Annotated in this window: 51 protein-coding genes and 2 tRNA genes; 19 read left to right on the forward strand and 34 right to left on the reverse strand. The window is 62.3% G+C overall.

Annotated features, from left to right (window positions below; genetic code table 11):
- The coding region (locus TR61_RS11600) for an SIMPL domain-containing protein (protein WP_050930189.1) at window positions 1-573 on the reverse strand (573 nt) is incomplete at its 3' end.
- A 155-nt stretch (window positions 574-728) separates the two neighbouring features.
- Between TR61_RS11600 and TR61_RS11605 the strand changes: the two genes are divergently transcribed.
- Complete coding sequence (locus TR61_RS11605; protein WP_050930191.1) at window positions 729-3,200, forward strand: hypothetical protein; 2,472 nt, start codon at window positions 729-731, stop codon at window positions 3,198-3,200.
- 121 nt (window positions 3,201-3,321) lie between these two features.
- On the opposite strand, the gene hppD is transcribed toward TR61_RS11605, so the two are convergent.
- Window positions 3,322-4,416, reverse strand: coding sequence for a 4-hydroxyphenylpyruvate dioxygenase (gene hppD, locus TR61_RS11610; RefSeq protein ID WP_050930193.1), 1,095 nt, complete (start codon window positions 4,414-4,416; stop codon window positions 3,322-3,324).
- Between the two features lie 143 nt (window positions 4,417-4,559).
- Between hppD and TR61_RS11615 the strand changes: the two genes are divergently transcribed.
- Both TR61_RS11615 and TR61_RS11620 read left to right on the forward strand, forming a co-directional pair.
- Window positions 4,560-5,015, forward strand: a complete 456-nt coding sequence (locus TR61_RS11615; RefSeq protein WP_050930195.1) for an Lrp/AsnC family transcriptional regulator — start codon at window positions 4,560-4,562, stop codon at window positions 5,013-5,015.
- A 19-nt stretch (window positions 5,016-5,034) separates the two neighbouring features.
- Window positions 5,035-6,918: a monovalent cation:proton antiporter-2 (CPA2) family protein gene (locus tag TR61_RS11620; RefSeq protein ID WP_050930197.1), complete on the forward strand. Its 1,884-nt coding sequence runs from the start codon at window positions 5,035-5,037 to the stop codon at window positions 6,916-6,918.
- 160 nt (window positions 6,919-7,078) lie between these two features.
- Here the strand turns inward: TR61_RS11620 and cobT are convergent, their stop codons facing one another.
- Window positions 7,079-8,086: a nicotinate-nucleotide--dimethylbenzimidazole phosphoribosyltransferase gene (gene cobT / locus TR61_RS11625; RefSeq protein WP_050930199.1), complete on the reverse strand. Its 1,008-nt coding sequence runs from the start codon at window positions 8,084-8,086 to the stop codon at window positions 7,079-7,081.
- An 81-nt stretch (window positions 8,087-8,167) separates the two neighbouring features.
- Here cobT and cobS point away from each other — a divergent pair, with 81 nt between their 5' ends.
- Complete coding sequence (gene cobS, locus TR61_RS11630) at window positions 8,168-8,932, forward strand: adenosylcobinamide-GDP ribazoletransferase (RefSeq protein WP_050930201.1); 765 nt, start codon at window positions 8,168-8,170, stop codon at window positions 8,930-8,932.
- Between the two features lie 63 nt (window positions 8,933-8,995).
- Here the strand turns inward: cobS and TR61_RS11635 are convergent, their stop codons facing one another.
- The 5 genes from TR61_RS11635 to TR61_RS11655 all read right to left on the reverse strand — a co-directional run bounded on the left by TR61_RS11635 (window position 8,996) and on the right by TR61_RS11655 (window position 14,017).
- On the reverse strand, window positions 8,996-9,505 hold the full coding sequence (locus TR61_RS11635) for a CarD family transcriptional regulator (RefSeq protein WP_050930203.1): 510 nt from the start codon (window positions 9,503-9,505) through the stop codon (window positions 8,996-8,998).
- 293 nt (window positions 9,506-9,798) lie between these two features.
- On the reverse strand, window positions 9,799-10,137 hold the full coding sequence (gene fdxA / locus TR61_RS11640) for a ferredoxin FdxA (RefSeq protein WP_050930205.1): 339 nt from the start codon (window positions 10,135-10,137) through the stop codon (window positions 9,799-9,801).
- 55 nt (window positions 10,138-10,192) lie between these two features.
- Window positions 10,193-10,567 (reverse strand): RNA-binding S4 domain-containing protein, encoded by a 375-nt coding sequence (locus tag TR61_RS11645; protein ID WP_050930207.1) that lies wholly within the window; start codon window positions 10,565-10,567, stop codon window positions 10,193-10,195.
- Window positions 10,568-10,570: 3 nt separating this feature from the next.
- Window positions 10,571-13,432: a helicase-related protein gene (locus TR61_RS11650; protein ID WP_050930210.1), complete on the reverse strand. Its 2,862-nt coding sequence runs from the start codon at window positions 13,430-13,432 to the stop codon at window positions 10,571-10,573.
- Between the two features lie 24 nt (window positions 13,433-13,456).
- On the reverse strand, window positions 13,457-14,017 hold the full coding sequence (locus TR61_RS11655; RefSeq protein WP_050930211.1) for a tetratricopeptide repeat protein: 561 nt from the start codon (window positions 14,015-14,017) through the stop codon (window positions 13,457-13,459).
- Between the two features lie 70 nt (window positions 14,018-14,087).
- On the opposite strand from TR61_RS11655, the gene TR61_RS11660 reads away from it, so the two are divergent.
- From TR61_RS11660 to TR61_RS11685, 6 genes are all read left to right on the forward strand, one after another.
- On the forward strand, window positions 14,088-14,378 hold the full coding sequence (locus TR61_RS11660) for an SCP2 sterol-binding domain-containing protein (RefSeq protein WP_050930213.1): 291 nt from the start codon (window positions 14,088-14,090) through the stop codon (window positions 14,376-14,378).
- 2 nt (window positions 14,379-14,380) lie between these two features.
- Window positions 14,381-15,346, forward strand: a complete 966-nt coding sequence (locus TR61_RS11665) for an alpha/beta fold hydrolase (protein WP_050930215.1) — start codon at window positions 14,381-14,383, stop codon at window positions 15,344-15,346.
- Window positions 15,347-15,373: 27 nt separating this feature from the next.
- Complete coding sequence (locus TR61_RS11670; protein WP_050930218.1) at window positions 15,374-16,384, forward strand: ligase-associated DNA damage response exonuclease; 1,011 nt, start codon at window positions 15,374-15,376, stop codon at window positions 16,382-16,384.
- Between the two features lie 100 nt (window positions 16,385-16,484).
- Entirely contained in the window at window positions 16,485-18,074 is a 1,590-nt protein-coding gene (locus TR61_RS11675; protein ID WP_050930221.1) for an ATP-dependent DNA ligase, read from the forward strand.
- Window positions 18,075-18,197: 123 nt separating this feature from the next.
- A complete protein-coding gene (locus tag TR61_RS11680) occupies window positions 18,198-20,015 on the forward strand; it encodes a M3 family oligoendopeptidase (protein ID WP_050930222.1) in 1,818 nt (605 codons plus the stop codon).
- A 14-nt stretch (window positions 20,016-20,029) separates the two neighbouring features.
- Entirely contained in the window at window positions 20,030-20,386 is a 357-nt protein-coding gene (locus TR61_RS11685; RefSeq protein WP_050930223.1) for a YigZ family protein, read from the forward strand.
- Between the two features lie 169 nt (window positions 20,387-20,555).
- Here TR61_RS11685 and TR61_RS11690 read toward each other — a convergent pair whose 3' ends face one another.
- Window positions 20,556-20,858, reverse strand: a complete 303-nt coding sequence (locus TR61_RS11690; RefSeq protein WP_050930224.1) for a DUF4389 domain-containing protein — start codon at window positions 20,856-20,858, stop codon at window positions 20,556-20,558.
- 70 nt (window positions 20,859-20,928) lie between these two features.
- Window positions 20,929-21,198, reverse strand: coding sequence for a DksA/TraR family C4-type zinc finger protein (locus TR61_RS11695; protein ID WP_050930225.1), 270 nt, complete (start codon window positions 21,196-21,198; stop codon window positions 20,929-20,931).
- A 124-nt stretch (window positions 21,199-21,322) separates the two neighbouring features.
- Between TR61_RS11695 and TR61_RS11700 the strand changes: the two genes are divergently transcribed.
- The gene (locus TR61_RS11700; RefSeq protein ID WP_050930226.1) at window positions 21,323-22,498 is read left to right on the forward strand and encodes a dipeptidase; all 1,176 of its coding nucleotides are present in this window, start codon (window positions 21,323-21,325) and stop codon (window positions 22,496-22,498) included.
- Window positions 22,499-22,592: 94 nt separating this feature from the next.
- Here TR61_RS11700 and rpoH read toward each other — a convergent pair whose 3' ends face one another.
- Together rpoH and TR61_RS11710 are read right to left on the reverse strand one after the other, a co-directional pair.
- Complete coding sequence (gene rpoH / locus TR61_RS11705) at window positions 22,593-23,489, reverse strand: RNA polymerase sigma factor RpoH (RefSeq protein ID WP_050930228.1); 897 nt, start codon at window positions 23,487-23,489, stop codon at window positions 22,593-22,595.
- Between the two features lie 152 nt (window positions 23,490-23,641).
- A complete protein-coding gene (locus TR61_RS11710) occupies window positions 23,642-24,676 on the reverse strand; it encodes an RluA family pseudouridine synthase (protein WP_050930229.1) in 1,035 nt (344 codons plus the stop codon).
- Here TR61_RS11710 and TR61_RS11715 point away from each other — a divergent pair.
- Window positions 24,675-24,971 (forward strand): DUF6476 family protein, encoded by a 297-nt coding sequence (locus TR61_RS11715; protein ID WP_050930231.1) that lies wholly within the window; start codon window positions 24,675-24,677, stop codon window positions 24,969-24,971. The two genes, TR61_RS11710 and TR61_RS11715, sit on opposite strands and share 2 nt — an antisense overlap.
- Window positions 24,972-24,973: 2 nt before the next feature.
- Here the strand turns inward: TR61_RS11715 and TR61_RS11720 are convergent.
- Window positions 24,974-25,050 (reverse strand) — tRNA-His (locus tag TR61_RS11720).
- Window positions 25,051-25,094: 44 nt separating this feature from the next.
- Window positions 25,095-25,577 carry a GNAT family N-acetyltransferase gene (locus TR61_RS11725; protein ID WP_050930233.1) on the reverse strand — a complete coding sequence of 161 codons (483 nt, stop codon included), beginning with the start codon at window positions 25,575-25,577 and terminating at the stop codon, window positions 25,095-25,097.
- Window positions 25,578-25,658: 81 nt separating this feature from the next.
- Here TR61_RS11725 and TR61_RS11730 point away from each other — a divergent pair, with 81 nt between their 5' ends.
- Window positions 25,659-25,847: a DUF6324 family protein gene (locus TR61_RS11730; protein WP_050930274.1), complete on the forward strand. Its 189-nt coding sequence runs from the start codon at window positions 25,659-25,661 to the stop codon at window positions 25,845-25,847.
- A gap of 142 nt (window positions 25,848-25,989) precedes the next feature.
- On the opposite strand, the gene TR61_RS11735 is transcribed toward TR61_RS11730, so the two are convergent.
- From TR61_RS11735 to TR61_RS11760, 6 genes are all read right to left on the reverse strand, one after another.
- Window positions 25,990-26,424: an MmcB family DNA repair protein gene (locus TR61_RS11735; RefSeq protein ID WP_050930235.1), complete on the reverse strand. Its 435-nt coding sequence runs from the start codon at window positions 26,422-26,424 to the stop codon at window positions 25,990-25,992.
- 425 nt (window positions 26,425-26,849) lie between these two features.
- Entirely contained in the window at window positions 26,850-27,149 is a 300-nt protein-coding gene (locus TR61_RS11740) for a hypothetical protein (protein WP_050930237.1), read from the reverse strand.
- A gap of 90 nt (window positions 27,150-27,239) precedes the next feature.
- Complete coding sequence (gene nusB, locus TR61_RS11745) at window positions 27,240-27,722, reverse strand: transcription antitermination factor NusB (protein WP_050930239.1); 483 nt, start codon at window positions 27,720-27,722, stop codon at window positions 27,240-27,242.
- Window positions 27,719-28,267: a 6,7-dimethyl-8-ribityllumazine synthase gene (locus tag TR61_RS11750; protein ID WP_050930241.1), complete on the reverse strand. Its 549-nt coding sequence runs from the start codon at window positions 28,265-28,267 to the stop codon at window positions 27,719-27,721. The genes nusB and TR61_RS11750 overlap by 4 nt, the downstream gene beginning before the upstream one ends.
- Before the next feature lie 3 nt (window positions 28,268-28,270).
- Complete coding sequence (gene ribB / locus TR61_RS11755) at window positions 28,271-29,392, reverse strand: 3,4-dihydroxy-2-butanone-4-phosphate synthase (protein ID WP_050930244.1); 1,122 nt, start codon at window positions 29,390-29,392, stop codon at window positions 28,271-28,273.
- A 151-nt stretch (window positions 29,393-29,543) separates the two neighbouring features.
- Window positions 29,544-30,137: a riboflavin synthase gene (locus TR61_RS11760; RefSeq protein WP_050930246.1), complete on the reverse strand. Its 594-nt coding sequence runs from the start codon at window positions 30,135-30,137 to the stop codon at window positions 29,544-29,546.
- Window positions 30,138-30,294: 157 nt separating this feature from the next.
- On the opposite strand from TR61_RS11760, the gene TR61_RS11765 reads away from it, so the two are divergent.
- The 3 genes from TR61_RS11765 (at window position 30,295) to TR61_RS11775 (ending at window position 34,897) form a co-directional block, all read left to right on the forward strand.
- Window positions 30,295-31,587, forward strand: a complete 1,293-nt coding sequence (locus TR61_RS11765; protein WP_050930276.1) for a capsule biosynthesis protein — start codon at window positions 30,295-30,297, stop codon at window positions 31,585-31,587.
- Window positions 31,588-31,800: 213 nt separating this feature from the next.
- A complete protein-coding gene (locus tag TR61_RS11770; protein WP_050930278.1) occupies window positions 31,801-32,880 on the forward strand; it encodes a polysaccharide biosynthesis/export family protein in 1,080 nt (359 codons plus the stop codon).
- A 1-nt stretch (window position 32,881) separates the two neighbouring features.
- Window positions 32,882-34,897: a capsular polysaccharide biosynthesis protein gene (locus tag TR61_RS11775; protein ID WP_050930247.1), complete on the forward strand. Its 2,016-nt coding sequence runs from the start codon at window positions 32,882-32,884 to the stop codon at window positions 34,895-34,897.
- Here the strand turns inward: TR61_RS11775 and ribD are convergent.
- The gene (ribD, locus tag TR61_RS11780; protein ID WP_050930280.1) at window positions 34,894-35,970 is read right to left on the reverse strand and encodes a bifunctional diaminohydroxyphosphoribosylaminopyrimidine deaminase/5-amino-6-(5-phosphoribosylamino)uracil reductase RibD; all 1,077 of its coding nucleotides are present in this window, start codon (window positions 35,968-35,970) and stop codon (window positions 34,894-34,896) included. The two genes, TR61_RS11775 and ribD, sit on opposite strands and share 4 nt — an antisense overlap.
- A gap of 33 nt (window positions 35,971-36,003) precedes the next feature.
- Window positions 36,004-36,471: a transcriptional regulator NrdR gene (gene nrdR, locus TR61_RS11785; RefSeq protein WP_050930249.1), complete on the reverse strand. Its 468-nt coding sequence runs from the start codon at window positions 36,469-36,471 to the stop codon at window positions 36,004-36,006.
- 222 nt (window positions 36,472-36,693) lie between these two features.
- Between nrdR and TR61_RS11790 the strand changes: the two genes are divergently transcribed.
- Window positions 36,694-36,897 (forward strand): dodecin family protein, encoded by a 204-nt coding sequence (locus TR61_RS11790; protein WP_050930251.1) that lies wholly within the window; start codon window positions 36,694-36,696, stop codon window positions 36,895-36,897.
- Here TR61_RS11790 and TR61_RS11795 read toward each other — a convergent pair.
- From TR61_RS11795 to TR61_RS11840, 10 genes are all read right to left on the reverse strand, one after another.
- The gene (locus TR61_RS11795; protein WP_245626881.1) at window positions 36,894-37,319 is read right to left on the reverse strand and encodes a secondary thiamine-phosphate synthase enzyme YjbQ; all 426 of its coding nucleotides are present in this window, start codon (window positions 37,317-37,319) and stop codon (window positions 36,894-36,896) included. The genes TR61_RS11790 and TR61_RS11795 overlap by 4 nt on opposite strands.
- Window positions 37,320-37,326: 7 nt before the next feature.
- Window positions 37,327-37,761: a hypothetical protein gene (locus TR61_RS11800; RefSeq protein ID WP_050930254.1), complete on the reverse strand. Its 435-nt coding sequence runs from the start codon at window positions 37,759-37,761 to the stop codon at window positions 37,327-37,329.
- Window positions 37,762-37,775: 14 nt separating this feature from the next.
- Entirely contained in the window at window positions 37,776-38,174 is a 399-nt protein-coding gene (locus TR61_RS11805; RefSeq protein ID WP_050930256.1) for a hypothetical protein, read from the reverse strand.
- Between the two features lie 142 nt (window positions 38,175-38,316).
- Window positions 38,317-40,305, reverse strand: a complete 1,989-nt coding sequence (gene rpoD / locus TR61_RS11810) for an RNA polymerase sigma factor RpoD (RefSeq protein ID WP_050930258.1) — start codon at window positions 40,303-40,305, stop codon at window positions 38,317-38,319.
- Between the two features lie 111 nt (window positions 40,306-40,416).
- Complete coding sequence (gene dnaG, locus TR61_RS11815) at window positions 40,417-42,363, reverse strand: DNA primase (RefSeq protein ID WP_050930260.1); 1,947 nt, start codon at window positions 42,361-42,363, stop codon at window positions 40,417-40,419.
- Window positions 42,364-42,382: 19 nt separating this feature from the next.
- Window positions 42,383-42,715, reverse strand: coding sequence for a hypothetical protein (locus TR61_RS11820; protein WP_050930261.1), 333 nt, complete (start codon window positions 42,713-42,715; stop codon window positions 42,383-42,385).
- Between the two features lie 36 nt (window positions 42,716-42,751).
- On the reverse strand, window positions 42,752-43,291 hold the full coding sequence (locus TR61_RS11825; protein WP_050930263.1) for a sarcosine oxidase subunit gamma: 540 nt from the start codon (window positions 43,289-43,291) through the stop codon (window positions 42,752-42,754).
- Window positions 43,284-46,214 carry a sarcosine oxidase subunit alpha family protein gene (locus TR61_RS11830; RefSeq protein WP_050930265.1) on the reverse strand — a complete coding sequence of 977 codons (2,931 nt, stop codon included), beginning with the start codon at window positions 46,212-46,214 and terminating at the stop codon, window positions 43,284-43,286. Before TR61_RS11830 ends, TR61_RS11825 begins: the two co-directional genes overlap by 8 nt.
- The gene (locus tag TR61_RS11835; RefSeq protein WP_050930267.1) at window positions 46,211-46,474 is read right to left on the reverse strand and encodes a sarcosine oxidase subunit delta; all 264 of its coding nucleotides are present in this window, start codon (window positions 46,472-46,474) and stop codon (window positions 46,211-46,213) included. Before TR61_RS11835 ends, TR61_RS11830 begins: the two co-directional genes overlap by 4 nt.
- A gap of 53 nt (window positions 46,475-46,527) precedes the next feature.
- Window positions 46,528-47,781 (reverse strand): sarcosine oxidase subunit beta family protein, encoded by a 1,254-nt coding sequence (locus TR61_RS11840; RefSeq protein WP_050930282.1) that lies wholly within the window; start codon window positions 47,779-47,781, stop codon window positions 46,528-46,530.
- A 303-nt stretch (window positions 47,782-48,084) separates the two neighbouring features.
- Between TR61_RS11840 and TR61_RS11845 the strand changes: the two genes are divergently transcribed.
- Window positions 48,085-51,537: a pyruvate carboxylase gene (locus tag TR61_RS11845; RefSeq protein WP_050930269.1), complete on the forward strand. Its 3,453-nt coding sequence runs from the start codon at window positions 48,085-48,087 to the stop codon at window positions 51,535-51,537.
- Window positions 51,538-51,727: 190 nt separating this feature from the next.
- A tRNA-Gly gene (locus TR61_RS11850) sits at window positions 51,728-51,802 on the forward strand.
- 38 nt (window positions 51,803-51,840) lie between these two features.
- On the opposite strand, the gene TR61_RS11855 is transcribed toward TR61_RS11850, so the two are convergent.
- Window positions 51,841-52,752, reverse strand: coding sequence for an isopenicillin N synthase family dioxygenase (locus TR61_RS11855; protein ID WP_050930270.1), 912 nt, complete (start codon window positions 52,750-52,752; stop codon window positions 51,841-51,843).
- A complete protein-coding gene (locus TR61_RS11860) occupies window positions 52,749-53,375 on the reverse strand; it encodes an NAD(P)H-dependent oxidoreductase (protein ID WP_050930272.1) in 627 nt (208 codons plus the stop codon). Before TR61_RS11860 ends, TR61_RS11855 begins: the two co-directional genes overlap by 4 nt.
- Window positions 53,376-53,547: the final 172 nt, after the last annotated feature.

The raw sequence follows: 53,547 nt of genomic DNA on the forward strand, positions 1-53,547 counted from the left end.
CTGTTCGTTCAGCGATTGCAGCGCGCCCAGCGTGACGCCAGCGGCCTCGGCCAGAACTTCGGCCTTGGCGCGCCCATCGGCCACCGCCTGCCGCCGCGCCTCTTCCATCAAGGGTTTGGGGTCCTGCATGCCAAAGGAAATGCCGCCCAGTTGGTTGGCCCCGTCGGTCACAACCGCATCCAGCACGCCGCCCAGTTTGGGCAGATCGCGCACCCGGATCGTGACCGAGATACTGGCGACAAACCCCGTGATCCGCGGCACCTCGGACGAGGCGCTGCGATTGTTCCACACCGGGTTCAGCGTGATCGACCCGGTCTGCACGTCGCGCGGCGCGATCCCGGCTTCTTCCACCCGTGCCAGGATCTTCGCCGCCCCATCGGCCGCTTTCGCCATCGCTGCGCTGGCCTCTTTATCCTCGTGGGTAACGCCCACGCTGACGGTCGCCATGTCCGGCTCGGCAAAGACTTGCCCCTGCCCGGTGACCGTAATGACCCGCATCGCCTCCTCGGCCCAGGCCACGGGATGAGAGAGGATAACCAGTGCTGCAGACAGCATAATCGCGGGAAAACGCATTGTTGAAACTCCTTTGTCAGAGCCCCAGCATGCCCTGCCCGGCCCAGCCCGCGCAATGCCATACACGGTCTTTTGCTTTTCCTTAGCAATGTCATGTTTTAAACTGTGCAAAAGGTCAGAAGACCCCGCCGCCGCCTTTGAGGTGTATTAACCGGATGAAACCCGATTTCGCGCTGTCACTCTCGTTCGAGGGGATTGAACTGCTGGTGCGTGCCGCCGGCGGATGGCGGATGGCGGGCCGTGTGGATCTGAAGGCGGCTGATCTGAAGGCCGATCTGGCGGCACTTCGACAGAAAGCGGTCGATCTGGGCGGGGCTGCGTTTCGCACAAAGCTGATCATTCCGCGCGATCAGATCCGTTATCTCAGCGTGGATACCGGCCATGTCTCCACCGCCGACCGGATCGCGCAGGTGCGCGCCGCGCTGGATGGCGCCACACCCTATGCGGTGGAAGAGCTGGTCTATGACATCTGCGTCGATGGCCCGATGACCCATGTGGCCGCCGTCGCCCGCGACACGCTGGAAGAGGCGGAAAGCTTCGCGATCGAACACCGCTTCCAGCCGGTCAGCTTCGTGGCCATCCCCGGAGACGAGGCCTTCCTGGGCGAGCCGTTCTTCGGCCCGACCGGATACGCGAATACCGCGCTTGCGTCGGGCGAACGGGTGGAGCCGGACGGCATCGCCGTCGTGGTCGTGGGCCCGGTCGAGGAAAGCGAAAAGACGGACGCCACAGAAGAGGACGCGGCCGCTCTAATCGCGGATACGGCCAGTGTGACAGCCCAAGACGCACCACCGGCAGAGCCGCCCGTCGCGGACACCCTGGCAGAGGCCAAGGACAGCGCCGCCCCGGCAGAACCCCCATCGCCCGCGGTAAAGACCGACGTCGCGCCAGACCCGCCCATGTCGGAGGAGTCCGTGGCGGAGGATCCCGTTCCCGGTTTTGCCAGCCGCCGCGCCAGCGGTGCACCGGCCTTGGGCGGTGCCACGAAATCCACCATCGCGCCCCATATCGAAGCCGACGACCTGGAAGAAGTGGCGCCGCCACCCAAACAGCTTTTCGCATCCCTCCGCGCCAAGGAACCGCCGTCTGACGACAGCGCGGACGAACCCAAAACCACCTGGGCGGCCCGGTTCCTGAGCCGCCGTGCCGCCGAACCCGATGCGCCGTCTGCACCGGCCCCGCGCCCGGCCCCCGCCGCGCCTGCGCCGCGCGCCGAACCGCCGCGCGTGCCACCCGCGCCCAAACCCGAACCCATCGCCGCCTTCGCCGCCGCGCAACCGGCCAGCGCGGGCCCCGGAACCGCGCCGCTGGACCTGCCGGACGAGCGGGAGCGGATGACGATTTTCGGCATGCGAGACAAAGGCGAGGTTGGCGGCGCGCCGAAACATCTGGGACTGATCCTGACGGCGGTCCTGCTGATCTTTCTTCTGGGTGTGGCGGCCTGGGCCTCGGTCTTTCTGGATGAGGAACTGTCATCGTGGTTCGACCGGAAGGAACCAGTGGTTGCGGCCCAGGTGCCTGCCCTGCCCCAGCCCGACACCGACACCGACACCGAAGCCGAGGCCGACACCGCCGATCGCGTGGCCGCTCTGGACCCGGCACAGCCCGCGCTGTCGGACACGGATGCAGCCGTGCTGGATGCGCTGCGCGCCGAACCAGAGCCCGCCCCCGATACGCTTCCCCCCGATCAGGACACGGCCGAGGCGCGTTATGCCGTCACCGGCATCTGGCAGAAAGCGCCCGAACCGCCGGAAGAACCGGGTCTGGTCACGCTGGAAGACCTGTATCTGACGTCAATCGACGGGGCCGTGGATGCGCGGGACGCTGTCGCCCTGCCGCCCGCGGACCGGTTCGAGACAGACACGGCGCTTGGCCAGGTCATCTCGCCCGCAGCGCCCGGATCGCGCTTTGCCTTTGACGACGATGGCCGTGTCATCCCCACGCCTGACGGCGCGCTCAGCCCCGATGGCTTCACCGTCTTTCTTGGACGCCCGCCCGTTGTTCCGCCCCGCACCCCGGACCGCGTGGAAGAAGACGCCGTCGCCGATACGCCCGGCAGCATTGCCCTGGCCGCGCTGCGCCCGCGCGTGCGACCCGGCGATCTGCTGGAACAGGCCGAACGCTCGCAGCTGGGCGGCCTGACCCTGAGCGAGCTGTCTGGCGTGCGCCCCAAAATACGCCCCAGCGTCGAAAAACAGGTGGAAGAAGAAGATGAGACCCCGACCGCCCAGGCGGTTCTGGCCTCTATCACGCCTGCGAAACGCCCCGCCAATATCGCCCAGCTGGTCGAGCAGGCTGCGCGCAGCGCGCCTGAACCCACACAGGTGGCCGCCGCAGCCCCCGCAACCGCGGCACCCGCGGTGGCCGGGCCGCGCATCCCCTCTTCGGCTTCGGTCGCGCGGGCGGCGACGGTGAACAATGCCATCAACCTGCGCCGGGTGAACCTGATCGGGGTCTATGGCACCCCGTCGAACCGCCGAGCCTTGGTGCGCCTGCCCAACGGGCGTTACAAGAAGGTGCAGGTGGGCGACCGGCTGGATGGCGGTCGGATTTCAGCCATCGGCGAAAGCGAGCTGCGCTATCAGAAAAACGGCCGCAACCTGACCCTCAGCATCCCATCGGGCTGACCGGTCGGGGCCAGGTGCGGAATTTTCGAAAATTCCGCTTCTCTGCCAATCCGCCCCGTACAACATAAAAGGCGCGCCGGTTACCCGACGCGCCCCGGAATTTTCGAAAATTCCGGCCCCCTTATTCGGCCGCGATCTCTCCATTAGCGATCTGTTCGGCCTCAATGCTTTCGAACAGCGCCTTGAAGTTGCCTTCGCCGAACCCGTCATCGCCCTTGCGCTGGATGAATTCAAAGAAGATCGGCCCGATCACAGTTTTCGAGAAGATCTGCAAAAGGATCTTCGTCTCACCACCGTCAACGACGCCTTCGCCGTCAATCAGGATGCCATGTTTCTGCATCCGGTCCAGCGGCTCCTCGTGGCCCACGACCCGCTCTTTCGAGAGCGTGTAATAGGTCTCCGGCGGGCCCGGCATGAACTTGATCCCGTTTTCCGAAATCGCATCCACGCTGTCATAAATATCTTCGGTCCCCACGGCGATATGCTGGATACCTTCGCCGTTGTATTTCTTCAAATAGGACACGATCTGCCCGGTCTCCCCCCGATCCTCGTTGATCGGAATCCGGATCCGCCCGCAAGGCGAGGTCAGAGCGCGCGAATACAGCCCCGTGAACTTGCCTTCGATATCAAAGAACCGGATTTCGCGGAAATTGAACAGATCGCCATAAAACCGGAACCACACATCCATGTTGCCCTTGAACACATTGTGGGTCAGGTGATCGAGGTAATAGAAACCCTCGCCCCTGGGTTTCGATTGCGCGATCCAGTCAAATTCCTCGTTATAGGGCGAGGTATCCCAATACTGATCGGTGAAATAAATCAGGCTGCCGCCGATCCCCTTGATCGCGGGCCAGTCCACAGTCTTGTCGTCGCCGGTATAGGGCTCGGCCCCTTTGGCGACCGCGTGATCGAAGGCGTGTTGCGCGTCGCGTACCCGCCAGGCCATCGAAGGCGCGCAGGGCCCATGCTCTTCGACAAAGCGATTGCCAAAGCTGCCCGGCTCGGCATTAATCACATAGGTGATATCGCCCTGCTGCCACAGCTCGATCTTCTTGGTCTTGTGGTTGGCCACATGGACATAGCCCATCTTGCCAAACAGCGTGCGCAGCTCATCGGGATCGGGATGCGCAAATTCGACGAATTCGAATCCGTCGGTGCCTGCGGGGTTCTCGGCGGTGATCTCGGACCGCGGGGCGTGATGCGGGAAAGGTCCCATCGGCGCGTCTCCTCTCATATTATGTTCGCTTGATGCGAAAATACGCGGATTCCCGCGCGCGTTCTGCGCATTCTTCGATCCCGCTTGACCTTTTTGCGCGCAAATCCAGCATGACCGGAGTGCTTTGTACGGAGTTCCCGCGCATGCTTGATGAGATGGACACGAAACTGCTGGCCGCGTTGCAGGAAGACGCACATCTGACCGCCCAGCAACTGGGCGATCTGCTGAACCTGTCGCCCAGCCAGGCCGGCCGCCGCCGTCAGCGGCTTGAGGCGGAAGGATATATCCAACGCTATTCCGCCCAGCTGGATCCGGCGCGGATCGGGCTGACCGTACAGGGCTTTATTCAAGTGCAACTGGCCACCCACGGCCCGGATCAATCCGCCGGTTTCGCCCGCCTGGTCGAACTGCGCCCCGAGATCACCAGCGCCTGGACGCTGACCGGCGAGGCAGATTACCTGCTGCGCGTCTATTGCAGCGATTTACCTGCCCTGAACACCTTGATTCACGAGGTGCTTTTGCCCCACCCTGCAGTGGCACGGGTGCAAAGCCAGATCGTAATGGATCAGCTCAAACGCGACGCCCCTCTGCCAACCTGAACACCCGCGCGGGAGCGTTATGGAAACCTTTCTTTTTCAGGCCTCGATCTATCTGGCCGCGGCCGTGATCGCCGTGCCCATTGCCGCGCGACTGGGCCTTGGCTCGGTGCTGGGCTATCTGGCGGCGGGCATCATCATTGGCCCGGTACTGGGGCTTGTCGGGTCCGAGACCAAGGACCTGCAGCATGTGGCCGAATTCGGCGTGGTCATGATGCTGTTCCTGATCGGACTGGAACTGGACCCCCGCGCGCTTTGGGCGATGCGCCACAAGCTGGTGGGGCTGGGCGGTGCGCAGATCCTGTTCACGACACTGGTTCTGATGGTCGCCGCCCTGGCGCTGGATCGCAGCTGGAATGAAGCGATCGCCATCGGGCTGGCGCTGTCGTTGTCGTCAACCGCGATCGTGCTGCAGACTCTGTCGGAAAAGGGGCTGATGCAAACCGGCGGAGGGCGGTCGGCCTTTTCGGTGCTGCTGACCCAGGATATCGCCGTGATCCCGATTCTGGCGGTGCTGCCACTGCTGGCGGTGGGCATTCCGATCCAAATCAGCGCCAACGGCGCGCTGGTGCGCGAGGGCGAGGCGCATGGCGATGACCACCACGGCATGACCCTGTCGCTGGTCGATGGCCTGCCGGGCTGGGGTGTCACGCTGGTGACCATCGGCGCCATCGCCTTCGTCATCCTGGCAGGTGTCTATCTGACGCGGCCCGTGTTCCGATACATCCACGCCGCCCGCCTGCGTGAGATGTATACCGCGCTGGCGCTGATGATCGTCGTGGGTATCTCCTTTCTGATGATGCTGGTGGGCCTGTCGCCCGCCCTTGGTGCTTTCCTCGCCGGCGTGGTTCTGGCCAACAGCGAATTCCGCCACGAATTGGAAAGCGACCTTGAGCCCTTCAAGGGCCTCTTTCTGGGGCTGTTCTTTATCACGGTGGGCGCAGGCATCGATTACCGCGCCTTCCTGCGCGATCCGCTGGATCTGATCGGACTCGCGGTACTGGTGATGCTGGCCAAGGGACTGGTTCTCTATTGCCTGGGCAAGATCTTCAAGCTGAAGGGCCGCGATCAGTGGCTGTTCACGCTGGGTCTGGCACAGGCGGGGGAATTCGGCTTTGTGCTGATCTCCTTCTCGCTGTCGCAGAACGTGATCCCGGCCGATCTGGCGCAGAAGATGCTGCTGGTCATTGCCCTGTCGATGCTGATCACGCCGCTTCTGTTCATCGCCTACGAGATGCTCTCGCGCCGCATGGCCGATCACGGGCCGCAGCACGAACCCGACGAAATCGACGAGGAAGGCCCCGTCATCATCGCAGGTATCGGGCGTTTCGGACAGATCGTGAACCGGCTGGTGCAGGCCAGCGGGTTCAACACCGTGGTGCTGGACCACGATATGGAGACGATCCAGCTGATGCGCCGCTTTGGCTTCAAGGGATTTCTGGGCGATCCGACCCGGCCCGAACTGCTGAAAGCCGCGGGGCTTGGCACGGCGCGGGTGCTGGTGGTGGCGCTGGACGACCCCGACGCGGCGATCCGGCTGGTGGCCTATGCGCGCCGCGAAAGATCTGATCTGCATATCATCGCACGGGCACGCGACCGCAACCATGTCTACCGCCTCTACCGGGCCGGGGCCGATGACATCGTGCGCGAAATGTTCGACGGCTCCTTGCGCGCAGGGCGCTATGTGTTGGAAAACATGGGGCTTTCCGAATACGAGGCGGCCGAGGCCGAACGCACCTTCTATGCCCATGATCGCTATGCGGTGCGCGAGCTGGCCGAGCTGTGGGAGCCCGATATCCCGGCCAGCGAAAACGCGGCCTACATCGCGCGGTCGCAGGAGTTGGAGAAAGAGCTGGAACTGGCGCTTTTGAACCGCGAAACGGAAACCGACAAGAAATCGGCCTGACGCGGTAGGGGGCGCTGCCCCCGGCCTTCGGCCTCCCCCGGGGTGTTTATCGCCAGAAAGAAGCAGACACATAACCCTGCTTCTTTCTGGCCGCAAATACCCCGGAGCGCGAGGCGGAGCCTCGCATCAGTCAGGAAAACTTGCGGCGCAGCCGCTCCGCTTAGCTGTCCGAGACGCCGGCTTCGGCGAAGGTGGCCATGCCCGAATGGCAGGCAACTGCGCCTTTCAGAACCTGAATGGCCAGCGCCGCCCCCGACCCTTCGCCCAGCCGCATGCCCAATGACAAAAGCGGCGCTTTGCCTAGCGCATCCAGCAGGCGGCCATGGGCGCCTTCGGCACTCAGATGGCCGGCGACGACGTGATCCAGGGCCGAGGCCTCGGTTTTCATCAGGCAGGCTGCGGCGGCCGAGCAGATGAACCCGTCCAGAATGACGGGAATGCGTTCGACACGTGCGCGCGCGATAGCGCCCGCCATGCCCGCCAATTCGCGCCCGCCCAGACGCGCCAGCGTCTCAAGCCCGTCGCCGCCCCCGTGGCGCGCGACACCTTCGGCCACCACGCGGGTCTTGTTCGCAAGCCCCGCATCATCCACACCGGTGCCGCGACCGGTCCAGTCGCCCGCCTCGCCGCCGAAAAGCGCACAGGCAATGGCGGCGGCAGATGTCGTGTTGCCGATGCCCATTTCGCCCACAACCAGAAGGTCGCTTGAGGGGTCGACAGCATTCCACCCTCTGCACAAAGCTGCCACGCAGTCGGCCTCGCTCATCGCGGGGCCTTGGGTGAAATCCCCCGTGGGGCGGTCCAGATCCAGCGCGTGCACATCCAGCCGCGCGCCTGCAGCCTTCGCCAGCTGGTTGATCGCCGCCCCGCCGGCTTCGAAATTCAGCACCATCTGCGCGGTCACCTCAGCCGGGAAGGCTGACACCCCCTGCGCTGTCACACCATGATTTCCCGCAAAGACAATGACTTGCGGCGCAGTGATCTGCGGCCGGTCGGTGCCGCGCCAGCTGGCATACCAGATCGCCAGATCCTCAAGCCGGCCCAGGGCCGCGGGAGGTTTGGTCAGCTGGGCATTCCGCGCCTCTGCCCCGGCACGGGCATCCGCATGCGGACCGGGGGCCGAGGCCAGACGGGATCGCAGGGCGGCAAAATCGGAAAACGCGGACATGTAACGGGCCTCATTGCATAATTGGTCGGGCTTCTGTTTAACCGAAGGCCTTGGCGTCACAACCCCGGATCATCCCCTTCGATGCGTGAAAACGACACTGCCCCATTCCGGCCCCTCGATCTGGGGGTGGCACTGGCGCTGCTGACCCGCCTGCCCCTGCCCGCCTTGCCCAAGGGCGCTTTTGACCGACAGGCGCAGGCCAGTTGGGCTTTTCCGCTGGTGGGCGCGCTTCTGGGGCTTCTGGCCGCACTCGTCGCCTTTGCCGCGATGGACCTGGGCCTGCCGGTATGGATCGCCGCCGGGTTGGTGCTGGCGGTGCAGATCATCCTGACAGGGGCCCTCCATGAGGACGGGCTGGCCGATTGCGCCGATGGGTTCTGGGGCGGGTTCGCGCCCGAGCGGCGGCTTGAGATCATGAAGGACAGCCATATCGGCACCTATGGGGTGCTGGCGCTGGTGCTGTCGGTGGGCCTGCGCTGGTCGGCGTTAAGCGTGGTGATCGCCCAGGCGCCGCTGGCGCTGGTTGCGGTGGCCGTGGCCTCGCGCATGGGGCTGCCTGCGATGATGTCGGCGCTGCCACGTGCGCGGCCCGGAGGTCTGTCGGATCGGGTGGGTGAGCCACCCTTGCCGTCGGTGGCCGCGTCGGTGCTGATTGGGCTGGTTATGATTGGCCTTGCAACAGGTATGACCATGGCCCCGATCGTGCTGGCTGCTTTGCTTGCGATTGCGCTTTGTGGCGCGGTGGCGCAGGCCAAGATCGGCGGGCAGACGGGCGATGTTCTGGGGGCCACGCAGCAGGTCACCGAAATCGCCTGCCTTCTGGCGCTGGCGGCGCTTTGGGCTTGATCACCCGCGCATGAAAAAAGCCGCCCCGACAGGGACGGCTTTTCACATCTGTTCAGCGCTGGTTTACGCGGCGCGGGAGGTCAGCACTTCGTCCACCTGCTTGGCGGCGGCGACCTCGTCATTGCCGCCCACGGCGGCGACTTCGCGGGTCAGACGCTCAAGCGCAGCTTCATAAAGCTGCCGTTCGGAATAGCTTTGCTCGCGCTGGTCGTCGGTGCGGTGCAGGTCGCGCACCACTTCGGCAATCGCGATCAGGTCGCCGGAATTGATCTTCTGTTCATATTCCTGCGCCCGGCGCGACCACATCGCGCGTTTCACCTTGGCCTTGCCCTTCAGCGTGGTCATCGCCTTGGTGATCACGTCAGGCGAGCTGAGCGAGCGCATCCCCACCGACGTTGCCTTGTCGGTCGGCACGCGCAACGTCATCTTGTCTTTTTCAAACGAGATCACGAACAGCTCCAGCTTGATGCCGGCCACTTCCTGTTCCTCGATGGATACGATCTGGCCCACGCCATGGGCGGGGTAGACAACATATTCATTCGGGCGGAAGTCGAGTTTCTTGGTCTTGCTCATGCGCTTTTTCCCATCTTGGTAACGCGTCAGGCGACAAAAAACTTACTGCGGGACAAGCCATCACCCCGTTCAGCAAGTTTCAACTGTCGCTTTTTACGTGTCCCGTCGCTGCATCGCGTCCGGGAGGTATCCGTTCATCAGGTCCATCGCGTTGTTATATAGCACAAAAATGCAGCTTTCGGAAGACGACGCAGCGGAAGCAGTGAGAACCCCTTTAAATATTAGGGATTATTAGGTCTTTTTTCTGTCCAATCGGCCGAAATAGCGGATTGTTGCCATGCTAAGCGAATCGCTCAGCCGCCCTCGCCCGGCGCTTCGGAGAAGTATTTCTCGAGCTTGCCTTCTTCGCCATCACGCTCTTCCGCCTCGGGCAGCGGGTCTTTCTTGGTGATGATGACCGGCCAAAGCTCGGCGTATTTGCGGTTGAACTCCACCCATTTCTCCATGTCCGGTTCGGTATCGGGGCGGATCGCGTCGGCGGGGCACTCGGGCTCGCAGACGCCGCAATCGATGCATTCATCGGGATGGATGACCAGCATGTTCTCGCCTTCATAGAAACAATCCACCGGGCATACCTCGACGCAGTCGGTGTATTTGCAGGCGATGCAGCTGTCATTGACGATATATGTCATGGGTCTGGTCTATCCGGCTTGAACTCGTGACGATCACCTAAATCAGGGCGCGCGGTCATTCAAGCGTCTGACGGCGAGAAAGATCAAGAGACCTTCTGTCGCGTTTGGTGGGACGGCCTTTTCCCTCGAAACCGGGATTTTCGGGGCTGTTGTCCTGCAGGGGGCTCAGATCGGTGTAAAGCGTCTGCGCCTCGGGCGCGGGGCCGCGCCGGTCGCCCAGCGCTTCGATGCGCACCACGCGCACCCGGCGGGCCTGTGCGAAGGTCAGCACATCGCCGGGGCTGACCGCGCGGGCGGGCTTGTCGGTTTTGTCGCCATTGACGCGCACATGGCCCGCGCTGACCTCGCGCGCGGCGATGGAGCGCGTCTTGAAAAACCGCGCCTGCCACAGCCATTTATCCAGGCGCAGTTTGGGCGGGGCCTGATCCAAGGCTTACTTCTGATCCTTCAATCCCATCAGCGCGGCGGCGAAGGGATTGTCCGGGTCGATCTGCTTTTCCTTTTTGGGCGGGCGCGCCTGATAGGATTTCGCCCCCTGCGGCTCGCGCTTGGGCTTGCCCTTGCCGGGTTTGCCCTTGGGCTTGCCGCGCGGTTTGCCGCCTTGCGGGCGGGCATCCTTGCGCGGGCCGCGATTGCCGGCCCAGGTGAAGGTATAGAAGACTTCCATCTCGGGTTCGGCGGCATCGGGCGTGGTGCCGGGCGCGATCTCGGTCTCTGAGGTCTCGGCGATGGCAGGTTCAACCGCTTCGTCCTCATCGGCGGGGGTCATGGGGGTTTCGCCCTCATCCGCTGCGCCGGTTTCGGGCAGATCGGCGGGCGTGGGCACGTCACCGCCCGGTTCGGCCGGCGCGGTTTCAGCGGTTTGCGCCGCATCCATCACCGGCGCGTCCTCTGTCACGGGGGCCTCGGCCACCTGTTTGACCTTGACGCGTTCACCCTTCTCGGCCCGGTAGCCCAGTCCGCCCATCAGGTCGGCAAATTGTTCCAGCGTCATGCCGGTGATCGAGAGCATGTCGGCCTTAGCTTCGAACCCGCCGCGGCTGTCTTCGGACCGCAGCATATCGGCCAGCCGTTCCAGCATGTCGATGCGGATCGCCCGTTCGCCCGCCGCGCGATAGCCCGCCATCGAGAAATACCCGGCAGGCGCATCGCTGGTGCCGGGAATGGTGACCAGACCGGGTGGCGGCGCTTCGGGGAATTCGGCCAACCCCTTGGAGAGAGACCACAGCACCAGGCGCAACCGCGTGGGCGCGGGTTTCAGCAGAAGCGGCATGAAGACCGTGAATTGGCCAAACCGCACGCCATGTTTGCGCAGCAGGCCACGGGCGTCCTGATCCAGCTCTTTCACCTCGTTGGCGACCGATTGACGTTCGATCACGCCCAGATGTTCGACCATGCGGAAGGCGAACCCACGGGCCAGCCCCGTCAGGGTTTCGTCATTCTTCATCGCCAGAAGCGGTTCGAACAGCGACGCGATCTTGCGGTCCACGAAATGCTGCAGGCGGCGCTGAACCTTCTGCTGCACATCCGCGCCGGCCACGTCATCGACAAAGACCTCGATCTGCGGGCGCAGCGCTTCGGGCCCTGCCACCAGCTTGCCCACGGCCTGATCGCCCCACATGAGGCCACCTTGTTCGGTAAAGTCGATCTCGGTATCGGGCGCGTTATAGAACCGGTCGGCGCGCAGATGGAAATGCGGCGCCAATGCCTGAAGCGAGGCCGTTTTGATCGCCTTCGCCTCGGCCCCGGAGGACCCTTTGTCCTGAATAAAGCGGAACCCTTCCAAACGACCGACGAATTCGCCTTCGACGGTCACATCACCGTTTTCGTTTACTTCGGCCAAAAGGGCCTCCTTCTGCTTGAGCCGGCGCAACAGAACGGATGTGCGCCGGTCCACAAATCTTTGTGTCAGCCTCTCGTGGAGGGCATCTGACACCCTGTCTTCTACCGCGCGTGTTTCCCCGCGCCAATGGGTTTCATCGGGAACCCAGCCGTTTCGCTGCGCGACATAGGTCCATGTGCGGATATACGCCAATCGTTTGGATAACGCATCAATATCGCCATCGGTTCGGTCGATCCGCTTGATTTGTCGCGCGAACCAGTCTTCGGGCACATGGCCGCGTTCATGCAGGTGGCCAAAGATCACCTGCAGAAGGCTTGCGTGTTCGGCGTGGCTGATGCCCCGGAAATCGGGGATGCGGCAGACATCCCAAAGGAGTTTGACCGACGCTCCGTCCGAGGCGCGGGCCATCACCTCGGTATCCTGCGCCAGCGATTTCAGCGCCATCAGGTCATCGGCCTCGCGCGCCTTGACCAGCGTTTCGTCGCCCGGGCTGATTTCCAGCGAATGGATCAGCGCATCGACCGTGCCGAATTGCAGATCCGCATTGCGCCAGTTCAGTTTCTTCAGCGGTGTAAAGCGGTGATCCATGATCGCCTGCGCCACCCCGTCATCCAGCGGGCGCGCTTCGCCCGTGACGCCGAACGTGCCGTCTGACATGCCGCGCCCGGCCCGGCCCGCGATCTGCGCCAGTTCATTGGGCGCCAGCGGCCGCATCCGCCGCCCGTCGAATTTCGTGAGCGCGGAAAAGGCCACATGGTCGATATCCAGGTTCAGCCCCATGCCGATGGCATCGGTGGCCACCAGGTAATCGACCTCCCCGTTCTGATAAAGCTCGACCTGCGCATTGCGCGTGCGCGGGGACAGCGCGCCCATCACCACTGCCGCCCCGCCCTTCTGACGCCGGATCAGTTCGGCGATCGCATAGACGCTGTCGACCGAAAACCCCACGATCGCCGACCGGGCCGGCATGCGGCTGACCTTCTTGGCCCCGGTATAGACCAGCTGGCTCATCCGTTCGCGCGATTGGAACTGTGCATCAGGCACCAGCGCGCGGATCGGGCCGCGCATCGTGTCAGACCCCAGGAAAATCGTCTCCTGCAGCCCGCGTGCGCGCAGAAGCCGGTCGGTAAAGACATGGCCGCGTTCGGGATCGGCGCAGAGCTGGATTTCGTCGACGGCCAGGAAATCGCAGCCCATGCCTTCGGGCATCGCCTCGACCGTGCAGACCCAGTATTGCGTGCGGGGTGGCACGATCCGTTCTTCGCCGGTGACAAGCGCCACCACAGATGGGCCGCGGATCGCGACGATCTTGTCGTAGACCTCGCGTGCCAACAGCCGCAGCGGCAGGCCGATCACGCCGGTGCGGTACCCCAGCATCCTGTCGATGGCATAATGGGTTTTGCCTGTGTTGGTCGGGCCAAGAACGGCCACAACCCGCGATGCGCCTGCCAATACTCTGCTCCCGATTGCGCCTGCTCAGAGCGAGGTGCCGCCCACCCGCGATTCCAGCCGCTCAAGCGCGCTGTCTACTTCCTCGTGATGGGGATGCATAGTCTTGACCCGGGAATAGGCCTCGAAGGCGCGTTTTTCATCGCCGAACTGTTCCAGGATCGCGCCCAGCCCGAAGATCGCGTTGTAATTATACGGGTTCAGCGCAAGCGCGCGTTCCAGATCCGCAACCGCCGGGCCGAACAGGTTTTCAGCATAAAAGGCCTGCGCGCGCAGATGCCAGCCTTCGGCGAAATCGGGCGCGTGGTCGGTCAGCGCGGTCAGATGTTCGATGGCGATGCGCGTCTCCCCTTCCTCCAGCGCCTCCCGGCCCCGGCGCAGCAGCAGATCCATCGAGGAGGACCCCGATTTCGTCCAGATCGCCTGAAGCTCCCTGTCGATGCGAAGGGCGGCGGCGGGTTCGGCCTGGGCCAGGTCGGCCAGAAGCGTGCGCTCCTCCTCCGACTGGGCGGCGGCGGGTAGGGAAAACGTGACTGTCAGCAAAACTGCCGCCACGATACATTTGAGATTGAAAGGCAAACGCGTCATATCGGGATTGAGTTTAACCCGGCGCGTGGCAAAATCCAGACAGAAGCGCCCATAAAACGAGAGTGTGAAGATGAGCGAATTTCTGAACCAGGCCGCAGCCGAACTGAACGAGAAAGTCTCGGCCGCCGGTTTCGACAGCACCGCCAAGTTTGACGTACAGGGCGAAGGCGCAATCATGATGGACAGCAGCGGCGCCCGCGTGGGTGACGAACCCGCCGATGTGACGCTGAGCGCCGATGCCGACACGTTCCGCGCCATTTTCGAAGGCGATCTGAACCCCACCAGCGCTTTCATGACCGGCAAACTGTCGGTGGATGGCGATATGGGCGTCGCGATGAAATTGGCTTCGGTTCTGGCCTGATCATGGCCGATCCCGCCCCGTATTACGCAGATGTGGCCGATGGCCCGGCGGACGGGGCGGCCTTCTGGGCACAGACATCCGATGGCCTGCGCGTGCGCATCGGGGTCTGGCCCAAAGCGGATGCGCGGGGAACGCTGTTGCTGTTTCCCGGCCGGTCCGAATATGTCGAGAAATACGCCCGTTTCGCCAGCGACGTGACGGCGGAAGGCTATGCCATGATGGCAATCGACTGGCGCGGCCAGGGCATTGCCGACCGGCTGCTGCCGGATCGCCGTATTGGCCATGTGGGCCGTTTTCGCGACTTCCAGAAAGATGTCGCCGCGATGGTTGCGCTGGCCCAAGAGCTGGACATGCCCAAGCCCTGGCACATCCTGGGCCACTCCATGGGCGGCGCGATTGCGCTTCGGTCGGTGATGGAAGGGATCGACGTGTTGTCTGCGTCTTTCACCGGGCCGATGTGGGGCATCCTGATGGCGAAGGGCATGCGCCAGATGGCCCTGGCGCTTTATTACGCCAGCAAGTGGACCGGACAGGGCCACCGCCTGGCCCCCACCGCCACGGCCGAGAATTACATCCTCACCTCCCCCTTCGAGGGCAATACCCTGACCAATACGCCCGAGATGTGGGAGTACATGAAGACCCAGGTCACGCGCTATCCCGACATGGCGCTGGGGGGTCCGTCGATCCACTGGCTGGGAGAGGCTTTGCGCGAATGCCGGTACCTGAGGCGCGCGGCCCCGCCGCCGGTGCCCGCGATCTGCTTTGTGGGCGAAGACGAGGCGATCGTCGATCGCGAGGCGATGCGTCTGCGCATGGCGAACTGGACGGGCGGATCCTATCAGGTGGTGAATGACGCCCAGCACGAGATCCTGATGGAAGGACCCGAGACGCGGGCGCTGGTGCTGCGTCAGATGCTGGACCTGTTCGAACGTGGCGAATCCCAGGCCAATCTTCCCCGCTCTGGCTGAGCCGCGCGCGGGCGCTATGATTGGCATATGGCGCGCGATCCGATTCTGACATTCACCGACAAGGGCATCTATTGCCCGGCAGGGGATTTCTTCATCGACCCCTGGCGCCCCGTGGACCGCGCGCTGATCACCCATGGCCATGCCGATCACGCGCGGCCCGGCCACGCCCGGTATCTGGCCACCGATCTCGCCGCGCCGGTCATGCGGCACAGGCTGGGCGATATTTGCCTGGAAACAATTGGTTATGGTGAGAAGCTCAATCTTGGCAGCGCGCTGGTTTCGTTCCATCCGGCAGGCCATGTGCCCGGATCGGCGCAGATCCGTGTTGAGGTCGCGGGAGAGGTCTGGGTCGCCTCGGGCGATTACAAGCTGGAGGATGACGGCCTCTCCACCCCGTTTGAGCCGGTGCGCTGCCACAGTTTCATCACCGAAAGCACCTTTGGCCTGCCCGTCTTTCGCTGGCAGGCGCAGAAAGATGTCCGGGCCCAGATCAACGACTGGTGGCGCGCCTCTATCGCGGATGGGAAAACGCCGCTTCTGGGGGCCTATGCACTGGGAAAGGCGCAGCGGTTGTTGCGACTGCTGGACCCGGAAATCGGGCCGATCCTGACACATGGCGCGGTGGAAAACACCAATGCGGTGCTGCGCACGCAGGGCATCGATCTGCCCGATACGGTGCTTGTGACGGCAGAGACGAAGATCGCCGACCACCCCGGCGCGCTGGTACTGGCCACGCCTTCGGCTTTCGGCACGCCCTGGGCGCGCAAATTCGGAGCGGTCTCGACCGGCTTTGCCAGCGGCTGGATGCAGTTGCGCGGCGTGCGGCGCAGGCGGGCGGCGGATCGGGGCTTTGTCATCTCGGACCATGCGGATTGGGAGGGGCTGAACGCGGCTATTCGCGGAACGAGAGCAGAAAACATATATGTAACGCATGGTTACATGGATATCTTCACGCGCTGGTTGAACAGTCAGGGGCTGAATGCGCAGGTCATACCGACCGAGTTCGAGGGCGAAACGCTGGATGAGGCCGAAGCGTGAAGGAGCCGTTACACCCGTTACGCCCCGGAGTTGATCCGGGGCCTCGTCGAGCCAAGTGGAGGCCTCGGATCAAGCCCGGGGCGCGCAGCGAGGCCGCCCGATGAAAGACTTTGCGCGCCTTTTCACCCGGATTGACCAAAGCACCAAGACCACGGTCAAAGTGGCCGCTCTGGCGGAGTTTTTTGCGACGGCGTCCGAAGAAGACCGGCTGTGGACGATCGCTCTGTTCTCGGGCCGCAGACCCAAACGGGCGGTGACCACCACGCGCCTACGCGAATGGGCGGCGGAACAGGCGGGGTATCCCCTGTGGCTGTTCGAGGAAGCCTATCCCATCGTGGGCGATCTTGCGGAAACCATCGCGCTGTTTCTTCCCTCTGCGACAGAAGAAACTAATCGCGGTTTAACCCATTGGATCAACATGTTACGTGGGCTTTCTCAGGTTGACGAGCCCGCCCGCAAATCCGCCGTTCTGGCCGCCTGGGACGAGCTTGATACCACCCAGCGGTTCCTGTTCAACAAGCTTATCACGGGTGGATTCCGCATCGGAATCAGTCAGAAACTGATGACCCGCGCACTGGCCCAGGCCACCGGCAAGGACGAGGCGGAACTGGCGCATCGGCTGATGGGCAACTGGTCCCCTGATGACACCACCTATCACGCCTTGATCGAGGCAGATGACCCCTCGGCCGACGCTTCACGCCCCTATCCGTTCTATCTGGCCTATGGGCTGGAAGAGGCGCCCGAGACGCTGGGCGCTCCGGACGACTGGCGGGCGGAGTGGAAATGGGACGGCATTCGCGGTCAGCTGATCCTGCGGGGTGGCGCGCATTTCACCTGGTCGCGCGGCGAAGAGCTGATGACAGACCGCTTCCCGGAACTTGCCCGTGCAGTGGATTTCGTGCCCTCCGGCACCGTGCTGGATGGGGAGATTCTGGCATGGGACGGCGCGCCCATGTCCTTCAACGCTTTGCAAAAACGCATTGGCCGAAAGACGGTGCCGAAATCCCTGCTGCGCGACGCGCCGGTTATCCTTTATGCCTATGACCTTTTGGAAGATGCAGGCACTGACATCCGCGCCCTGCCTTTTGCGGAACGCCGCGCGCGGCTGGAAGGACTGTTGCGCAATCTGCCAGACGATGCGCCGCTGCGCCTGTCGCCGCAACTGGACTTCTCCGGCTGGGAGGCTCTGCGCCACCTCCGCGAAAGCGCGCGGGACGCGCAGGCCGAGGGGTTGATGCTGAAACGCGCGGACAGCCCCTATCTGTCGGGGCGTAAGAAGGGCGATTGGTGGAAATGGAAGCTGGATCCGCTAACCATCGATGCGGTAATGATCTATGCCCAGCAGGGGCACGGGCGGCGCGCGAACCTGTTCACCGATTTCACCTTTGCCGTCTGGAAGGGCAATGAGCTGGTGCCTTTCACCAAGGCCTATTCCGGTCTGACCGACGCCGAATTCCGCCAGATCACCGCCTGGGTGCGCAAGAACACCCTGCAGCGCTTTGGCCCGGTGCGGCAGGTCACGCCCGAACATGTGTTCGAGATCGCCTTTGAAGGCATCCATGAAAGCCCCCGCCACAAATCCGGCGTGGCGCTGCGCTTTCCCCGCATGAGCCGCTGGCGCAAGGACAAGCCCGTGCAGGAGGCCAACACGCTGGAGGATCTGAACGAGATGTTGCGCCTTTACGGCTGATGCTGCGGCCCCGTGGCCCGCGTGGTGTGGGGTATTTTTGGCCAGAAAGAAGCAGGGGCGCGGTGCTTGTGCCTGCGGGCGCTGCGTCCTAAGTCAGGGGGAACGCAAATTCGGAGGTTTTTCATGTTTCAGCTGCCCTTTCCCGTCCGTGACGCCAATGCATCTGCCGGGGGCCGCGATCTGGGCGATTTGCCGGAATGGGATTTGAGCGATCTGTATACCGGCGAGGACGCGCCCGAGCTGAAGCGCGATCTGGATTGGCTGGAGGAGGCTTGCGCGTCTTTTGCCTCTGACTACGAGGGCAAGCTGGCCGATCTGGACGCCAAGGGGCTGCTGGATTGCGTGTTGCGCAATGAAAAGATCACTCAGGTGGCGGGGCGCATCATGTCCTTTGCCGGGCTGCGTTATTATCAGCTGACCACCGATGCGGGCCGGGCCAAGTTCATGTCGGATCTGCAGGAGAAGATCACCAATTACACCACGCCGCTTGTGTTCTTCACACTGGAGATCAACCGGATCGAGGATGGCAAGCTGAACGCGCTTTTCGCCGAGAATGCCGATCTTGCGCGCTATAAGCCCGTCTTCGACCGCATTCGCGCCATGAAGCCTTACCAACTGAGCGATGAGCTGGAGAAATTCCTGCATGATCTGGGGGTTGTGGGCGATGCCTGGGAGCGGCTTTTCGATGAGACGATCGCGGGGCTGTCCTTTACCGTGGATGGGGAAGAGCTGAATATCGAAGGCACGCTGAACCTGCTGACCGATCCCGACCGCGCCAAACGCGAAGCCGCGGCGCGTGAATTGGCAGAGGTGTTTTCCAGCAATATCAAGGCCTTTGCGCGCGTTCATAACACGCAATCCAAGGAAAAAGAGATCATCGATCGCTGGCGCGGCATGCCCACCGCGCAAACCGCGCGGCATCTGTCGAACCAGGTAGAGCCGGAAGTGGTCGAGGCGCTGCGCGAAGCGGTCGTGGCCGCCTATCCGAAGCTGAGCCATCGGTATTACGAGCTGAAACGCAAATGGCTGGGGCTGGACAAGATGCAGGTCTGGGACCGCAATGCGCCCCTGCCTCTGGAAGACCCGCGGATCGTGAACTGGGACGAAGCCGAGGCCACGGTGATGGAGGCCTATGCCGCCTTTGATCCGCGCATGGCCGATCTGGCCGAGCCCTTCTTCCGCAAGGGCTGGATCGACGCGGGCGTGAAGCCCGGCAAGGCGCCGGGCGCGTTTGCCCATCCGACGGTGACCAATGTGCACCCTTACGTGATGCTGAACTACCTGGGCAAACCGCGCGATGTGATGACGCTGGCCCATGAGCTGGGCCACGGCGTGCATCAGGTCCTGGCCGCAGGACAGGGGGAGATGCTGTCGTCGACGCCGCTGACACTGGCAGAAACAGCCTCGGTCTTTGGGGAAATGCTGACCTTCCGCAAGATGCTCGACAAGGCCGAGACAGATGCCCAGCGCAAGGTGCTGCTGGCGGGCAAGGTCGAGGATATGATCAACACGGTCGTCCGGCAGATCGCGTTTTATGATTTCGAATGCAAACTGCACGCCGCGCGGCGCGGGGGCGAGCTGACGCCCGATGATATCAACGCCATCTGGATGAGCGTTCAGGGCGAAAGCCTTGGGCCGGCCTTCGAATTCATGGAGGGTTATGAGACCTTCTGGGCCTATATCCCACATTTCGTGCATTCGCCCTTCTATGTCTATGCCTATGCCTTTGGCGACGGGCTCGTGAACGCGCTTTATTCGGTTTACGAACAGGGCGATGCAGGGTTCGAGGAGAAGTATTTCGACATGCTGAAAGCGGGCGGATCGAAGCACCACAAGGAGCTTCTGGCGCCCTTCGGCCTTGATGCCTCGGACCCGGCCTTCTGGGACAAGGGCCTGAGCATGATCGCGGGCTTCATCGACGAGCTGGAAGCGATGGAATAAGCCCCGATCGGCCGATGCTGATCCTGGACAACATCCTGACCGATCGCGGGTCGAAATATGCCGTCTCCGGCGCGCCCTGCGCGTCGGAGGATCAGGCCAAGGCGCTCCTCAAGGATCTGAAACGCAAAAAAAAATTCGCCAAGGCCACGCATAACACATGGGGGCTTTTGACCGCCGATGGCCCGCTGAAATCCGATGATGGCGAGGCGGGCGCGGGCAATGTGATCCTGCGGATGCTGGAGCGGGAGGGGCTGCGCGATCACCTGATTGTTGTCACCCGCTGGTATGGCGGCAAACATCTGGGCGGAGACCGGTTTCGCCATGTGCAGACGGCGGTACGGGCCTATCTGGATGCGCTTTCAGGGGGTTAGAGTGGTTCGAGGTCCGTGAGAGACGCGCATGCCGGAAACGCGGGACAGGAGGCACATTGGCTGGCATCATCGCCAAGGCACGGCGCGCGTCACGCCTACGGCCGATCTGGGCTCAAACCCGCCTTTTGCTGTCACCCCTTTGCGCGAACCTGTCCCGACCAAACGCCGGTCAATCCAGCTCGGTCCAGGGCCAGGGCTTTACTTCACTGGCCGCGGTCTGGAACCGCGCGGCCTTGGCCACCCACACGCCCAGATCGGTGCCAAAGTCGGCAAGCCGTTCGTTGGGTTCGCGATTGTTGACCAGCATGATGACGAACTGAAGCACCGTCGCCACCGTCAGCACCGTTTGTGCGATGGAGATCATCACGGCAATCAGGATCATATAGACCAGCCGCAGCCCCAGATTATCCGGGCTCATTTCGGGTTGTTCGCCGTGGATACGGCCTTGGATTTTCTCATCATCTTGCATCATGCACTCACAACCCGTTTCACCCTGTCGGACCCATCATAGCGCGGCAAATGCCCTTTCGCACGCGCATCGCTTACTTCAACTGGCTATCTTTCGATCCGCGCCGGTTGATGCCTGCGCGCGGTTTGAAACTGCTGTCGCGTTCCTGCTGGCAGTCGATGCACAACTTTACGCCCGGAATGGCCTGACGGCGCGCTTCGGGGATCTCTTCCTCGCAATCGGCGCAATGGGTCAGGCTGTCGCCCACAGGGGCTCTGCGCGCCTTCAGCCGCGCGAGTTCATCATTGATCGACGCTTCGATCTGTTCGCTGACTGCGCCATCCTTGGCCCAACCGCCTGCCATGATACCCTCCGTCTTCCAGGGGCAAGCGTAACGCGGCTGGGCTGGCCTGGCCAAGCCCCCACGTCACCGCTTTCCTGAACCCAAGATGTGGCCTAGCCTTGGAAAAAACCAGAGGGGACAGATCATGCGCGCATTCGGAAAATGGCTGGGGCGGCTTTTGCTGCTGGCTGTGGTGGGCCTGGCGGGGTTCTTCATTTTCGCGCCCGCGATCGTGGAACAAGGCCGCAACGCGGTGCTGGGGCCCGGCCCGCAGGCGGTTCCCGACGCCGCCCAGGCGCTGCATGACAGCCTGATCATCGGCGACTGGCATGCCGACACCACGCTGTGGAATCGTGATCTGACCGAACGCGGATCGCGCGGCCAAGTGGATCTGCCCCGGCTGGTCGAGGGCAATGTGGCGCTTCAGGTCTTCACCTCGGTCACGAAATCGCCCGCGGGGCAGAATTACGAGGAGAACGAGGCCGAGGCCTTTGACAACATTACGCTTCTTGCCTTCGGCCAGCTTTGGCCGCCGCGCACCTGGACCAGCCTTTTGGAACGCGCGATCTATCAGGCTGAACGGTTGCACGCCGCCGAAGCCGCCGCGCCCGAGATGCTGAAGATCATCAAGACCCGCGCTGATCTGGAGGCCGTGCTTGAGGCCCGCGCCAGCGGCAGCCGGGTTGTCGGCGGCATCCTCGGGATCGAAGGGGCCCATCCGCTGGAAGGCAAGCTTGAAAACCTTGATGCGCTGGTCGCAGCGGGCCACAGGCTGATCGCGCTGCAGCATTTTTTCGATAACGAGGTGGGCGGATCGCTGCACGGCCAATCCGGGCAAGGATTGACCGATCTGGGCCGCGCGCTGGTCGAACGGGTCGAGGCCGAAGGGCTGATCCTGGATCTGGCCCATTCCCACCCTCAGGTGGTGCGCGATGTGCTGGCGATGAACCCCGGCCCGCTGGTCGTGTCCCATGGCGGTCTGTCCAGCTTTTGCGAAACGCCCCGCAACTTTTCCGATGATCTGATGCAGGCGATTGCCGCCACTGGCGGTGTGCTGGGCGTGGGCTATTGGGACGAGGTCAATTGCGGCGCGATCACACCGCCTGATATCGCCCGCCATATCGCCATGGCAGTCGAGGTTCTGGGCGAAGACCATGTCTCTCTCGGGTCGGATTTCGACGGCTCCGTGGCCACGTGGTTCGACACATCACAGTTGAATGAACTGACCGCCGCACTGATGGCGCAGGGCCTGAGCGAGGGGCAAATTCGCAAAGTGATGGGCGAAAACATGGTCCGCGTCTTGCGCGAACGCCTGAACTGACCCGGCCCCACCCCGACGCGGTTTCCCAATTAAAAACGGCCCTGTGCAGCGTTGCACAAGGCCGCCTTGCAGCATGTTTCAAGCGTGCGAGGGGTCACGCGGAGGTCAACATGCCCTTCTCTTTCGCCAGGTCGCGCATGCGTTTTTGCAGCTTCTCAAAGGCGCGCACCTCGATCTGGCGGATCCGTTCACGGCTGACGTCATATTGGCCCGACAGCTCTTCCAATGTGACCACCGTATCAGACAAACGGCGCTGGGTCAGGATATCTTTCTCCCGATCGTTCAGAACGTCGAAGGCTTCGGCCAGAAGCTCGCGACGGGCGGTCAGCTCGTCCTTTTCTTCGTAATCGGCGGCCTGGTCGGCATCTTCATCCTCCAGCCAGTCCTGCCATTGCATGGTGCCTTCGCCTTCGGACCCGACCGTGGCGTTCAGCGACGCGTCCCCGCCCGACAAGCGGCGGTTCATCGAGATCACTTCATCCTCGGTCACGCCCAGATCGGTGGCGATCTGTTTGACGTTATCGGGGTGCAGGTCACCTTCTTCCAGCGCACCAATCTTGGCCTTGGCCTTGCGCAGGTTGAAAAACAGTTTCTTTTGCGCCGATGTGGTGCCCAGTTTCACCAGGCTCCATGAGCGGAGGATATACTCCTGGATCGACGCGCGGATCCACCACATGGCATAAGTCGCCAGGCGGAACCCTTTTTCCGGGTCAAAGCGTTTGACGGCCTGCATCAGGCCCACATTCGCCTCTGAAATCACTTCGGCCTGCGGCAGACCATAGCCGCGATAGCCCATGGCGATTTTCGCCGCCAGGCGCAGGTGTGATGTGACCATCTTATGCGCGGCTTCGGTGTCTTCCTGTTCCACCCAGCGTTTGGCCAGCATGTATTCTTCTTCCGGCTCCAGAAGGGGAAACTTCCGGATTTCCTGAAGATACCGGTTCAGGCCGCCTTCCGGCGACGGTGCGGGCAGATTGCCATAATTTGCCATCGAAAGCCCCTCCCAATGTTTAAAGGCTTAACATGCATATGTGGTGTTAGCGCCCCCAGTTCAAGGGATATATGCACACTTCCTTAACGAATATTGAACTGATGAGTTCATTTTACCAGATCTGTGACAGTGCGTTCACGCGCATGTGCTGTTCATTGCACCGGCGCGCGCAGGGCATCCAGCAGATAAACCATGTCCTGTGGCAGGGCGGCTTCGAACCGCATCTCCTTTCCCGTCACCGGATGGATGAACCCCAGAACGGCGGCATGTAGCGCCTGGCGAGGGAAGGTTTGAACCGCCTCCAACGCCTCAGGCGCAAGGGCTTTCACCGCCGGTTTCCGCTTGCCGCCATAGACCGGATCGCCGATCAGGCCATGGCCCGCATGGGCCATATGCACCCGGATCTGATGGGTGCGCCCGGTCTCAAGCCAGCATTCCACAAGGGCGGCGACCGCAGGTGTGCCGAACCGCTCCACCACGCGGGCGCGGGTCACCGCGTGGCGGCCACCGGTAAACAGCACCGCCTGTTTCTGCCGGTCTGTCTTGTGGCGAGCCAGCTGGGTTGTCAGTTTCAGGATATTTCCGGGCTCGAAACTGGCGCCCTTGATGCCGCGCAGGCGCGGGTCATTGGCATCGGGCACGCCATAGACCACGGCGTTGTAATACCGCTCCACTGTGTGCGCCTCGAACTGGGCGGCCAGCCCCTGATGGGCGGCGTCCGTCTTGGCGACAACCAGCAAACCGCTGGTGTCCTTGTCGATCCTGTGCACGATGCCGGGCCGTTTCACACCCCCCACTCCCGACAGGCTGTCGCCGCAATGGGCCAGAAGCGCATTTACCAAGGTGCCCGACGGCGTGCCGGGCGCGGGATGCACCACCATGCCTGCCGGTTTGTTCACCACGATTAGGTCGTCATCCTCGAACACCACCTCCAGCGGGATATCTTCGGCCGCGATGTGGCTGTCGTCGCTTTCCTCCACCGTGATCGCGACCACGTCCCCCTCGCCCACCTTGGCCTTGGGGTTGTCGCAGACCACACCGTTCACCGTCACCGCGCCAGCCTCCAACAGCCGCGCCAACCGCGTGCGGGACAAGGACGCGCTCTCTGGCACATCGCGGGCCAAGGCCTTATCAAGGCGCGGCGGCGGATCGGCCGCGATGGAGAAACGGATCAGGGATATGCCCATGGAAGGCCCCTCGGAAAACCTGCCCGAGCCTGCGAACCTGCGCTTCCTGCGCCGGCTGGTGACCCTGCTGACAGTGGTGATGATTGGGGGGCTTCTAGTCGTCGTCAGCCTGCTTGTCATCCGTTTCTCGCAAACGGGCCCCACCCTGCCCGATCAGATCACCCTGCCCGACGGGGCAACGGCGCAGGCCGTCACCATTGGCGACGGCTGGTACGCGGTGGTGACAACCGACAATCGCATCCTGATCTTCGACCAGTTGACAGGCGCGTTGCGGCAAACGGTTGAGATTGAGTGAGATGGTACCGCCTCCCCGGCTTGAACGGGGGACCTCTGGATCCACAATCCAGCGCTCTAACCAACTGAGCTAAGGCGGCACTGACAGGCGATTTAGCGGGGCGGCCCTGCGATTGCAAGCAGATTACAGCGTGATTTCCCAGCTTTGTTCCACCAGATCCCGCCCAAAGGAATGCACGGGTTTTGATGCCACAAGCTGCCAGCCGAAGGCACTGTAAAGCGCACAGGCCGCTTCGTGGCTTTCATGGGTCCACAACTGCATGTCGCTATATCCCGCATCGCGCGCAAAGCCCGTGCAGGTCTGCAAAAGCCGCTTGCCCAGGCCCAGCCCCCGCGCCTCGGGCACCAGCAGGAACAGGCGCAGCTTGGCTGTTTCATCCGTCAGGCGCACGCAGAAAATACTGCCCAGCGGCACGCCGTCCTTCTCGGCGATCCAGCCACGCTCGCGTGCGGGATCGTGGCTGGCGGCAAAGTCTTCAAGGATCGACCGCACCAGCGGGCCGAACGTGTCGTCAAACCCCTCGTCACGGGCGTAAAGCGTCTGATGACGCTCGACCAGCCAGTCGATATCCGAGGGGTGAAACGGGCGCAGGATGGCATCTGACATGGGCCAAGCAAATCCCAAACCCGCTTGCCAATCAATCCCCGGCGGGCTAGCACGGCGGCCTCACTGATGGATGAGGGCCTCATGGGTATCAACACCGAACGCGACATCGAAGCCAATCTGCAGATCGGCCCGACCGATGCCGGGATGGTCCGGCTGTTCGTGGAAGCGGGCGGAACCGAGATTCCGATGGATTTCGACCCTGACGAGGCCGACGAGATCGCCGAGGAGATCCGCGCCGCCGCGAAAGCCGCCCGCGCGATCAGGGGCTGAGCCTGCTGTCGTCCCGGGCCTGACCCGGGACCTGGGGCCACATCCCGCGACGTTTTGCCAATTCAACGCACCAGGTCGATCCGGGCAGTTCCCCGTTGCCGCCACGAGGCCCCGGATCAGGTCCGGGGCGCACAGGTTTGTGTCAGATCCCAAAGCCCGGATCACGTAACCCGTGCAGCCGCCGCGCCGCATGAGTCGCGAATTTCTGGATCAGCATCTTGCGCCGCGCCGGCGCCACCGGATCGTCCGGGGCCATGCGGATGATCTCTCCGTCATAGGCGTCGGCGATGATCAGGCCAGTGCCTTCCGGTAAAAGATCGACCGGAAATTCGGTATCGACGGCCCAGAAATAGCGATCGCACCACTCCAGATAGCCTTCCCATTTGCCGTCCGCCTGAAAATCCGCCCGACAGGATTTGCATTCGATCACCCAAAGCTCCCCCTTCGGGCCCAACCCCATCACATCCACGCGCAGGCCACGGGCGGGCACGAATTCTTCGACCGACACAAAGCCAAGGCTGGTCAGATGACGCGCGACCCCGCGGGCCAGCTTTTGTCCGGGTTGCAAATCAAGCATGAGAAAAACGTGAACAATCCGTGAACAAAAATCAAGCGGTTTTGCGACGTCGGGTGGTGCCGACCCTCCGTTCACCCCAGGCGTTAACTCTTTGCCAAAGCTCTGCGGTGCACCGCGCCGGTGCACGTCCTGTGCACCGGTTGTGCACAGATGTCATACCCGCATGTTTCCGCTGAAAGACCCGTTAACCATGTCGCGAAGGGCATGCCCCCTTGTCAGCCGCCCTCGCCCAGCCTAGGTAGGCGCGTGGCGGGTTCTGCCCTTCTCGTGCCGGGTTGCATTCCGGTGGCCTTAAACAATTCCGAGGGAGCTGGCTCTGCTCAGATCCTGGTCTGATTACCTGGCGCCCACCTGTACATACAGGTCCTCGGGAATCATAACCTCACGGTTGCCTGGTGGTCCCGCCACACCGCGCTTTCGATGGATTACCGGTTGATCCGCACACCCGATTTCACCGGGGCCAGGATAAAGCTACGCAACCCGCCGCCACCGGACGAAGACGGCTTTTCCGCAAGGCTCATCACCGCATAAGCGAATTGAACGCTTGCAAAAACCGTTCCGTTGAAGAACCACAGGATGAACACGGCCAACAGGGCCGAACTGTCATGCGAAATCACCGTCCACAGGTTCATCACATTGAAATAAAGCAATATTCCCACGAAGATGGCAGAGATGCCAAAACCGATAATCGAATGCCGGATATAGAGTTTGATCAGTTCAGGCATGGTCTTGTCCTCACTCCGGCATCACATAGCGCAGTGCGACATTCTTTCCAGCCTTGCGTAGGTCGATGCCGAAAGCAGCTGGATGTCCGCCTAGAACGCCTCCGGCCGGGCCTCGCGTGCCATATGATCAAGCACCGCATTTACAAATTTAGGTTCTTTGCCCTCAGGAAAAAAGGCCCGCGCGATGTCGACATATTCCGAAATCACCACTTTCGGCGGCGCCTCGCCTTGTGTCAGTTCCGCACCCGCCGCGCGGAACAGGCCGCGCAATGTGGGATCAATCCGCGCGATCGGCCATTTGGCGACCAAAGCGCGGTCGGTCATCTGGTCAATCGGAGCCTGATAGTTCACCGCGTCATCGACAAGTTTCTGGAACAGATTAATATCCCCGTCGACCATCTCATCCCCTTCGTAGACAGCGCCGAAACGGTGGTCCAGAAACTCCCGCACGATCTGGGTAGAGGTCTGGCCCGAACTTTCCATCTGAAACAGCGCCTGAACGGCATAAAGCCTTGCCGCAGAACGCATTTTCCGCTTCTGGTTACCCGATAGCTTGGGGGTCGTTTCGCTCATGCTGTAGAGGATCCGTCTGAACTGTCGGCCACCTGGTAGCTGCCTGCCGGCTTGAACCCGATGCCTTTGGATTGGGCGCCCCACTTACGGCCCAGCGCGATCAGATGCAAGGCGGCTGCCGCAGCCCCGCCGCCCTTGTTCTGCCCTTCGGGGTCGGCCCGCACTTCGGCCTGCGCGCGGTTTTCCACCGTCAGGATGCCATTGCCGATGCACAGCCCCTGCAGGCCCATCAGCTGGATCGCGCGGCTCGAGTCGTTGCAGACCGTGTCGTAATGCGTCGTCTCGCCCCGGATCACGCAGCCCAGCGCAACATATCCGTCGAAATTGCTCCGCCGGTCCGAGATCGCAATGGCGGTGGGCACTTCCAGGGCGCCCGGCACCTCAACCAGCTCCCAGGTGCCGCCCGCAGCCTCTATCTCTGCCTTGGCTCCGGCCACAAGATTGTCGGCGATATCCTTGTAATAGGGCGCAACAACAATCAGCAGCTTCACCGGCTTGTCAAAATCCGGGCGCGGCAGAACATAATGGGTTTCGCTTCCGGCCATGACCTATCCTTCCGAAATTTTCCGCGTGCCCACGATCTCAAGCCCATAGGCTTCAAGACCCACGACATTGGGCTTGGGACTGTCAGTCAACAGCTCAAGCTTCGACAGACCAAGCGAGGACAGGATCTGCGCGCCCAGACCGTATTGGCGCAAGGTCGCAGGGTGGCGTTCTTCATCGGTGGTCAGCGTCATGCGCGTGTCGCGCAGCAGAACGACCACGCCCCGCCCCTCGTCCGACACCTTGCGCATGGCCCGCGCGAATTCCGCGGCGCGTCCCGGTGCACCCAGCCCCACCACATCCAGCATGGGATCCATCGCATGCATGCGCACCAGAACCGGCGCATCGCCCGAAAGATCACCCTTGATCAGCGCGATATGCTCCGATCCCTGCACCTGGTCCGCGTAAATCCGCATCGACCATTCACCGCCGAATTCCGATGTCACCACCTCTTCGCTTTTCAGCGTCACCAGGTTGTCATGCCGCCGGCGATAGGCGATCAGATCGCTGATCGTGCCGATCTTCAGCCCGTGTTTCTGCGCGAAACTCACCAGATCAGGCAGCCGCGCCATGGTGCCGTCTTCATTCATAATCTCGCAGATCACGCCAGACGGGTTCAGCCCGGCCAGACGGCTCAGATCCACAGCGGCCTCCGTATGGCCTGCCCGCACCAGCACACCGCCATTCTTGGCCCGCAAGGGAAACACATGGCCCGGCGTGGCGATATCCGCCGCCCCTTTCGAGGCGTCGATGGCCACCGCCACGGTCCGCGCCCGGTCATGGGCGGAAATGCCGGTCGACACACCCTCACGCGCCTCGATCGAGATGGTGAAGGCGGTCTCATGGCGCGAGGAATTATTGGTCGACATCAACTCCAGCCCCAGCGCGTCAATGCGCTCCCCGGGCAGGCTCAGGCAGATCAGCCCGCGCCCATGGGTGGCCATGAAATTGATCGCCTCGGGCGTGGCCATCTGCGCGGGGATCACCAGATCGCCTTCATTCTCGCGATCCTCGTGATCGACCAGAATGAACATCCGGCCATTGCGCGCCTCGTCGATGATTTCGTCGATGGGCGAAATCGCATCCGCCCAATCGGTCTCAACCGGGCCTGGGGTTTCAAAACTCATGGGGCAGCCGCCTTGTCGTCTTTGTCTGAGGGGCAGATATACCCCAAACCCCGGTTTGGCCAGTGCGACGTGGCGCACAAATCAAGCGCACCCATGCTTCTTTCTGGCAATAAATACTCCCGGGGGTTTGGGGGCAGAGCCCCCAATTGGCTTACCCCTGCATCACCTCGTTCAGCCGCGCGACATAGCGGGCCAGCGCGTCGATCTCAAGGTTCACGCGGTCGCCCACGGCCACATCGCCCCAGGTGGTGACCTCTTTGGTATGGGGGATGAAGTTGATGCCGAAGACAGCGCCATCCACCTCGTTCACCGTCAGGGACGTACCGTTCAACGCAACCGATCCCTTGGGCGCGATGAATTTCGCCAGCGCCTCGGGTGCGCGCAACTGCACGCGGGTGCTGTCGCCTTCTTCGACAACGCTCACCACCTCGGCCACGCCATCCACATGGCCCGACACGATATGCCCGCCCAGCTCATCGCCCACGCGCAGCGCGCGCTCCAGGTTGACCCGGCTGCCGACGGTCCATGCATCCAGGTTCGTTTTCGACACCGTCTCGGCGCTGATCTGAACGTCGTACCAATCAGGCCCAAGCGCGATCACTGTCAGACAGACCCCGTCCGAAGCAATAGATGCCCCGAGGTCGATCTTCGACGTGTCATACCGCGTTCCGATCCGGGCGCGCAGATCGCCCGCCTGTTCCAGCTCCCGCACCTCTCCGATATCGGTGATGATCCCAGTAAACATCGCGCGCCCCTTTGCGTTGCCACAGCTCCTCACCTAGAGGGGCAATCCACGTCCGGCAAGACCCCAGATCTTGCGGTTCAGCCTTTCAATTGCCATAGTTTTGCCAATCTTGCGGCTTAAGAGTTTGCCCATGCCCTTCTGGCACACTGACAGGATGATGAGTACGGCACCGCAACCCACCCGCGTTTTTCTGTTCCTGCAAGGCCCGCACGGCCCGTTCTTCTATGGACTGGGCCGCATGCTTCGCGCTGCCGGCGCGGATGTCTGGCGCGTGGGCTTCAACGCGGGCGACCGCGCCTTCTGGTTTCAGCCCTCGACCTATATCCCCTATCGCGGCACGGTCGACGACTGGCCCGACACCTTTATCGAATTGCTTGAGGCCAAGGGCGTCACCGATATCGTGCTTTATGGCGACACGCGCCCCATTCATGCCGAAGCGGTGAAAGCAGCCCGCGACCGGGGCCTGATGATCCATGTGTTCGAAGAAGGCTATATGCGCCCCTATTGGGTCACCTATGAGCGCGGCGGCACGAACGGCCATTCGCGCCTGATGGACATGTCGATCACCGAGATGCAGGAGGCCCTCGCCCTGTCGGATATGGAGGCACCCCTGCCCCCCGCCCACTGGGGCGACATGCGCCAGCATATATTCTATGGCGCGCTCTATCATTGGTTCGTGATGTTCCGGAACGGGCATTACCGGAATTTTCGTCCGCATCGATCGCTGACGGTCACGAAGGAATTTCAGCTGTATCTCAAGCGGCTTCTGCTGATGCCGTTTCAGGCCATCGAACGGCGCATTGCCACGGCGCGCATCCGGCTGTCGGGCTTTCCCTATCACCTGGCGCTGCTGCAGCTGGAACATGACAGTTCCTTCCAGATGCATTCGCCTTTCTCCACCATGACCGAATTTCTGGCGGAAATCGTCGAAGGCTTTGCTGCCGGTGCGCCCAAACACCACCACCTGGTGGTCAAGGCCCATCCGCTGGAAGACGGCCGCGTTCCCGTCCGCCGCGAATTGCGCAGGCTGGCGAAACAGCACGGGATATCCCACCGCGTGCATTACGTGCGCGGCGGCAAGCTGGCGCAGCTGCTCACCGATGCGCGCAGCGCGGTGACGGTGAATTCCACGGCGGCGCAACAGGTTCTGTGGCGCGGCATCCCGCTGAAAGTGTTCGGCAAGGCGGTCTATGACAAACCTGAATTCGTCTCGGAGCAGCCGCTGAAAGACTTCTTCAAGGGCGCCGCCCGCCCCGACAGCCGCGCCTACAAGGATTACCGGCGCTTTCTGTTGGAAACCAGCCAAGTGGCCGGCGGGTTTTACTCGGCGCGCGCACGCAGGCAGCTTCTGCGGCAGGTCGTCGACATGATGCTGTCACCGGAAGATCCCTATGACGCATTCAAATCCGGCACCTCGGCGCCGCGGCAACAATTGCGTGTCGTGAACTGAGAACCACAAGGTCTTGCGTTACGCCCGGCCAAAAGCGGCGCGAAGGCAACAGTTGCAGATGAGGGGTCCGCCCTGAGGATCACGGGACTGGATATAATCTCCGGATTCCCGTAGTTTAGAAAAAAAACTTGAGGCAGAACCATAGGTCGAGGAGACCGCGCAGTGTATCCCAAACGAAAACGGTGGGTGACATCCGTCGTGCTGACCGCCACGATGATGGCGGTATCTGCATGTTCGCTGATCCCAAATAGTGGCCCCAACAAACGACAGATCTTCGCGGGCTCGGTCCAAAGGCAGGGCGACGCGTTCATCGTGCAGGTCAGCGACCGCGTGAACCTGGCCACTGCGGTGGCCCCTGCTCTTGGCTTTTCCGACGCGTTCAAGAATGCCGCGACCCTGACCGCCGACACGATCCGCCCCGGCGATACGCTGGGTCTGACGATCTGGGAAAACGTCGATGACGGTCTGCTGGCCAGCGAAGGCGCCAATGCCACCTCGCTGGAAGAGGTGCAGGTCGACAGCGCCGGTTTCATCTTTGTGCCCTATGCGGGCCGTCTGCGCGCGGCAGGCAACACGCCCGAGGCGCTGCGTGGCATCATCACGCGCCAGCTGGAACAGCAAACCCCCGATCCGCAGGTGCAAGTCACCCGTGTGGCGGGCGATGGCGCGACCGTGACGATCATCGGAGCAGGTGGCCAGGGCGTGTTCGAGATCGAGCGCCCCACCCGCACACTGTCGGCTATGCTGGCCAGCGCCGGTGGCATTTCGACCGAACCTGAAATCACCCGCATCACCGTCGTGCGCGGCGCGCATTCCGGCACGATCTGGTACAATGACCTGGCCGAAAACCCCGCACTGGATATCGCGCTGCGCGGTGGCGACCGGATCTTCATCGAAGAGGACACGCGATCCTACACCGCGCTTGGCGCGACCAACGCACAATCGCGCATCCCCTTCTCCAGCCAGAACCTGTCGGCTTTGGAAGCGATCGCGCAGGTGGGCGGTCTGTCGGCCTTTGCCGCCGATCCCACAGGCGTTTTCATTCTCCGCAACGAAGTGGCCGAGATCGCCAATTCCGTCATGGGTCGCACCGACCTGATCGGACCCCAGCGTCTGGTTTACGTGCTGGATTTGACCGAACCCAACGGCCTGTTCCTGGCCCGTGATTTCGTGATCCGTGACGATGACACGCTCTATGTCACCGAAGCGCCGCTGAGCCAGTGGAACAAGGCCCTGTCGTCGCTGACCGGTGGTCTGACCACGGTAAGCAGCCTGTCGACGCTGTCGGATTAACATGTCCCCGGACAGGGACCAGAACGCCGCCGGTGAGGGCTCTCCCCGGCGGCTTTTCGTCTATAACGGCGGGTTTCTCACCCAGCCGCGGCTGAAACGCATCCTGTCGCTGGCAGGCTATCAGGTGCGGATCGGTGCGCCGGGGCCGGGCGACATGGTCGGCGTCTGGGGGGCCAGCCCGACCTCACATCGCGGTCTGGGCGTGGCGGAACGGCGCGATGCGCCGGTGCTGCGGGTCGAGGATGCCTTCCTGCGCTCACTCCATCCGGGCCGCGCCGGGGAGCCGCCGATCGGGCTGCATCTGGACCGCTCGGGCGTGCATTTCGATGCCTCCACCCCCTCAGATCTGGAACGGCTGCTGGCGGATGCTCCGCTGGATGACACCGTGCTGCTGGACCGCGCCCGCAACGCGATGGCGCGGATCAAAGAGGCGGATTTGTCCAAATACAACGCCCATGACCCTGCCCTGCCCGTGCCCGATCCGGGATATGTGCTGGTGATCGACCAGACCGAGGGCGATGCCTCGGTCACTGCAAGCGGCGCGGACAAGGCGCGGTTTCGCGAAATGCTGGTTTACGCGCAAGAGCAGAACCCCGGCGCGCAGATCCTGATCAAATCCCACCCGGAAACCGAAGCGGGCTTCCGCCCCGGCCATTTCGACGCGCAGGACGAAAGCGACCGGGTGAGGATCTATCGCGATCCGGTCAGCCCCTGGGCGCTGCTGGACGGGGCCATCGGGGTTTATACGGTGTCCTCCCAGCTTGGGTTCGAGGCGATCCTGGCAGGCCACACCCCACGCGTCTTCGGCGCGCCATTTTATGCCGGGTGGGGCCTGACGATTGATCACACCGACCTGCCCCGCAGGGCGCGCAAGCTGACCAAACCCCAGCTTTTTGCCGCCGCAATGATCCTTTACCCCACCTGGTACGATCCGTTCACCGACAGTCTGTGTGAGCTGGAACGCGTGCTGGATATCCTGGAGGCACAGGTCGACGCCTTCCGAACCGACCGGGACGGATGGGTCGCCAGCGAAATGCGCCTTTGGAAGCGCAAGCCGCTGCAATCGGTGTTCGGGCAGCAAAAAAAGATGATCTTCGAAGACCGACCGGACCGCGCCCGCGCCTCGGGGCGGCCCTGGATGGTCTGGGCGGGCAAAGCCACTGCCGATCACGCAGGCGCTGTGCGGGTGGAAGACGGGTTTCTGCGGTCGCGGGGATTGGGGGCCGAACTGGTGCCGCCGCTGTCGCTGGTTCTGGATGATCTGGGCATCTATTATGACCCGACGCAGCCCAGCCGGCTGGAACACTGGATTGCGGAACGGGAGGTTCTGCGACCTGATCAACGCCGCCGGGCACGGGATCTGATCGGATTTCTCACTGCAAGCCGCCTGACGAAATACAATCTTTCCGGGGGCTTAGGGGACATTCCTCAAGGCCATCGCGTGCTTGTTCCCGGTCAGGTGGAAGATGACGCCTCGATCTTGAAAGGCACGGGAGAGGTCTGCACAAACCTTGCCCTTCTTGAGGCTGCGCGCGCCGCCCGTCCTGACGCCGTCCTGATCTACAAGCCGCACCCGGATGTGGAAGCGGGGCTGCGCAAGGGGAAGATCGACGCGAGCGGCCTTGCGGATGTCATCGCAGATCAGGCCGATATCGCCCAGCTTCTGGATCAAGTGGACGAGGTGTGGACAATGACCTCGGGCACCGGGTTCGAGGCGCTTTTGCGCGGCGTGACCGTGACAACACTGGGTGCACCTTTCTATGCGGGCTGGGGGCTGACCACCGATCTTGGCCCGGTACCCGACCGCCGCACCGCCCGCCCGGATCTGGAAGGGCTGGTTCATGCGGTGCTGATTGACTACGCGCGCTATTTCGATCCGGTCACAGGCCAGGCCTGCCCGGTGGAAGTGGTGGCAGAGCGTCTGGCCTCAGCCACCCTGCCCCGTCGGGGCGTGGGCAACCGGCTTCTGGCCAAGCTGCAGGGCGGTTTTGCGACCTATGCCCATCTGTGGCGTTAAGCAGGCGCGCGCTGCCAGCGGTGCAGGATATCACCGCCCACGGGTTCCACATCGACCAGCGTGAACCGCGGCGCCTCTTGCAGGTGATCAAGGCCCATGGCCCCGATGGCGGGCAACCCTTCGGCACCGATGGCAAGACCTGCGGAGAACCCCACCAGCTCATCCACGAGGTCTGCAGACAGAAGCGAGGCCGCCAGCGCACTGCCCCCTTCGCAGAAGACACGCGTCAGGCCGGCTGTGCCAAGCTGGGTCAGGATATCGCCCGGATCCAGCTGCGCGCCGGACACCGCGCAGGGAAAAAGCCGCGCGCCCAGCCCTTCCCAGGCACGCAGGCGTTCTGCATCGGCATCCGCGCCATGCATCAGCCAGACCGGCACATCCCTGGCCGTGCGGGCCAGAGTGCTGATCAGCGGCAGGTCAAGACGTCGGGAGACGACAATGCGCACCGGCTGCGACGCTACGCCCATGTCGCGCACGGTCAGTGACGGATCATCGGCGCGCGCGGTGCCAGCCCCAACCATCACCGCATCGTGGCGGGCCCGCATCGCATGGACCCGGCGACGCGCCTGCGGTCCCGTGATCCACTGGCTTTGCCCGGTGGCAGTGGCGATGCGCCCATCGAAGCTGGAGGCGAGTTTCAACGTCACCCAGGGCCGCCCCAGATCGGTTTTCAGGAAAAAGCCCACATGATCGGCGGCGGCCTCATCGGGGCAGATACCGGTGGTCACCTCGATCCCGGCTTCACGCAGCTGGGCAAAACCCTGACCCGCCACGCGCGCATCGCTGTCTTCAACCGGGGCCACCACACGCGCGATCCCGGCGGCAATCAGCGCCTGAGTGCAAGGCGGGGTCTCTCCCTGATGGGCGCAGGGTTCCAGGCTGACATAGGCGGTCGCGCCCTGCGCCTGCGCACCGGCCTGCGCCAACGCTTCGGTTTCCGCGTGAGGCCGTCCGCCGGGCTGGGTCCAGCCGCGCCCGATAACGCGGCCATCCTTCACGATCACGCAACCCACGGCCGGGTTGGGCCAGGTCCGGCCCTGTCCGCGTCGGCCCAGTGACAGGGCCAGCCGCATCCACCTGATGTCGGCGGCCTTGCTCATGCGGGATCAGGGGTCCGGCTGGGTCGGCGGGCGCAATTCCGCGACGAAGTCCTCGAAATCATCGGCAGCCTGGAAGTTCTTGTAAACGCTTGCAAACCGCACATAGGCCACCGTGTCGATACGGGCCAGCGCCTCCATCACGATCTCGCCGATCTGTTTGGAGGGGATGTCGGTTTCGCCCATGCTTTCCAGACGCCGCACGATGCCCGAAATCATCTGGTCAATGCGTTCCGGTTCAATGGGGCGTTTCTGCATCGAGATGCGGATCGACCGTTCCAGCTTGTCGCGGTCGAAATCCTCGCGCTTGCCGGAGGATTTGATGACAACCAGATCACGCAGCTGCACGCGTTCATAGGTTGTGAACCGTCCGCCACAGGCCGGGCAGAAGCGCCGGCGCCTGATCGAGACATGATCCTCGGCCGGCCGAGAATCTTTCACCTGAGTGTCGATATTTCCGCAAAACGGGCAGCGCATGGGCGTCCCCCTATCCAGTTTTCTGCCTCTTTTTGTGGGACGTGCGGCCCACTTATCCACAAGTATAGGAGCAACGCTAGGGTTTGGGTAGAGGGGAATTTCATGCGCAACATCCTGCGGGCGGAAAATCACACTCGGCAGAGTTTTGCCGCCGGATTTTGCGTTTCTGACACTTCGTGGTGAAATGCAGCCCTGTTTGAGTACTGCATAGGGGTAACAATCATGTCTATTGCACGCGTTACGGAAATCAGCGCCACATCAACCAAAGGTTTTGAGGATGCCACCGAGCTGGGCGTCAAACGCGCCTCGGAAACTCTGCGCAACGTGGTCAGCGCTTGGGTCAAAGAACAATCCGTGAAAGTCGAGGACGGGAAAATCGCCCATTATCAGGTGAACCTGATGGTGACCTTCGTTCTGGACGACTAATCGCCCATGAGATGCGCCGCGACCTCGCGTCTATGTGGCGCGCGGCGGTGTTCAAAAAGGTAAATCCCCTGCCAGGTGCCCAGCACCGCCCGGCCTTCGGCCACGGGGATCTGCAGGCTGACCGGCATCATCACCGCCTTGATATGGGCCGGCATGTCATCGGGGCCTTCATAAGTGTGCCGCAGATAGGCCATGGATGGATCATCTGACGGCGGGACAAGACGGTCGAAAAACGCCTTCAGGTCGGTCTGAACTTCAGGATCGGCATTTTCCTGAATCAGGAGGGAGGCGCTTGTGTGCCGGACAAAAAGCGTCAGAAGGCCCGAGCGCAGGCCCGTGTCGCCCAGCCAGCCCGACACATCACGCGTAAACTCGTAAAGACCCGCGCCGGATGTGCGGATTTGAAAAACTGTCTGCTGTATCAAGCGCCTAGGGCCACAGTCTTTTCGGCTCTCCCAGCCTGTCATAGCAATATTGCTGCGCCGTGACTGCGCTGAGGCTGTCGCCTATGGCGCGCAGGCTCAACGTCAGGGGGCTGGAGGTGAAATTCTGCGCCTCGGGCGGCGGCGTGAGCGAGAAGCTATAGCCAAAACGACGACGTTCTTCTGTCCGGGCGATGTGCTTGCCCTCCACAAGATAGACCCGCTGCGTTCCCTGCACGCCCAGCACGCGCATCGCATAGTCGCCCGCCGCGCACCAGATGTCACCGGGCGAGACCCCGCCGCGCTGGATCACCTCGAACTGGCCCTGACCTTCGGGATTGACCTTCAGCGTGTTCTGCGCGCGAAAGGCCAAGGCCGAAGTGGGAAGAAGAATCCCGGCAATCACTGCACAAAGGGCGGCGTTTTTCATAAATCGGGTCATGGACGCATCCTTCCTTAGAAGCGGCTGATGCTGACGTGGCAATATTCACGTGCGGCAGCTACGCTCAGATTGTCACCGGGCACGTCTACAGACAAGGTCAATTGCGGGGCGAGCGGCGTTACGCCTGCGGCATCCGGCGCGAGGGTAAAGCGCACGGCGGTCCGGCCCGGGCGCGAGACGCTGGGCTGGCGGCCACTGGCCAAGTAAATCCGCGCACTCGACGCCGCCCCCTGAGCCAAAGCATATTCGCCCGCCGCGCACCAGAAATGGCTGGCGCCCGATCCCGGAAGGCCCACAACCTCAAAAACGGAGTTGGATACCGGCGCTACAGTCAAACGGTTCTTGGCCGTGAAGGCCTGGGCTGAAAGCGGCAGCATGGCAATTGCGGTTGCAAAGGCAGCAAGATGGCGCATGTGGGACTCCTCCTCTCAAAGTAACAGAATGCGCCATTGAGGCTGATCGTGGATAGCCTGCCTCACAAGAGGTTTACCCAAGGTGAAAAAAGCTGCGCCGGTCGCGCCGACGCAGCCTGTTTCTTAGGCATTTCAGCTGCGCTTACTGGTCCAGGAACGACCGCAGCTTGCGCGAACGGCTGGGATGCTTGAGCTTGCGCAGCGCCTTCGCTTCGATCTGCCGGATCCGTTCGCGGGTCACGCTGAACTGCTGGCCCACCTCTTCCAGCGTGTGGTCGGTGTTCATGCCGATGCCAAAGCGCATGCGCAGCACACGTTCTTCGCGCGGGGTAAGCGAGGCAAGAACCCGCGTGGTGGTTTCCTTGAGGTTTTCCTGAATGGCGCTGTCCAAAGGCAGCACGGCATTCTTGTCCTCGATGAAATCGCCCAGCTGGCTGTCTTCCTCGTCGCCGATGGGGGTTTCCAGGCTGATCGGCTCCTTGGCAATTTTCATCACCTTGCGGACCTTTTCCAGCGGCATCTGCAGCTTGTCGGCCAGCTCTTCCGGCGTAGGTTCGCGGCCAATCTCGTGCAGCATCTGACGGCCGGTACGGACAAGCTTGTTGATCGTTTCGATCATGTGGACCGGAATCCGGATCGTGCGCGCCTGATCCGCGATGGACCGGGTGATCGCCTGACGGATCCACCATGTGGCGTAGGTCGAGAACTTGTATCCGCGGCGATATTCGAACTTATCGACCGCTTTCATCAGGCCAATGTTGCCTTCCTGAATAAGATCAAGGAATTGCAGGCCACGGTTCGTGTATTTCTTGGCAATCGAGATCACGAGACGCAGGTTGGCTTCGACCATTTCCTTCTTGGCCTGCCGCGCCTCTTTCTCGCCCTTTTGCACCTGGTTCACGATGCGGCGGAATTCGCTGATATCCAGACCCACATACTGACCCACCTGGGCCATGTCGGCGCGCAGCTCTTCCACCTTGTCGGTGGAGCGTTCGATGAACATCTGCCAGCCGCGACCGGATTTTTCGGCCATTTCGCCCAGCCAGTTCGGGTCCAGCTCGCGCCCGCGGTACTCCTCGATGAATTCCTTGCGGTTGATCCGCGCCTGGTCGGCCAGTTTCACCATCGCGCTGTCAATCGACATAACGCGGCGGTTGATGCCGTAAAGCTGGTCAATCAGCGCTTCGATCCGGTTGTTGTGCAGGTGAAGACCGTTCACCAGCTCCACGATTTCCGAGCGCAGCGCCTGATAGGTTTCCTCTTCCTTGTCGGAAAAGCTGCCGTCTTCATTCAGCGTGGCGGAAATCCGGCTGTCCTGCATTTCCGACAGCTGGGCGTAATCATTGGCGATCCGTTCCAGCGTGTTCAGGACCTGATCCTTAAGCGCGGCTTCCATCGCGGCCAAGGACATGTTGGCCTGTTCGTCATCGTCGTCATCGTCATCCTTGGCGATGGGATTGCCGTCGGCGTCCAGTTCCGGGCCGCTGTCATCGGTTTCCTTCTTGGCCGCAACCTGAGAGGTGTCGACGATAGGTTCTTCAACCTCGCCATCCTCGCCCAGCTGGCCCGAGAAGGTGGTTTCCAGGTCGATCACATCGCGCAGAAGGATCTCTTCGCTCAGAAGTTCCTCGCGCCAGATCGTGATGGCCTGGAAGGTCAGCGGGCTTTCGCACAGCCCTGCAATCATCGTGTTGCGGCCGGCCTCGATCCGCTTGGCGATGGCGATTTCGCCCTCGCGGGACAGCAGTTCAACCGATCCCATCTCGCGCAGATACATGCGCACGGGGTCATCGGTGCGGTCCAGCTTTTCCTGACCGGTAGAGCCCAGCGTCAGATCGCGCGGGCCATCTGTGGTTGCAACTTCGGTCGAGCCTTTCTGCTCTTCCTCTTCGGCCTCTTCATCTTCGATGATGTTGATGCCCATTTCCGACAGCATCGACATCACGTCTTCGATCTGTTCGGAACTCACCTGATCCGGGGGCAGAACTTGGTTCAGCTGGTCGTAGGTGATATAGCCTTTCTCACGCGCCTCACCGATCATCTTCTTGACGGCGGCTTGGCTCATGTCAAAGCCCATTTCCGCATCCTGGTCGTCAGGTTTGCGGTCTTCGTTTGCGTCTTTCGCGGCCATTAAAAGCTCCCGAGGGGTCTGGAGTGATTCGGCATTAAACGAATCATTAGCGCTCTCAAGTGATTCGTCACCCCGTTTACCCTGTTTTCTTTAGCGTTCCTTTACCAAAACCTACCGAGTGTGTGGTTTTGAAAACTTAATTTTGCCCAAAAGGTCATCAAGTGCGTTGCGTTCGTCGCGATTGATTCGCGCGCCATTGTCGCCAAGGTCGTATTCGGCTTTGTCCTCCTGCTGGCTTCGCATGGCGCGGTTTCGGGCTTCGGCGGCCTGACTAAGACGCCAGGTCACCGCTTCATCGGCTTCACCGCCCAGATCTTCGACGGCTTCGGCCACTTCGGCCATCAGCCCGCGATACGCATCGAGTTTTGCAAGCTCCTCGGCGACAGTCATCTGCGCGAGGTCCACATCGCCTGGGTTGCGAATGCAGGGCGTGATGGCGACATGGCGCAGTCCATGCAGCTTTTCAAGGGGTACAGGGCCCAATTGCGCCTCGATTTCCGCATGCAAATCATCGGGTGTGTCCATGGCGACACGCAGGATCATGTCCCGCAAAGCACGATGATCGGGATCGATACAGGCAAGGCTTTCGATGCCGGCTTCGAATTCGGCGGCGATGGTCGGATGGGCGATGATCGCAGCCAGGATCACGGCCTCGCGCATCTGATCTTCCGCCCCCTCACCCGCCGCAACAAGAAGCGAGGATTTGGTCGACGGCAGCGGTGCGAGTGACGGTTTGCGCCCCGGTGACCAGCTTTTGCCGGGCGCACTGCGTTGCGGGCGGAAAAGCTGCCAGCGCAGATCCTTGATTTCCTGACCATAATGCTGACGGATCGAGGGATCCCTGATCAGCTTGATCTTTTCGCGCAGCGCCTTGTCGAGCGCCGCTTTGCGTTCCGGGCTGTCGAAATTCTTGCCTTCGGTCTCGCGCTGCCACAGCAGGCGCACCATCGGGATGGCCTGATCCAGCACCGCCTGCACCGCTTGCGGCCCCTTGGCGCGCAACAGGTCGTCGGGGTCCAAGCCTTCGGGCATGATGGCAAAGCGCAGGGATTGGCCCGCCTCCAGCAAAGGCAGGGCCAGATCGATCAGGCGCATCGCCGCGCGCAGACCGGCGGTGTCACCATCCAGCGCGATGATAGGTTCCGGCGCGATACGCCACAAAAGCTGAAGCTGGGTTTCGGTGATCGCAGTGCCCAGCGGCGCCACCGATGCGCCAAACCCGGCTTCGGCCAGCGCGATTACATCCATATAGCCTTCGGCAACGATCAGTGGCTGGCCCTTTCCGGCGGCTGTGCGCGCAGGGCCATGGTTGTAAAGGCTGCGGCCTTTGTCGAAAAGCTCGGTCTCGGGCGAGTTCAGGTATTTGGCGTTGTCAGTGGGATCCATCGCGCGCCCGCCAAAGGCGATCGCCCGGCCACGCGCGTCGCGGATGGGAAACATGATGCGGTTGCGAAAGGTGTCATAGGGCTTCTTGCCCTTGGTCGACGGCTTTGCAAGCCCTGCGGCTAGGATAAGATCCTCCTCCACGCCCTTGCCGCGCAGATGGTCCCACAGCGCCTGCCAGGCGTCTGGGGCAAAGCCGATTTCCCAGCGTTCAAGTGCCGCCTCTGACAGCCCGCGCCCGGCCAGATAGTCACGCGCCGCCGCCGCAGCCCCAGTGCGCAGTTGCAGCCGGAAAAACTGCACCGCCTGTTCCATCACTTCGGCCAGTTGGGTGCGCCGGTCGGCCTTTTCCTGCGCCTTGGGATCGCGGGCGGGCATTGTCATGCCGGCTTCCCGCGCCAGGATCTCGACCGCTTCCATGAAGCTGACATTCTCGGTCTCTTTCACGAAACCGATGGCATCGCCTTTTGCGTGGCAGCCAAAGCAGTAATAAAACCCCTTCCGGTCATCCACATGAAATGACGCGGTTTTTTCCTGGTGAAAGGGGCACGGCGCCCACATGTCGCCCTTGCCCTGATTGGATTTGCGCGCATCCCACATGACTTTGCGCCCCACCACCTGCGTCAGGCTGGTGCGGCTGCGCAATTCATCCAGAAAACCGGGCGGCAGACTCATGCCTGCAGGTGTAGCATCTTTAGTCGGCGCCCAAAACCGAAGAGAGATCGGTCGTCAGGCAGGTTTGCTTCCAGACCCCGGCCAGATCCTGATCCAACACCGCTTCGGGCTGGGCATAGACATACTGGGTAACCAAAGCCGGGATGATCTGATCGGTATAGGCGGCGCCGAGTTCTTCATACTTGGGAAGCAGCTCGGCCACGGCCTTGTCGGCAGCGACGCCTTCCTTACGCAGCTCATGCGCATCGATGACGATACTGGCCTGTGCCGCGCAAGCCTCTTCTCCCATACCCTGGGCCGAGACAGCGCCAGCCGCGAACAGACAGGCGACTAGGCAGGTGGTGAAACGCATGGATACCCTCCGGATTCGCAATAACCGACGCACAGCTTACCCGCGCGCGGCGACGGCTTCCATGGCGGTTTCAAGATCGTGAACAAGCGTGCCCGCCATCGACCGTAAGGCCATGATGCCATAGCGATCGGCGCCGGTGCGCATCAGTACGATACTCATATGCATCAGCTGCGTGCGCGCCGCGTGGCCGCGTTTGAAACTGCCGTCGCGCAGGTCGATCGGGACAAGGCGCGCCAGTACATCGCGCGCGGCAGGCCCCTCAAGCGCGACACAGGCCCAGGCATCGGTCTGATCGGTCATCGCCGCGCCCGCGATGGGCTCAAGCGGCGGACCCAGAACCAACGCCTGCCCGCGCCCGGACCAGACCGCGCGGGATTTGGCCTTTCCGGTGGAGCGGTTCGGTGCAGGGAAGGCCGCACCCATCTGGGATTTCAGCGCGTCCGAGACAGCCTGTTCATGACCACGCCATGGCGCGACCGAGGTGATGGCGTCAAACACGATCTCGGTCAGGGTCGCACCACCGATCTCAAGCGGCAACAGCCCGTCACAGGCGGATTTGGCAATCAGGTCACCCACGGACACGCCCTCCTTCAGGGTCGAAAAACACAGGGTTCACCACTTCGCACAAGGTCTCGACCCCGCGGGCGTGATCGACCAGCTTGACGGTTTCACCGTATCGCTCCGGCCCGCGTTTCAGAAAACCCAGCGCGATATTCATCCCCAGTGTCGGCGAAAACGCCACGGACGTAACATAGCCCTGATCATTCACCCGCACCGGCGCGTCACCGGGATTGAACAGATGCGCCCCGGCCGTGATCTGCTTGGCGGCCCCTGCGGGGCGCAACCCAACAAGGCGTTCGCGTTCGGGATCAACCAGACCGGGCCGGGCCGCCATGGTCTTGCCGATGCAATCCTTCTTGGCGGAAATCATCCGTTCCATCCCGATATCATAGGCGGTCGTACGGCCATGGATTTCGGAATGGGTGATAAAGCCCTTTTCCACGCGCAGAACGTTCAGCGCCTCCATCCCGTAGGCGCCACCGCCCATGGCTTCGGCGCGCGCCACCAGAAGCCGGAACAGGCTGTCGCCAAAGCGCGCGGGCACGGCCAGTTCATAGGCGTGCTCGCCCGAGAACGAGATGCGGAAAAGCCGCCCCGTAACACCGGCAACGGACACCTCTCCACAGGCCATGAACGGCCAGTCGTCATCACTCAGGGACGTGTCCAGAAGCCCGTTCAGAAGCTCCCGCGATTTGGGGCCCGCAACGGCAAACTGCGCCCATTGCTCGGTGACCGAGATCAGGTGCACATCCCATTCGGGATGCAGCGCCTGGGTGACGAAATCCAGATGTTTCATCACCTGCCCCGCCGCAGCGGTGGTGGTGGTCATCACGTAATGATGCTCTCCCAGCCGCGCGGTGGTGCCGTCATCCATGACATGACCATCCTCACGCAGCATCAGCCCATAGCGGACACGCCCCAGTTTCAGCGTGGAAAACGTATTGGTATAAACGAAATCTAGCAGTCTGGCCGCATCCGGCCCTTGAATGTCGATCTTGCCCAGCGTAGAGACATCGCAGATGCCCACCGCATTGCGCACATAGCCCACCTCGCGGTCACAGGACTGCCGCCAGTTGGTTTCGCCAGCCTGCGGAAAATAGCTGGGCCTGTACCACAGCCCCGCCTCGATCAGTGGCGCTTTACGCTCTACCGTGGCGGCGTGAGAGGTCGTCTTGCGTTCTGGCGCAAACCCCTTGCCGGTGGCACCCGAACCCATCGCGGCAATCGCCACGGGGGCATAGGGGGGCCGGAAGGTGGTTGTCCCGGTTTCGGGAATACCGCGTCCGGTGGCATCGGCCAGAATGGCCAGGGCCGCGACGTTTGAATTTTTGCCCTGATCGGTCGCCATGCCCTGGGTCGTATAGCGCTTCATATGCTCGACCGACCGGAAGTTTTCGGTAGCCGCCTGTTTGACGTCCTTCACGGTCACGTCATTCTGAAAGTCCAGCCAGGCCCGCCCCTTGCCCGGCACATGCCACAGAGCGGTCAGGCGATAGGGATCATCCTCGGCCTTCGGCAGGTCGGCCGCTTTGGCCTTCTTGCCAAGATCTGCAGCCACGCGCGCCGCCACTTCCGCCCCTTCGCGCAGGCAGGCTGCGGTGGTCATGGTGCCGTTGCAGGCCCCGGCCACCTCCATCCCCGGAATGGCGCCGGGGGTCGGCACAAAGCTTTGGATATCCTCGCGCCATGTGGGCCGCCCGTTCATATGGCAGGTCAGATGAACCGTGGGGTTCCAGCCACCCGACATGGCCAGGCAATCGGTGGCGATCTTCTCCTCCCGTCCTCCGCTGCGGACGGTGATGCTTTCAAGCTGTTTGCGCCCGCTGCTGCCGGAGACAACCGCGCCTTTATAGATCGGTGCCTTGACGTCAACCGCCGCATCTGCGCGCGCGTCGATGACGGCGGACACATGGACCCCCGCCGCGATCAGGTCACGCGCGGTGCGATGGGCGTCATCGTTATTGCCAAAGACGGTGACCGCCTTGCCGGGGCTCACGCCATAGCGATTGAGATAGGTCCGCACCGCCCCCGCCGTCATGATGCCGGGCCGGTCGTTATTGGTGAAGGCAACGGGGCGCTCAAGCGCGCCAGCCGCCAGGATCGACCGCCTGGCAACGATGCGCCAGAAGGTTTCCAGCGGACGTTTCTCCGCGCGCGGCAGGTGATGGCCCACCCGTTCCAGCGCGCCATAGGTGCCTTGGTCGTATGCACCGGTAACCGTCGTGCGGCTCATCAGGCGGACATTGTCCATCGCCTGCAACTCATTCAGCACGCTGTCGACCCAATCCGGGCCGGGCATACCGTCGACCTCATGGCTTTCCGCCAGAAGCCGCCCCCCCATGCGCGCATCCTCATCGGCCAGGATCACGTCCAGACCCGCGCGTGCCGCCGTCAGCGCAGCCATCAGCCCCGCAGGCCCGGCGCCGATCACCAACAGATCGCAAAACGCCCAGGCGCGTTCATACCGGTCGCCATCCGGCTTGCCTGACAGCGCGCCAAGCCCGGCGGCACGACGGATCACAGGCTCATAAAGCTTTTCCCAGAACGCGCGCGGCCACATGAAGGTCTTGTAATAAAACCCCGCCCCCAGGAAAGGCGCGGCCAGATCGTTGACCGACAAAAGATCAAAGCCCAGCGAAGGCCAGCGGTTCTGCGACTGCGCCTCAAGCCCCGGATAAATCTCTTGTACCGTGGCGCGCATATTGGGCTCCTGACCCACACCCGCGCCAACCGTGACCAATGCGTTGGGCTCTTCACTGCCTGCCGTCAGAACCCCGCGTGGGCGGTGGTATTTGAACGACCGCCCCATCAGCCGCACATCATTGGCCAGAAGGGCCGAGGCCAGCGTGTCGCCTGCGAACCCCTCATAGGCGATGCCGTCAAAGCGGAAAGTGACCGGGCTGTTGCGATCCACAAGCCCCCTGCCCTGAACCCTCATCGTGCGACCTCCGCCGCCAGTTCCGAGCCGATGACCTCGTGGGTCACCGTGTTGCGCGTGACAACGATCCAGGCGCCGCAGCCGCCCTCGTGATACCACATGTCGCGGGTCTCACCCGCCGGGTTGTCGCGCAGATGCACATAGTCATCCCACGCCGCTTCCCCGGCCTCCGGATCGGGCCGATGCAGCGCCACATCGGCACCGCGATAGGAAAACTCGCGGCTGTCCCGCTCGCCACAGATCGGACAGGTGATCCTCATACCCGCGCTCCTGCTTCTTCTTGCCTGTAAATACGGAATCCCACGGCCAACCCTCAGTGCAAGTTATGCTGAGAGCCTGTGCCCTCTTCATCCATCAACCCGTACCCATCGCGGAAGCGATCCAGCCGGAATTTGGTGGCGTTGTCGTGATAGCGATCCGTGGCCATGAGATGCGCAAAGACATTGCCCGAGCCCGGCACCGCCTTGAACCCGCCGTAACACCAGCCGCAATTGAGATAGAGCCCCTCGATATGCGTCCGGTCGATGATGGGGGAGCCATCGGGCGACATATCCATGATCCCGCCCCAGGACCGCAGCACCCGCGCCTTGCCGATCATCGGCATCAGGGCCATGCCCGCCTCCATCACATGTTCGGCCATCGGCAGGTTCCCCCGCGCCGCGTAAGAGGCGTAGAAATCCAGATCGCCGCCGAAGACCAAACCGCCCTTGTCGGACTGGCTGATATAAAAGTGGCCCATGCCAAAGGTCACAACATGGTCGATGCAAGGCTTCAACCCCTCGGTCACAAAGGCCTGAAGGATGTGGCTTTCAATCGGCAACCGCATCCCCGCCCTCGCCGCCACCTGCCCCGACCGGCCCGCGACAACAATCCCCACCTTCTTGGCCTTGATCGGTCCGCGAGAGGTCTGCACACCGATGACCTTACCACCTTCGATATCAATCCCGGTGACTTCGCAATTCTGCAGCAGGTCCACACCCCGGCTGTCGGCCCCCCGGGCAAAACCCCAGGCCACCGCATCGTGCCGCGCGGTTCCACCGCGCGGGTGATAAAGTCCGCCATAGACCGGAAACCGCGCATTGTCGTAATCCAGATAGGGCAGCATCTTCTTCACGCCTGCCCTGTCCAGAACGATCGCATCATCGCCCTGGTTGATCATCGAATTGGCCCGCCGCACCGCGTAGTCGCGCTGCCCGTCGGAATGGAACAGATTGATGATCCCGCGCTGGGAATGCATCACGTTGTAATTCAGATCCTCTTCCAGCCCTTCCCACAGTTTCAGCGAATGGCTGTAGAACTCCGAATTGCCCGGCATGTTGTAATTCGCGCGCACAATCGTGGTGTTGCGCCCCACATTGCCGCCGCCGATATAGCCCTTCTCCAACACCGCGATATTGCTCAGCCCGTGTTCCTTGGCCAGGTAATAGGCCGTGGCCAGCCCGTGCCCGCCGCCGCCAATGATCAGGATATCGTATTCGGATTTGGGCTCGGGATCGCGCCAATGGGGCGTCCATCCCTTGTTGCCGGTCAGACCCTCTTTGAGTATACGCAGCCCGGAAAATCGCATTGTCTTCACTCCCTGATCCGCCAATGGCGCCCCGCCCGGCTTTGCCATTGCTACCCGCCCGGCTTTGCCATTGCTAACAGGGCTGGACAACACTGCCCAATCCCTTTTCGACAAATATTTGCCCCTCACCGACCGGTCCGCCGAAGGCTTGGGCGAATTTTCGAAAATTCGCCTGGGACAGCCCCCTGCGATCCTTCCAAGGATCGCGTTTGCGCAAACAATGGCAATTACCCAGTTCTACGTGTTTACGGGTTGGTGGAATCTCCATAATGATCGCCCCACCATGCCAAACCAGAGGCTGCCATGACCGAATTCCGCAAAATCCTGATTGCCAACCGGGGCGAGATCGCCATCCGCGTGATGCGCGCCGCCAACGAAATGGGCAAGAAAACCGTCGCCGTCTTTGCCGAGGAGGACAAGCTGGGCCTCCACCGGTTCAAGGCGGACGAGGCTTACCGGATCGGCGAAGGCATGGGGCCGGTGGCCGCCTACCTTTCAATTGACGAGATGATCCGCGTGGCCAAGGAAAGCGGCGCGGATGCGATCCACCCGGGATACGGCCTTCTGTCTGAAAACCCCGATTTCGTGGATGCCTGCACCAAGAACGGCATCACCTTCATCGGACCCAAGGCAGACACCATGCGCGCGCTGGGTGACAAGGCCAGCGCAAGGAAGGTCGCGATCGAGGCCGGTGTGCCCGTGATCCCTGCGACCGAAGTGCTGGGCGAAGATATGGACGCCATCCGCAAGGAGGCCGGCGAAATTGGCTATCCCCTGATGCTCAAAGCCTCCTGGGGCGGCGGCGGGCGCGGCATGCGGCCGATCAATTCGGAAGATGAACTTGAGGAAAAAGTCCTCGAAGGCCGCCGCGAGGCCGAAGCCGCCTTTGGCAATGGCGAAGGCTATCTGGAAAAGATGATCACCCGCGCCCGCCATGTGGAGGTGCAGATCCTCGGCGACAAGCATGGTGGGATGTACCACCTTTTTGAACGCGACTGCTCGGTCCAGCGGCGCAACCAGAAAGTCGTCGAACGCGCCCCGGCCCCCTATCTGACCGAACTGCAGCGCGCCGAGATCTGCGAGCTGGGCTACAAGATCTGCAAGCATGTGAATTACGAATGCGCGGGCACGGTCGAATTCCTGATGGATATGGAGACGAGCCAGTTCTACTTCATCGAAGTGAACCCCCGCGTGCAGGTCGAACATACCGTCACCGAGGAAGTGACCGGCATCGACATCGTGCAGGCACAGATCCTGATTGCCGAAGGCAAGACGATTGCCGAGGCCACCGGGAAACCCACACAGGACGATGTCACCCTGAACGGCCACGCGCTTCAGACCCGGATCACCACCGAAGACCCGCAAAACAACTTCATCCCCGATTACGGCCGCATCACTGCCTATCGCGAAGCCACCGGCATGGGCATCCGTCTGGATGGCGGCACGGCTTACACCGGCGGCGTGATCACGCGGTATTACGACTCGCTTCTGACCAAAGTGACCGCCTGGGCCCCCACGCCTGAGATGGCGATTGCCCGGATGGACCGCGCCCTGCGTGAGTTTCGGATCAGGGGTGTGTCCACCAACATCGCCTTCGTGGAAAACCTGCTGAAACACCCGACATTCCTTGGCAATGAATACACGACCAAATTCATTGACGAGACGCCGGACCTTTTCCAGTTCTCCAAGCGCCGCGACCGCGGCACCAAGGTTCTGACCTATATCGCAGATATCACCGTGAACGGTCACCCCGAGGTCAAGGACCGTGCCCGTCCACCCGCCGATGTGAAAGAACCCAAGCCGCCGGCACGCAAAGCCGAACCGATGATGGGCACGCGCAACCTGCTGGAGCAGAAGGGGCCAGAGGCCGTCGCCGACTGGATGAAGAAACAGCGTCAGTTGTTGATCACCGACACCACCATGCGCGACGGCCACCAAAGCTTGCTCGCCACCCGGATGCGGTCCATCGACATGATCCGCGTGGCCCCTGCCTATGCCGCGAACCTGCCGCAGCTCTTCTCGATGGAGTGCTGGGGCGGTGCGACCTTCGACGTGGCCTACAGGTTCCTGCAGGAATGCCCCTGGCAGCGCCTGCGCGACCTGCGCGAAGCCATGCCCAACCTCATGACGCAAATGCTGCTGCGCGGCTCAAACGGGGTTGGGTATACCAATTACCCCGACAACGTGGTGCAGGAATTCGTGCGCGTCGCGGCCGAGATAGGCGTGGATATCTTCCGCGTGTTCGACAGCCTCAACTGGGTCGAAAACATGCGCGTCGCGATGGATGCCGTGATCGACACCGGAAAGATCTGCGAAGGCACAGTCTGCTATACCGGTGACATCATGGACCCGGACCGGGCCAAGTATGACCTGAAATACTATGTCGGCATGGCGAAAGAGCTGCGCGATGCAGGCGCCCATGTCCTGGGCCTGAAGGACATGGCAGGCCTTCTGAAACCCGCGGCCGCCCGCATCCTGATCAAGGCGCTGAAGGAAGAGGTGGGCCTGCCCATCCACTTCCACACCCATGATACCGCAGGCGTAGCCACTGCAACGATCCTTGCCGCCTCCGAGGCTGGTGTGGACGCAGTCGATTGCGCCATGGACGCCCTGTCGGGCAACACCTCCCAAGCCACGCTGGGAACTGTGGTCGAAGCGCTGAAGAACACCGACCGTGACACCGGCCTTGATATCCGCGCCATCCGCGAGATCAGCGATTACTGGGAAGCCGTGCGCGCCCATTACGCCGCCTTCGAGACGGGTCAGCAGGCCCCCTCCTCCGAGGTCTACCTGCATGAAATGCCGGGCGGGCAGTTCACCAACCTCAAGGCGCAGGCCCGGTCGCTGGGTCTGGAAGAACGCTGGCACGAGGTCGCCCAGACCTATGCCGATGTGAACCAGATGTTCGGCGATATCGTGAAGGTGACCCCTTCGTCGAAAGTGGTGGGTGACATGGCGCTGATGATGGTCAGCCAGGGCCTGACCCGCGGTCAGGTCGAGGATCCGAAAACAGACGTGGCCTTCCCCGACAGCGTGATCGACATGATGCGCGGCAATCTGGGCCAGCCCCCGGGCGGGTTCCCGCAGGGCATCCTGCAAAAGGTGCTGAAGGACGAGGCGCCCAACACCGAACGCCCCGGCAAACACCTGCCCCCGGTCGATCTGGAGGCCACGCGGGCCGACCTGTCGGCCCAGCTTGAAGGCAAATCCGTCGATGACGAGGATCTGAGCGGTTATCTGATGTATCCCAAGGTCTTCCTCGATTACATGGGACGTCACCGTACATATGGGCCTGTCCGCACGCTGCCCACCAAGACCTTCTTCTATGGCATGGAACCTGGTGAGGAGATCACGGCCGAAATCGACCCGGGCAAGACGCTGGAAATCCGCTGCCAGGCGGTGGGCGAAACGGATGACAAGGGCGAAGTGAAAGTGTTCTTCGAACTCAACGGCCAGCCGCGCGTGATCCGTGTGCCCAACCGTCTGGTCAAATCGACCACGGCCGCCAACCCCAAGGCCGAACTGGGCAATCCCAACCATGTCGGTGCCCCGATGCCGGGCGTTGTGGCAACCATCGCCGCGCAGGCCGGCAAAGAGGTGAAGGAAGGCGATCTGCTGCTGACCATCGAGGCGATGAAAATGGAAACCGGCATTCACGCCGAAAGGGATGCCGTGGTCAAAACGGTTTATGTCCAACCGGGCGGTCAGATCGACGCCAAGGATCTTCTGGTGGAATTCGAAGCGGCCGGAAACTGACGCAGTTTCCGGCTGGATTTTGACGCAAAATCCAAAGACAAGCCGATCGGGGTGAGAAACTGTGTCAGTTTCTCACCGGTTTTTGCGTCAAAAACCGTTATCTGCGCGCGCTGCAAATTTTTTCATCCCGCTTGCATTTTCCACTTGAAGCCCGGCGCGCGGATCAGTATCTCCGCCTCACCCAATGGACGCGGGCGTAGCTCAGGGGTAGAGCATTACCTTGCCAAGGTAAGGGTCGTGAGTTCGAATCTCATCGCCCGCTCCAAAAATTCTCAGGACATTTGCGATTTTAGCGATCGGGCTTCAGCCCGTGCCGTATGTCGCAGCGAGCCGCATACGCAGATAATCCGCACCCGTAACCGGCGGATACTTCGCATCACCCGTGCCGGGCAAGGCGCGGATTTCGGCCTCCGGATTGGGATCCAGAAAAAACGCAATCGACCGGCGCGCCCGTTTGGGCGGCAGCACCCGGTGTGGTGTCGATACGTAAATGTCATTGGTCCAGCGCATCAGGCAATCGCCAATATTGATGACAAAGGCCCCGTCGACATGGGGCACGTCCACCCAATCGCCTCCGCGCGGTCGCACCTGCAGACCGGCCTCTCCATCGGTCATCAACAGCGTGATCGAACCGTAATCCGTATGCGCGCCCGCCCCGATTTCCCCCGCCGCGCCGCTGGCGGGCGGATAGCTCAGCAATCGCAGCGTGGCCATGGGCGCGTCGAAGCGCGGGGCAAAGAAACCAGACGGCAAGCCCAGATCCCTCTCAAACGCGCCATGAAGCGCCACGCCAAGCGCCAAGACCGCATCATAATAGCGCAGCATCACATCCCGGAACCTAGGCAGGTCGGGCCAGACATTGACGCCGCGAAACGGCTCACCGGCCAGCACGCGCGGATCATCTGGGGCCAGATCCAGCCCAATATTGAACGCCTGCTTGCGATCCACCTGACCCGAGGTTTCATCCAGCGCCTCCGACCCTTCAGCGGCCCAACCCCGGTTATGGGGGCTTTCAAGGATCGACAGCGGTGCCTTCGCCTCATCCGAAAGGGCAAAAAACGCATCCCCCTGGTTGAACACATCATCAATCAGCGCAGCTTCGATGCCGTGTCCTTTCAGCAGAAAGAACCCCGGGCCGCGACAGGCCGCGCCCAGATCGGCTGAAAATCCCGCTGGATCTTTTTGAAACAGCTGCCAGTCAAGAAGAGGGATCATTGCGCCATCGCCTTTCCCGTTGCGGGTTTGCCCAGAAACCCGTCCAGTTTTCGCCCCACCTTGTCCAGATGCGCCACACGGCTTTTCGGGGTGGAACTGTCCATCAGGTAATGCGCGGCAAAAACGGTCTTGCAGCGCCTTGCGCAAAGCAACCTGATCCCCCGCAGGATCGTACGCCGGCCCGGCGCGCCGATCATCCGGGTCAGCCACCAGGACGCGCCGCAGGTCGTGAACACGCCCAGCCGGGTGATATGCGATAAACCCGGCCGGATATCGGCATTGGCCTCATCCGGCATCAGGAAGGCCACGCCAGGCACCAGAACCCGGTCCAGCCATCCTTTCAGCATCGCAGGCAACCCATACCACCAGGTCGGATAAACAAAGATCAGCGTGTCACACCAGGTCAGATCGGCGATCTCGGCCGCGACCGGGGCCTGGTTGACCGCCTCGTTTTCATACGCGCGATGCTCCGTCCCGCTCATCACCGGATCAAACCGCATGGCGTAAAGATCCTGCATGCGGATCTCTGCGCCAACGGCGCGAAGCTTGTCCAGCACGCGATCGCGCACGGCAGCGGTGAAACTGTCTGGGCGGGGATGGCAATAGATGACAAGCGCGCGCATCAGAACCCACTGAGAGTTTTGGCGACGCGATTGCGAAAATGCCTCCGCTCGATCTCGGTCGCACGATTCATGTCGTAAAGCGCCAGATACCAAGTTTTGGCCGCAGGATGCAGCACCGCGCGGATATGGCGCGTGACCGATTTGCGTGGCGGGTCACCACACAGAAACGCCC

It is taken from the genome of Aestuariivita boseongensis, from assembly GCF_001262635.1.
GTDB classification, from domain to species: Bacteria; Pseudomonadota; Alphaproteobacteria; order Rhodobacterales; family Rhodobacteraceae; genus Aestuariivita; species Aestuariivita boseongensis.

What these genes read in the sequence shown, in the direction of transcription:
- hppD (WP_050930193.1), bottom strand. Translation starts at nt 4,416, where the DNA reads ATGGGACCTTTCCCGCATCACGCCCCGCGGTCCGAGATCACCGCCGAG.
- TR61_RS11840 (WP_050930282.1), bottom strand. Translation starts at nt 47,781, where the DNA reads ATGCGATTTTCCGGGCTGCGTATACTCAAAGAGGGTCTGACCGGCAAC.
- ribB (WP_050930244.1), bottom strand. Translation starts at nt 29,392, where the DNA reads ATGAGTTTTGAAACCCCAGGCCCGGTTGAGACCGATTGGGCGGATGCG.
- TR61_RS11665 (WP_050930215.1), top strand. Translation starts at nt 14,381, where the DNA reads ATGGCCGATCCCGCCCCGTATTACGCAGATGTGGCCGATGGCCCGGCG.
- TR61_RS11855 (WP_050930270.1), bottom strand. Translation starts at nt 52,752, where the DNA reads ATGATCCCTCTTCTTGACTGGCAGCTGTTTCAAAAAGATCCAGCGGGA.
- dnaG (WP_050930260.1), bottom strand. Translation starts at nt 42,363, where the DNA reads ATGAGTCTGCCGCCCGGTTTTCTGGATGAATTGCGCAGCCGCACCAGC.
- TR61_RS11725 (WP_050930233.1), bottom strand. Translation starts at nt 25,577, where the DNA reads ATGTCAGATGCCATCCTGCGCCCGTTTCACCCCTCGGATATCGACTGG.
- TR61_RS11670 (WP_050930218.1), top strand. Translation starts at nt 15,374, where the DNA reads ATGGCGCGCGATCCGATTCTGACATTCACCGACAAGGGCATCTATTGC.
- TR61_RS11700 (WP_050930226.1), top strand. Translation starts at nt 21,323, where the DNA reads ATGCGCGCATTCGGAAAATGGCTGGGGCGGCTTTTGCTGCTGGCTGTG.
- TR61_RS11695 (WP_050930225.1), bottom strand. Translation starts at nt 21,198, where the DNA reads ATGGCAGGCGGTTGGGCCAAGGATGGCGCAGTCAGCGAACAGATCGAA.
- TR61_RS11730 (WP_050930274.1), top strand. Translation starts at nt 25,659, where the DNA reads ATGGGTATCAACACCGAACGCGACATCGAAGCCAATCTGCAGATCGGC.
- TR61_RS11860 (WP_050930272.1), bottom strand. Translation starts at nt 53,375, where the DNA reads ATGCGCGCGCTTGTCATCTATTGCCATCCCCGCCCAGACAGTTTCACC.
- TR61_RS11620 (WP_050930197.1), top strand. Translation starts at nt 5,035, where the DNA reads ATGGAAACCTTTCTTTTTCAGGCCTCGATCTATCTGGCCGCGGCCGTG.
- TR61_RS11765 (WP_050930276.1), top strand. Translation starts at nt 30,295, where the DNA reads ATGAGTACGGCACCGCAACCCACCCGCGTTTTTCTGTTCCTGCAAGGC.
- TR61_RS11820 (WP_050930261.1), bottom strand. Translation starts at nt 42,715, where the DNA reads ATGCGTTTCACCACCTGCCTAGTCGCCTGTCTGTTCGCGGCTGGCGCT.
- rpoH (WP_050930228.1), bottom strand. Translation starts at nt 23,489, where the DNA reads ATGGCAAATTATGGCAATCTGCCCGCACCGTCGCCGGAAGGCGGCCTG.
- nusB (WP_050930239.1), bottom strand. Translation starts at nt 27,722, where the DNA reads ATGAGCGAAACGACCCCCAAGCTATCGGGTAACCAGAAGCGGAAAATG.
- ribD (WP_050930280.1), bottom strand. Translation starts at nt 35,970, where the DNA reads ATGCGGCTGGCCCTGTCACTGGGCCGACGCGGACAGGGCCGGACCTGG.
- fdxA (WP_050930205.1), bottom strand. Translation starts at nt 10,137, where the DNA reads ATGACATATATCGTCAATGACAGCTGCATCGCCTGCAAATACACCGAC.
- TR61_RS11655 (WP_050930211.1), bottom strand. Translation starts at nt 14,017, where the DNA reads ATGACGCGTTTGCCTTTCAATCTCAAATGTATCGTGGCGGCAGTTTTG.
- TR61_RS11605 (WP_050930191.1), top strand. Translation starts at nt 729, where the DNA reads ATGAAACCCGATTTCGCGCTGTCACTCTCGTTCGAGGGGATTGAACTG.
- TR61_RS11835 (WP_050930267.1), bottom strand. Translation starts at nt 46,474, where the DNA reads ATGAGGATCACCTGTCCGATCTGTGGCGAGCGGGACAGCCGCGAGTTT.
- TR61_RS11660 (WP_050930213.1), top strand. Translation starts at nt 14,088, where the DNA reads ATGAGCGAATTTCTGAACCAGGCCGCAGCCGAACTGAACGAGAAAGTC.
- TR61_RS11675 (WP_050930221.1), top strand. Translation starts at nt 16,485, where the DNA reads ATGAAAGACTTTGCGCGCCTTTTCACCCGGATTGACCAAAGCACCAAG.
- TR61_RS11845 (WP_050930269.1), top strand. Translation starts at nt 48,085, where the DNA reads ATGACCGAATTCCGCAAAATCCTGATTGCCAACCGGGGCGAGATCGCC.
- TR61_RS11750 (WP_050930241.1), bottom strand. Translation starts at nt 28,267, where the DNA reads ATGGCCGGAAGCGAAACCCATTATGTTCTGCCGCGCCCGGATTTTGAC.
- TR61_RS11685 (WP_050930223.1), top strand. Translation starts at nt 20,030, where the DNA reads ATGCTGATCCTGGACAACATCCTGACCGATCGCGGGTCGAAATATGCC.
- rpoD (WP_050930258.1), bottom strand. Translation starts at nt 40,305, where the DNA reads ATGGCCGCGAAAGACGCAAACGAAGACCGCAAACCTGACGACCAGGAT.
- TR61_RS11760 (WP_050930246.1), bottom strand. Translation starts at nt 30,137, where the DNA reads ATGTTTACTGGGATCATCACCGATATCGGAGAGGTGCGGGAGCTGGAA.
- cobT (WP_050930199.1), bottom strand. Translation starts at nt 8,086, where the DNA reads ATGTCCGCGTTTTCCGATTTTGCCGCCCTGCGATCCCGTCTGGCCTCG.
- TR61_RS11615 (WP_050930195.1), top strand. Translation starts at nt 4,560, where the DNA reads ATGCTTGATGAGATGGACACGAAACTGCTGGCCGCGTTGCAGGAAGAC.
- TR61_RS11775 (WP_050930247.1), top strand. Translation starts at nt 32,882, where the DNA reads ATGTCCCCGGACAGGGACCAGAACGCCGCCGGTGAGGGCTCTCCCCGG.
- TR61_RS11790 (WP_050930251.1), top strand. Translation starts at nt 36,694, where the DNA reads ATGTCTATTGCACGCGTTACGGAAATCAGCGCCACATCAACCAAAGGT.
- TR61_RS11800 (WP_050930254.1), bottom strand. Translation starts at nt 37,761, where the DNA reads ATGACCCGATTTATGAAAAACGCCGCCCTTTGTGCAGTGATTGCCGGG.
- TR61_RS11680 (WP_050930222.1), top strand. Translation starts at nt 18,198, where the DNA reads ATGTTTCAGCTGCCCTTTCCCGTCCGTGACGCCAATGCATCTGCCGGG.
- cobS (WP_050930201.1), top strand. Translation starts at nt 8,168, where the DNA reads ATGCGTGAAAACGACACTGCCCCATTCCGGCCCCTCGATCTGGGGGTG.
- TR61_RS11830 (WP_050930265.1), bottom strand. Translation starts at nt 46,214, where the DNA reads ATGAGGGTTCAGGGCAGGGGGCTTGTGGATCGCAACAGCCCGGTCACT.
- TR61_RS11715 (WP_050930231.1), top strand. Translation starts at nt 24,675, where the DNA reads ATGGAAGGCCCCTCGGAAAACCTGCCCGAGCCTGCGAACCTGCGCTTC.
- TR61_RS11635 (WP_050930203.1), bottom strand. Translation starts at nt 9,505, where the DNA reads ATGAGCAAGACCAAGAAACTCGACTTCCGCCCGAATGAATATGTTGTC.
- TR61_RS11735 (WP_050930235.1), bottom strand. Translation starts at nt 26,424, where the DNA reads ATGCTTGATTTGCAACCCGGACAAAAGCTGGCCCGCGGGGTCGCGCGT.
- TR61_RS11805 (WP_050930256.1), bottom strand. Translation starts at nt 38,174, where the DNA reads ATGCGCCATCTTGCTGCCTTTGCAACCGCAATTGCCATGCTGCCGCTT.
- nrdR (WP_050930249.1), bottom strand. Translation starts at nt 36,471, where the DNA reads ATGCGCTGCCCGTTTTGCGGAAATATCGACACTCAGGTGAAAGATTCT.
- TR61_RS11690 (WP_050930224.1), bottom strand. Translation starts at nt 20,858, where the DNA reads ATGATGCAAGATGATGAGAAAATCCAAGGCCGTATCCACGGCGAACAA.
- TR61_RS11740 (WP_050930237.1), bottom strand. Translation starts at nt 27,149, where the DNA reads ATGCCTGAACTGATCAAACTCTATATCCGGCATTCGATTATCGGTTTT.
- TR61_RS11770 (WP_050930278.1), top strand. Translation starts at nt 31,801, where the DNA reads ATGATGGCGGTATCTGCATGTTCGCTGATCCCAAATAGTGGCCCCAAC.
- TR61_RS11710 (WP_050930229.1), bottom strand. Translation starts at nt 24,676, where the DNA reads ATGGGCATATCCCTGATCCGTTTCTCCATCGCGGCCGATCCGCCGCCG.